Here is a 56479-nt window from a genome sequence, read left to right on the forward strand (position 1 = left end):
TTTTAGTTTGGTTAAGTTAGAAAGGGCGCACGGTGGATGCCTTGACACTAGGAGTCGATGAAGGACGGGACTAACGCCGATATGCTTCGGGGAGCTGTAAGTAAGCTTTGATCCGAAGATTTCCGAATGGGGAAACCCACCATACGTAATGGTATGGTATCCTTATCTGAATACATAGGGTAAGGAAGACAGACCCAGGGAACTGAAACATCTAAGTACCTGGAGGAAGAGAAAGCAAATGCGATTTCCTGAGTAGCGGCGAGCGAAACGGAACATAGCCCAAACCAAGAGGCTTGCCTCTTGGGGTTGTAGGACATTCTATACGGAGTTACAAAGGAACGAGGTAGACGAAGCGACCTGGAAAGGTCCGTCGTAGAGGGTAACAACCCCGTAGTCGAAACTTCGTTCTCTCTTGAATGTATCCTGAGTACGGCGGAACACGTGAAATTCCGTCGGAATCTGGGAGGACCATCTCCCAAGGCTAAATACTCCCTAGTGATCGATAGTGAACCAGTACCGTGAGGGAAAGGTGAAAAGCACCCCGGAAGGGGAGTGAAAGAGATCCTGAAACCGTGTGCCTACAAATAGTCAGAGCCCGTTAACGGGTGATGGCGTGCCTTTTGTAGAATGAACCGGCGAGTTACGATCCCGTGCGAGGTTAAGCTGAAGAGGCGGAGCCGCAGCGAAAGCGAGTCTGAATAGGGCGTTTAGTACGTGGTCGTAGACCCGAAACCAGGTGATCTACCCATGTCCAGGGTGAAGTTCAGGTAACACTGAATGGAGGCCCGAACCCACGCACGTTGAAAAGTGCGGGGATGAGGTGTGGGTAGCGGAGAAATTCCAATCGAACCTGGAGATAGCTGGTTCTCCCCGAAATAGCTTTAGGGCTAGCCTTAAGTGTAAGAGTCTTGGAGGTAGAGCACTGATTGGACTAGGGGTCCTCATCGGATTACCGAATTCAGTCAAACTCCGAATGCCAATGACTTATCCTTAGGAGTCAGACTGCGAGTGATAAGATCCGTAGTCAAAAGGGAAACAGCCCAGACCGCCAGCTAAGGTCCCAAAGTGTGTATTAAGTGGAAAAGGATGTGGAGTTGCTTAGACAACTAGGATGTTGGCTTAGAAGCAGCCACCATTTAAAGAGTGCGTAATAGCTCACTAGTCGAGTGACTCTGCGCCGAAAATGTACCGGGGCTAAATACACCACCGAAGCTGCGGATTGATACCAATGGTATCAGTGGTAGGGGAGCGTTCTAAGGACAGTGAAGTCAGACCGGAAGGACTGGTGGAGTGCTTAGAAGTGAGAATGCCGGTATGAGTAGCGAAAGACGGGTGAGAATCCCGTCCACCGAATGCCTAAGGTTTCCTGAGGAAGGCTCGTCCGCTCAGGGTTAGTCAGGACCTAAGCCGAGGCCGACAGGCGTAGGCGATGGACAACAGGTTGATATTCCTGTACCACCTCTTTATCGTTTGAGCAATGGAGGGACGCAGAAGGATAGAAGAAGCGTGCGATTGGTTGTGCACGTCCAAGCAGTTAGGCTGATAAGTAGGCAAATCCGCTTATCGTGAAGGCTGAGCTGTGATGGGGAAGCTCCTTATGGAGCGAAGTCTTTGATTCCCCGCTGCCAAGAAAAGCTTCTAGCGAGATAAAAGGTGCCTGTACCGCAAACCGACACAGGTAGGCGAGGAGAGAATCCTAAGGTGTGCGAGAGAACTCTGGTTAAGGAACTCGGCAAAATGACCCCGTAACTTCGGGAGAAGGGGTGCTTTCTTAACGGAAAGCCGCAGTGAATAGGCCCAAGCGACTGTTTAGCAAAAACACAGCTCTCTGCGAAGCCGTAAGGCGAAGTATAGGGGGTGACACCTGCCCGGTGCTGGAAGGTTAAGGAGAGGGGTTAGCGTAAGCGAAGCTCTGAACTGAAGCCCCAGTAAACGGCGGCCGTAACTATAACGGTCCTAAGGTAGCGAAATTCCTTGTCGGGTAAGTTCCGACCCGCACGAAAGGTGTAACGATTTGGGCACTGTCTCAACCAGAGACTCGGTGAAATTATAGTACCTGTGAAGATGCAGGTTACCCGCGACAGGACGGAAAGACCCCGTGGAGCTTTACTGTAGCCTGATATTGAATTTTGGTACAGTTTGTACAGGATAGGCGGGAGCCATTGAAACCGGAGCGCTAGCTTCGGTGGAGGCGCTGGTGGGATACCGCCCTGACTGTATTGAAATTCTAACCTACGGGTCTTATCGACCCGGGAGACAGTGTCAGGTGGGCAGTTTGACTGGGGCGGTCGCCTCCTAAAGTGTAACGGAGGCGCCCAAAGGTTCCCTCAGAATGGTTGGAAATCATTCGTAGAGTGCAAAGGCATAAGGGAGCTTGACTGCGAGACCTACAAGTCGAGCAGGGACGAAAGTCGGGCTTAGTGATCCGGTGGTTCCGCATGGAAGGGCCATCGCTCAACGGATAAAAGCTACCCCGGGGATAACAGGCTTATCTCCCCCAAGAGTCCACATCGACGGGGAGGTTTGGCACCTCGATGTCGGCTCATCGCATCCTGGGGCTGTAGTCGGTCCCAAGGGTTGGGCTGTTCGCCCATTAAAGCGGTACGCGAGCTGGGTTCAGAACGTCGTGAGACAGTTCGGTCCCTATCCGTCGTGGGCGTAGGAAATTTGAGAGGAGCTGTCCTTAGTACGAGAGGACCGGGATGGACGCACCGCTGGTGTACCAGTTGTTCTGCCAAGGGCATAGCTGGGTAGCTATGTGCGGAAGGGATAAGTGCTGAAAGCATCTAAGCATGAAGCCCCCCTCAAGATGAGATTTCCCATAGCGTAAGCTAGTAAGATCCCTGAAAGATGATCAGGTTGATAGGTTCGAGGTGGAAGCATGGTGACATGTGGAGCTGACGAATACTAATAGATCGAGGACTTAACCATATAATATGTAGCAAATGTTATCTAGTTTTGAAGGAATATGCCTTCATAGTTTGGTGATGATGGCAGAGAGGTCACACCCGTTCCCATACCGAACACGGAAGTTAAGCTCTCTAGCGCCGATGGTAGTTGGGACCTTGTCCCTGTGAGAGTAGGACGTCGCCAAGCAACTAAACACGAGTCAAATGACTCGTGTTTTTTCGTGTTTTCTTTTATAATCCATAGTAATTAAAAAAATGTGCTTAAATAATTACTATTTTGATTAAATGCAGGGGAATGTGGCTAGGATAGTGAATAAGCAAAAGAGTTGCAAATTTTATTAATACGTATATAATTAAAGTCAAAGATAGTCAAAGTCAATAAAGGTGGCGGATAAATGAGAAATATATCTGATATCATTGAGCAATATCTAAAGCAAGTTATTGACTTAAGTAATAATAATGTGATTGAAATTAAAAGAAATGAGATTGCGGATCGATTCGAGTGCGTACCATCTCAAATCAATTATGTAATCAATACCCGTTTTACATTAGAAAGAGGATTTATAGTAGAAAGTAAACGTGGTGGTGGAGGTTACATTCGCATTATAAAAGTCAAACTGCATGATGATATAGACATTATTGATCAAATGCTTCATATGATTGATCATAGCGTTGCACAAGGGAATGCAGAGAGTATGATTATACGTTTATTAGAAGAGGGAATTATAACAGGCCGTGAAGCAAAACTAATGTTAAGTGTACTAGATCGTTCTGTATTATCAATGGATATTCCTTCTCGAGATGAACTTAGGGCTCGAATATTATGCGCAATGTTAAGAACACTGAAATATAAATAAATACAGCTTTTGTAAAAGAATGATAATTAAGATAGGGCAGTTAAATATTGTAGAAGTTTTGAAAAAGAGCATGTACTTTTATCTAAATGGATTAAGGAAAGAGGACAATCTAGTAATGTATGAAAAGTATCATGAGGTAGATCGTTCCTATTGTAAAGGTGGGGATATTGATGACTTGTCAAAACTGTAATATAAGACCAGCAACTTTACATTATACAAAAGTAATCAACGAGAAGAAGGCGGAAGTTCATCTTTGTGAGCAATGTGCGGAGCAAAGTGGCTATACGTCTTTCTTTCAATCATCACAGTCTAACTTTTCATTTCATGATGTATTTGCTGGTTTATTACACGGTGAATCAACAATGTTTGGAGAAGGAAAAAACGGGTTTTCAAATACAAATACAGTAAGATGTCCAGATTGTAAGATGACATATGAACATTTTACAAAAGTGGGACGCTTTGGTTGTGCTTCTTGTTACGATACATTTAAAGGACACTTAAACCCATTGTTAAAGCGACTTCATGGTGGACATACAGAACATTGTGGAAAAATTCCGGAACGAATGGAAGGAAATATCCACTTAAAGAAAGAATTAGATGAACTAAAACTTATTCTGAAACAATATGTACAGAATGAGGAGTTTGAGAAAGCTGCTGAGGTAAGAGATGAAATTCGAGGGCTTGAAACTCAGCTTAGTGAGCATAGAGAGGGGGAGTAGTTCTATGTCACTGGACAAAATTATGAATGAAGCGATTAGTCCATGGATGAAGGGGGATGGCCCTGATTCTGATATTGTTTTAAGTAGTCGAATTCGTTTGGCTCGTAATTTTAAGCAATATCAATTTTCTACTATGCAAAACGAAGAGGAAGCTCAACAGGTTCAAGAATTATTTAAAAAGAAATTTATAAATAAATCGGTAGAGCCCTTTGGGAAGTTTGGATTATTAAAAATGAATGAATTAACGCCTCTTCAAAGGAGAGTTTTAGTCGAAAAGCATTTAATTAGTCCAAATCTCGCAGGGACCGAATATGGAGCATGTCTGTTATCAGAAAGCGAACACATTAGTGTGATGCTTAATGAGGAAGACCACATTAGGATTCAGTGCCTATTTCCAGGGCTACAGTTATCAAAGGCGCTTCAAAGCGCTAATCAAATAGATAATTGGATTGAGAAAGAGGTTGAATATGCTTTTGATGAATCACTTGGATATATTACGAGTTGTCCTACTAACGTTGGTACAGGATTAAGAGCTTCTGTAATGATTCATTTACCAGGGCTGGTTTTAACAAAAAGAATTAGCCGTATTATACAAGTAATTCAAAAATTAGGGTTAGTAGTAAGAGGAATATACGGTGAAGGTAGCGAAGCGTTAGGTAATATATTTCAAGTATCAAATCAAATGACGCTAGGGAAATCCGAAGTAGATATTATTGCAGATTTAAAGAGTGTCATGCAGCAAATTATACAACAAGAAAAATTGGCCAGAGAATTAATTGTACAAAATTCGAGCATTGAGCTTGAAGATAAGGTTTATCGTTCTTACGGTATACTAGCAAACAGTCGTTTAATTCAATCTGCAGAAGCGGCAACTTGCTTATCGGATGTACGACTTGGTATTGATCTAGGATATATAAAAGGTATATCGAGAAATATTTTGACTGAGCTAATGGTTCTTACGCAACCAGGTATTTTACAACAATATGCAGGAGGACCTTTAGGACCGGAAGAAAGAGATTATCGAAGAGCAACCTTAATCCGTGAGCGATTACGTATTGAAAAAAACTAAGCGCAAGTAGGAGGCGATTTCTATGATGTTTGGAAGATTTACAGAAAGAGCACAGAAAGTATTAGCTTTATCTCAAGAGGAAGCAATTCGCATTGGGCATAATAATATTGGAACAGAACATATTTTACTTGGGCTTGTACGCGAAGGTGAAGGAATTGCAGCAAAAGCGTTAATTGCTCTTGGATTGAGCCCGGAAAAAGTGCAAAAAGAGGTAGAAGCGTTAATTGGACGTGGAACAGAAGCTTCTCAAACTGTACATTATACACCTCGTGCTAAAAAAGTTATTGAATTGTCTATGGATGAAGCGCGTAAGCTAGGACATTCTTACGTTGGAACAGAACATATTTTACTTGGCTTAATCCGTGAAGGTGAAGGTGTAGCGGCACGTGTTTTAAATAATTTAGGCGTAAGCCTCAACAAAGCAAGACAACAAGTATTACAACTTCTTGGAAGTAACGAAGCAAGTTCAGGTCACCAAGGTGGTTCATCGACAAATGCCAATACACCGACACTAGACAGTTTAGCACGCGACTTAACAGTTGTTGCACGTGAGAATCGTTTGGATCCTGTTATTGGACGTAGTAAAGAAATTCAACGTGTAATTGAAGTGTTAAGCCGTAGAACAAAAAACAATCCAGTGTTAATTGGAGAGCCTGGTGTAGGTAAAACAGCAATTGCTGAAGGGTTAGCACAGCAAATCGTAAATAATGAAGTTCCTGAAACGTTAAGAGATAAGCGTGTTATGACACTAGATATGGGAACAGTGGTAGCTGGGACGAAATATCGTGGTGAGTTTGAAGATCGTTTAAAGAAAGTAATGGATGAAATACGTCAAGCAGGGAATATTATTCTATTTATTGATGAACTTCATACATTAATCGGTGCAGGTGGAGCAGAAGGTGCAATCGATGCATCAAATATTTTAAAACCATCTTTAGCACGCGGAGAATTACAATGTATTGGTGCGACAACTTTAGATGAGTATCGTAAATATATTGAAAAGGATGCAGCTTTAGAGAGACGTTTCCAGCCAATTCATGTTGATGAGCCGAGTCTAGAAGAATCAACTCAAATCTTGAAAGGTTTACGCGATCGTTATGAGGCGCATCACCGTGTGTCTATTACAGATGATGCAATTGATGCAGCTGTAAAACTTTCTGATCGTTATATTACGGATCGTTTCTTACCGGATAAAGCAATTGATTTAATTGATGAAGCTGCTTCAAAGGTTCGCTTACGCTCTTATACAACACCACCAAACTTAAAAGAGCTTGAAGTGAAGCTTGAGGAAATTCGAAAAGAAAAAGATGCGGCTGTACAAAGTCAAGAGTTTGAAAAGGCTGCTTCCTTACGTGATATGGAACAACGCTTACGTGAGAAATTGGAAGATACAAAGCGTCAGTGGAAAGAGCAACAAGGAAAAGAAAATTCAGAGGTTACGGTAGAAGATATTGCAAATGTCGTTTCTACATGGACACGTATCCCTGTTTCTAAACTTGCACAAACAGAGACTGATAAATTATTAAACTTAGAATCCATTCTTCATGATCGTGTCATCGGCCAGGATGAAGCGGTAGTGGCTGTAGCGAAAGCTGTTCGTCGTGCAAGAGCAGGACTAAAAGATCCGAAACGTCCAATTGGTTCATTTATTTTCTTAGGGCCAACAGGTGTAGGTAAAACAGAATTAGCAAGAGCATTGGCAGAATCTATGTTCGGTGATGAGGATGCAATGATTCGCATTGATATGTCTGAGTATATGGAGAAACATTCAACTTCTCGCTTAGTTGGTTCTCCTCCAGGATATGTTGGGTATGAAGAAGGCGGACAATTAACAGAGAAGGTTCGTCGTAAGCCGTATTCAGTTGTCCTATTAGATGAAGTAGAGAAGGCGCATCCCGATGTATTTAATATTTTACTACAGGTATTGGAAGATGGTCGTTTAACTGATTCTAAAGGACGTACAGTTGACTTCCGTAATACGATTGTTATTATGACGTCTAACGTTGGTGCTGAGGCGTTAAAACGTAACAAACATCTTGGATTTAACGTACAAGATGAAAGCCGTGATTATTCGGATATGAAAGGTAAAGTAATGGATGAGCTGAAAAAGGCATTTCGTCCAGAATTCTTAAACCGTATTGATGAAATTATCGTATTCCATATGCTTGAGAAAAAACATATTCAAGAAATTGTGACTCTTATGGTAAATCAGTTAGTGAATCGCTTAAAAGAACAAGAAATTGAATTGCAATTAACAGAAGGGGCGATTGCAGCTATTGCTGATAAAGGGTTTGATCGTGAATATGGTGCTCGTCCACTACGTAGAGCAATTCAGAAGCATGTAGAAGATAGACTATCGGAAGAACTTTTAAAAGGTGCTATTGAGAAAGGGCAAAAAGTTATCTTTGATGTAGAAGGGGAAACATTTGTCATTCATAGTGCTGAAAAGGTAAAATAAGTATAGACAAACTAAGAGGGCTACGAGATAGCCCTCTTTCTTGTACGAGAAGGTCAAATGTTTATAGATGAAAGCGAAGTGAAATATAAAAAGATATGGCTAAAAAGAAAACAAAATTCACATGTCAAGAGTGTGGTTATCAATCACCAAAATATATGGGTAAATGTCCAGGGTGTGGTCAATGGAATTCGCTTGTTGAAGAGATGGAACCCGTTGTATCATCCAGACGCCTAAATTATGCAAATGCAATTCAAACAGAAGTAACAAAACCAAGACGTCTTACAGAAGTAGAAACAAAGTCTGAGGCACGTATTGAAACAAAATTTCAGGAGTTTAACCGTGTACTAGGTGGCGGAATTGTAGATGGATCTTTAGTACTTATTGGTGGGGACCCTGGGATTGGAAAATCAACGTTATTATTACAGATTTCCTCGCAATTAGCAGATGCTTCATATGATGTATTGTATATATCAGGTGAGGAGTCAGCAAAGCAGATTAAACTTCGTGCAGATCGTTTACATGTAAATGGTAGTAATCTATTTGTTGTATCAGAGACAGATTTACAGCGTATTGCAGCACATATTGAAGAGATGAATCCTGCTTTTGTTGTTATTGATTCTATTCAAACGATACATTTACCTGAAGTGACATCAGCTCCTGGTAGTGTGGCGCAAGTACGTGAATGTACAGCAGAATTAATGAAACTTGCAAAAACAAAGGGAATCCCAATTTTTATCGTAGGGCATGTGACAAAAGAAGGTGCAATTGCGGGACCGCGTATGCTAGAACATATGGTCGATGCAGTTCTTTACTTTGAAGGAGATCGACACCATACATATCGTATTTTACGAGCTGTAAAGAATCGTTTTGGTTCTACGAATGAAATGGGTATCTTTGAAATGAAAGAACTTGGCCTTGCAGAAGTCTTAAATCCTTCTGAAATTTTCCTTGAGGAAAGACCAGTTGGAGTTGCAGGTTCAACAGTAGTTGCCTCAATGGAAGGAACAAGACCAGTTTTAGTAGAAATACAGGCATTAATTTCCCCTACTAGTTTTGGAAATCCTCGAAGAATGGCGACAGGAATTGATCATAATCGTGTCTCGCTTATTATGGCGGTACTAGAGAAAAGAACAGGTTTACTATTACAAAATCAAGATGCGTATTTAAAAGTAGCTGGTGGTTTGAAATTAGATGAACCGGCAATTGATTTAGCTGTTGCCTTAAGTATAGCTTCAAGTTTTAGAGATAAATCTACGGCACCAACTGATGCGGTAATAGGAGAAGTTGGATTAACTGGAGAAATAAGAAGAGTATCAAGAATCGAACAACGTGTACAAGAAGCAGCTAAATTAGGATTTCAACGTGCTATCATTCCTAGAAAAAATTTAGGGGGGTGGACAATTCCAGAGGGGATTGAGGTTGTAGGTGTTTCTAATTTAGGAGAAGCGCTTCGTTTGACATTAGGAGGCTAGGCTATGGAAGAAAATAAGCAACGTGTCAAAAGTATAATTAATATTTTACAGCTCGTGGCCCCGGGAACACCACTGCGCGAAGGGATAGATAATGTACTTCGCGCACAAACAGGGGGACTAATTGTTCTTGGGTATAATGAGCAGATTAAAAGCATTGTTGATGGTGGTTTTCATATTAATTGCGCATTCTCTCCTGCTAGTTTATATGAATTAGCAAAAATGGATGGAGCACTTATTTTAAATGAAACTGGAAGTAAAATTTTAATTGCAAACGCACAGTTAGTTCCGGATTCATCTATTGATTCTATTGAAACAGGTATGCGTCACCGAACAGCAGAGCGTGTAGCAAAGCAGACGGGCAGCCTTGTTGTGGCCATTTCACAAAGACGTAATGTAATTACGCTATATCAAGGGAACTTACGTTATACATTAAAAGATATAGGTGTCATTTTAACGAAGGCAAATCAAGCAATTCAAACGCTAGAAAAATATAAGGCTGTATGGAATGACGGCATTACGAATTTGGGTATTCTAGAATTTGAAGAGGTCGTTACAATGTCCGAGGTGGTTCACGTTTTACATAGTGTTGAAATGGTGCTGCGTATTAAAAATGAAATATTGAGCTATATTCATGAGTTAGGAACAGAAGGTAGGTTAATTCGTTTACAGCTTACAGAATTACTAGCTGATTTAGAGGCAGAGGCAGCATTGTTAATTAAAGATTATCACCAGGAGAAAACACAAGACCATCATCAAATATTGAAAAAGTTACAAGATCTTGCAAATACACAACTTTTAGAGGATAGTGATTTAGTTAAATTGCTTGGCTATCCAGGACAAACAAGTTTAGAAGAAAGTGTGACACCTAGAGGGTACCGAATCACAAGCAAGATTTCTCGTGTTCCGCCACTTATTATCGAGAATTTAATTAATCGATTTAAAACATTGCAAGGTGTTTGCCGAGCAACTATTAATGAATTGGATGATGTGGAAGGAATTGGAGAAGTGAGAGCGAAGAAAATACGAGAAGGTCTAAAAAGAATTCAAGAGCATCTCTATATGAGTAGACACAATTAAGAATATTACATTGATTCTATAATATAACGACACTAGAACATTTTTGGTATATGATATGATATATTGGTAAATAAAACTATTTACAAAAAAAACACGTCCGCTTTTGCATTCGGCGTTTTGATTAGCGAAACAATGGTTAATAATGAGTAGGAGGTGGTTGGATGTTAAAACGGATTGTACAGCTCTTCTTTTTAGTGATCGGGGGAGCGTTAGGGATTTACTTAATCCCAAAAATTATTAATGTATTAGATATCGGTGCGGTTCCTTTGTTGGAAGGATCGTATGTTCGTGCAATTATTGGTGCAATTATTTTATTTTTAACAACATTTTGGCTTGTAGATTATATTGTTCAACTTATTAAGCATATTGAAGAGGCTCTTGTAAAGGCGCCTGTAGCAGATGTTTTATTTGGTACATTAGGATTAATCTCTGGTCTTATTGTTGCATATTTAATTTTGATACCAATTCGTGAATTTACAATTCCAGTTATTAGTACGGTGTTGCAAGTGTTCTTCACCCTTTTACTTGGATATTTAGGATTCCAAGTAGGATTTAAAAAGAGGAATGAATTGCTAGGATTATTTACATTACCCCAACGCGGAGGTAAGAAGAAAAACAATAGTGAGAATGAAGAGGTAGAGGTCGAAGCGGAAAAATCTACGACTCATTGGAAAATTCTCGATACGAGTGTAATTATTGACGGACGTATTGCAGATATTTGCCAAACAAAGTTTTTAGAAGGAACAATTGTCATTCCGCAATTCGTATTAGAAGAGCTTCAGCATATTGCCGATTCTTCAGATGCTTTAAAGCGTAATCGTGGCCGCAGAGGGCTAGACATTTTAAATCGTATTCAAAAGGAGATGCCAATTCCGGTAGAAATTTATGAAGGCGATTTCGATGATATCCAAGAAGTAGATAGCAAGCTTGTAAAGTTGGCAAAAATCACTGGTGGAACTGTAGTAACAAACGATTTCAATTTAAACAAAGTTTCTGAATTACAAGGGGTTACGGTGTTAAACATTAATGATTTAGCTAATGCGATTAAACCAGTCGTACTCCCTGGTGAAGAATTAAGTGTTTATGTTGTGAAAGATGGTAAAGAACAAAATCAAGGTGTTGCATACTTAGATGATGGTACGATGATTGTAGTAGAAGATGGTAGAGAGTATGTGGGTTCACAACTTGACGTACTTGTTACTAGCGTATTACAAACATCGGCTGGTCGTATGATTTTCGCAAAACGTAAATTGCTAGAAAAAGCATTATAAGTAGAGGATTATTAATATGTATACATTAATTATTCCGGCAGCGGGCCAAGGGAAACGAATGGGTGCTGGTAAAAATAAGTTATTTTTACTTATAGATGAAGTACCAATTATTGTGCACACATTGCGTGCTTTTGAAAAAGATAAAGCGTGCAAAAGTATTATTATGGCAATTAACGAAGAAGAACGCCCGTATTTTGAAGAGTTAATGCAGAAGTACCAGATTGAAAAGCACGTACAATTCATTCAGGGTGGAGCCGAAAGACAAGATAGCGTCTATAACGCACTTCAGTATGCGAGTGGTGTCGAATATGTTCTTGTGCATGACGGGGCGCGCCCGTTCGTAACGAATAAAGTGATTCGCGATGTATTAACTGCAGCAGAAAAATATGGAGCTTCCATTTGTGCAGTGCCAGTAAAAGATACTGTTAAGAAAGTAGAGAAGGGTGTTGTTGTAGAAACGGTAGAGCGATCTCAACTTAACGCTGTACAAACACCACAAGGATTCTCTGTTTCTCTTTTGCTAGAAGCTCATAGAAGCGCAAAGCAAAGTTGTTTTCTTGGCACAGATGATGCAAGTCTCGTAGAACGTGTGGGGAAGCAAGTAGGTGTAGTAGAGGGGAGTTACTATAATATTAAAGTGACGACTCCGGAAGATCTATTAATTGCTGAAAGTTTCCTACGTGTTCAGAAGAAATAACATTGATGACGTGTTAATAAAGAAAAGCTCGGCAACAGCCGGGCTTTTCTTTATAAGGATAGCGATATAATATAGAGTCATAAAGCTCAGTAGTTTAGCTTAAGGAGGAAGTAAGGATGTTTCGAATTGGACAAGGTTTTGATGTACATGAATTTGCGGAAGGGCGCCCGTTGATTATCGGTGGAATTACAATTCCACACGAGAAAGGATTAATCGGTCATTCAGATGCAGATGTATTGTTACATACGATTGCTGATGCATGTTTAGGTGCGATTGCAGCAGGAGATATCGGAAAGCATTTTCCTGATACAGACCCAGCTTTTAAAGATGCAGATTCAGCTGTATTGTTACAAAAAGTTTGGGAATTTGTGCGTGAACAAGGTTACGAGTTAGGAAATTTAGATTGTACAATTATTGCTCAAAAACCAAAAATGGCACCACATATTGAGAGTATGCGTAAGCGCATTAGTGAACTGTTAGAAACGTCTATCGATAACATTAATGTAAAGGCAACAACAACAGAAAAATTAGGATTTACAGGTAGAGAAGAAGGGATTGCTTCTCAAGCGGTTGTTTTATTACAGAAAAAATAATGGTTTTTAATTCGTAAGATGGATAATCACATTTTTTTGGTGTACAATTATAGAATGTGTTGACATTAAGAATGGAAGGTGTACCAATTATGGAAAAGCAAGTGAGAGTGCGCTACGCGCCAAGTCCAACAGGACACTTACATATCGGAAATGCGCGTACGGCATTATTTAATTATTTATTTGCTCGTCATTTAGATGGCAAATTTATTATTCGTATTGAAGATACTGATGTAAAACGTAACGTGGCTGGTGGAGAAGAAAGCCAATTAAAATACTTGAAATGGCTCGGTATGGACTGGGATGAAGGTGTTGATGTTGGTGGTGAATTTGGACCATATCGCCAAACAGAGCGTTTAGATATTTATAAAAAATTATATGAAGATTTATTAGAGCGTGGTCTAGCTTATAAATGTTATATGACAGAAGAAGAGCTAGAAGCAGAGCGTGAAGGACAAATCGCTCGCGGTGAAACACCTCGTTACGCAGGTAACCACCGTGAATTAACTGAAGAACAAGTGAAAGAATTTGAAGCTGAGGGACGTATTCCAAGTATTCGTTTCCGTGTACCAGCTGATCGTGACTACACATTCAAAGATATTGTAAAAGATGAAGTTGCGTTCCATTCAAATGATTTCGGTGATTTTGTTATTGTGAAAAAGGATGGAATTCCAACTTATAACTTTGCAGTAGCAGTAGATGATCATCTAATGGAAATTACACATGTACTTCGTGGTGATGATCATATTTCAAATACACCGAAACAAATGATGATTTATGAAGCTTTCGGCTGGGATATTCCACAATTCGGTCATATGACTCTAATTGTTAATGAAAGTCGTAAAAAGTTAAGTAAGCGTGATGAATCTATTATTCAATTTATTGAGCAATATAAAGAGCTTGGGTATCTTCCAGAAGCAATCTTTAACTTTATTGCACTACTAGGTTGGTCTCCGGTAGGAGAAGAAGAAATCTTCTCTAAAGATGAGTTTATCAAAATGTTCGATGCAGCTCGTTTATCAAAATCACCTGCATTATTTGATTCTCAAAAACTAAAATGGATGAACAACCAGTATATGAAAAAGCAAGATTTAGATACGGTTGTAGAGTTAAGCTTACCGCATTTAGTGAAAGCTGGACGTGTGGGAGAAACTTTAAGCGAACAAGACCAAGCTTGGATTCGTGATGTAATTGCTTTATACCATGAACAAATGAGTTTTGGAGCTGAAATTGTAGAGCTTTCTGAAATGTTCTTTAAAGATCATGTTGATTATGAAGAAGAAGGACAAGAAGTACTAAATGGTGAACAAGTACCTGAAGTACTTCGTGCATTTGCTGGTCAAATAGAAGCTCTAGAAGCAATGGAGCCAGCAGCAATTAAGGCAGCGATTAAAGCAGTTCAAAAGGAAACAGGACATAAAGGTAAAAATTTATTTATGCCAATCCGTGTTGCAACTACAGGACAAACGCATGGTCCAGAGCTTCCGAATGCTATTGCACTTCTTGGAAAAGAAAAAGTTTTAAATCGTCTTCAAAAAGTAATTGGTTAACATTTTCTAGGTTTAGAAATATAATAAGTATACCTAAAACCTAATAAGGAAAAGCGACGAGAAGGAGAAGTAGAAAATCAGGCTTTTTACAGAGAGAACCACCTTTAGGCTGGGAGTGGTTTATAAGCGGATTTTTGAAATGCCCCTTCGAGTCTTCTGCTGAACAGCGAATTGCTTCGTGGGATGTCTTAGGCCGCAAAGTAAGCAGAAGCGGTGTACACCGTTATCATGGATGAGTTTGAGGCTTTTTTAAGCCTAAACAGAGTGGAACCGCGCTTAAAAGGCGTCTCTGTCAATATGACAGAGACGCCTTTTTTTTATACCGTGTAAATAGGTATGAATATAGAATTTATCTCCTTATATAAAGAATTAGGGGAGAAGTGATGAGTTAGGGGAGTTAGTTCGTTCGACAAAAAAGCAGCCCATAAAGGGGAGGGAACACCGATGTTTAAGAGGCTTCGGGAAGATATTGAAGTCGTTTTTGAACAGGATCCAGCGGCAAGAGGTTATTTCGAAGTCATTTTAACTTACTCTGGATTACATGCAGTTTGGGCCCATCGAATTGCACATGCTTTTTATAAAAGAAATTTTTTCTTTCTTGCACGTTTTGTTTCACAAGTGAGCCGCTTTTTTACTGGCATTGAGATCCATCCAGGAGCAACTATTGGTCGACGTTTTTTTATAGATCATGGAATGGGAGTTGTAATCGGAGAAACTTGTGAAATTGGTGATAATGTAACGATTTATCAAGGGGTTACATTAGGTGGTACAGGAAAAGAAAAAGGAAAGAGGCATCCAACAATTCAGGATAATGTATTAATTGCGACGGGTGCTAAAGTTCTTGGTTCTATTACTGTGGGAGAGAATTCTAAAATCGGAGCAGGGTCTGTCGTATTAAAAGAAGTTCCTGCACATTCTACAGTTGTAGGTATACCTGGCCGTGTCGTTATTCAAAATGGAGTAAAGATTGGTCAAGAATTAAATCACTCTGACCTTCCGGATCCGATTTTTGATAAATTAAAGGCTATGGAAGTAGAACTTGATAAATTGAAGAAACAATTGGAATTAAAGGTAGAAAGGAAGGATAAAAATGACTATTCACATTTATAATACGTTAACACGTCAAAAAGAAGAGTTTGTTCCATTAGAAGAAAATAAGGTAAAGATGTATGTATGCGGACCTACAGTTTATAACTACATTCATATTGGGAATGCAAGGCCTCCTATGGTATTCGATACAGTGCGTCGTTATTTAGAATACAAAGGATACGATGTGCAATATGTATCTAACTTTACGGATGTAGATGATAAATTAATTAAAGCGGCAAATGAATTAGGTGAAGATGTACCGACAATTGCTGATCGCTTTGTTGAAGCGTACTTTGAAGATGTAACAGCACTAGGTTGCAAACACGCAACAGTTCATCCTCGTGTAACAGAAAATATGGATATCATTATTGAATTTATTCAAGAACTTGTGAATAAAGGGTATGCATATGAATCAGAGGGTGATGTGTACTTTAAGACGAAGGAATTCGAAGGTTACGGTAAATTATCACATCAACCAATCGCAGATTTACGTCACGGTGCTCGTATTGAGGTAGGGGAAAAGAAACAAGACCCTCTTGATTTTGCTTTATGGAAAGCTGCGAAAGAAGGAGAAATCTTCTGGGAAAGCCCTTGGGGGCAAGGACGTCCAGGATGGCATATTGAATGCTCAGCAATGGCGCGTAAGTACTTAGGGGATACAATTGACATTCATGCTGGTGGTCAAGACTTGGCATTCCCACATCATGAAAATGAAATTGCGCAGTCAGAAGCATTGACTGGAAAAACGTTTGCACGTTACTGGATGCATAATGGATATATTAATATTAACAATGAGAAGATGTCTAAATCGCTTGGTAACTTTATTTTAGTTCACGATATTATTAAGCAATACGACCCGCAGTTAATTAGATTCTTTATGTTATCAGTACACTATCGTCACCCGATTAACTTTAGTGAAGAGTTATTACAAAGTACGAATAATGGACTGGAAAGAATTAAAACAGCTTATGGAAACTTAAAGCATCGTATGGAGAGTAGTACGGATTTAACGGACCATAATGAGAAATGGTTAGCTGAAATAGAGAAATTCCAGACTGCATTTGAAGAGGCAATGAATGATGACTTTAACACTGCAAATGCAATTACCGAATTATACAACGTAGCAAATCATGCAAATCAATATTTACTTGAAGAGCATACATCTAAAGTTGTGATTGAAGCATACGTAAAACAACTGGAAACGTTATTTGATATTTTAGGATTAGAATTATCAAAAGAAGAATTACTGGATGAAGAAATTGAAGAGCTTATCCAAAAGCGCATTGAAGCTCGTAAAAATCGTGATTTTGCATTGTCTGATCAAATTCGTGACGATTTAAAAGAACGTAATATTATTTTAGAAGATACCGCTCAAGGTACAAGATGGAAAAGAGGATAAGGATGATCGATGCAAAGCAATTAAACAGCTTGGCGTTAGCGTATATGGGTGATGCGGTATATGAACAATATATCCGCTATCACCTCCTTCAAAAAGGAAAAGTTCGACCTAATCAATTACACCGCTTAGGGACGAGCTTTGTTTCAGCAAAAGCACAGGCGAAAGTTGTTTATCATTTATTAGAGACGGCATTTTTGACAGAGGAAGAAGAGGCGGTATTAAGAAGAGGGCGTAATGCAAATTCAGGTACAGTTCCGAAAAATACGGATGTACAAACATATCGACATAGTACAGCCTTTGAAGCGCTAATTGGTTACCATCATTTATTAAATAATCGTGAAAGATTAGACGAAATTGTATATAAGGCAATTGCAGTTTTAGAAGAAAAGGAAGGGGGCACATCATCATGACTAGTGAATATATTATCGGACGTAACCCTGTAATTGAAGCGTTAAGATCAGGGAGAGATATTAATAAAATTTGGATCGCAGAAGGTGCTGCCAAAGGACAAGTACAAATTGTACTAGCATTAGCGAAAGAAAATAAGATTATTTTACAACATGCACCAAAGAAAAAGTTAGATCAATTAGTTGAGGGTAATCATCAAGGTGTAATTGCTCAAGTAGCTGCATATCAGTATGCAGAGTTAGAAGATTTATTCAAAGTGGCAGAAAAACGTAATGAAGATCCGTTCTTCTTGATTTTAGATGAGATTGAAGATCCGCATAACCTAGGTTCTATTATGCGTACTGCTGATGCAACAGGAGCTCATGGAATTATTATTCCGAAGAGAAGAGCTGTGGGACTTACCGCATCAGTTGCGAAAGCATCAACAGGAGCGATTGAATACATTCCTGTTGCGCGCGTAACAAACTTATCTCGTACAATTGATGAATTAAAAGAGCGTGGACTTTGGATTGCTGGTACAGATGCCAAAGGAAAAACGGATTACCGTAATTTAGATGGTACAATGCCGATTGGATTAGTAATTGGTAGTGAAGGAAAAGGTATGAGTCGTATTATTGGTGAAAAGTGTGATTTCTTAATCACTCTACCGATGGTTGGTAAAGTTACATCCTTAAATGCTTCAGTAGCCGCAAGTTTGTTAATGTATGAGGTATATCGTAAACGTCACGAAATTGGTAAATAAAAAATGAACGATATTTTGATCGTTGACGGCTACAACATTATCGGAGCTTGGGGAGATTTGAAGAAACTGCGGGATGTAGATTTACAATCATCAAGAGATGCGCTTATTGATAAGATGGCGGATTATCAAGGTTATACAGGCACAAAAGTGATGATAGTCTTTGATGCCTATACAGTCCATGGTATTGAAAAAAAGATGAAACAATCTCGTGTAGAAGTAATATTCACACGAAAGAATCAAACTGCAGACGAAAAGATAGAGCAACTTGCGATAGAGCTTAGAAATATAAATACACAAATATATGTTGCGACTTCTGATTATACAGAACAATGGGTTATATTTGCGCAAGGTGCCCTTCGAAAATCTGCGCGTGAATTAGAGTTGGAAGTACAAGCAATGGAACAACAAGTAAGAAGGCGTACAAAAGACGCGAAAGAACAGCAGCCCGCCATGCGAAAGATATTTAGTAAGGATATTACAGAAAAATTAGAAAAATTAAGAAGAGGAGAGCGTTGAAGCATTGACGCTCTTTATCTTTTTACTGTATAATATTGCTAAATAAATAGCGGTCGGAGGGATCAAGGTGGAAGCAGGCTTCGTAAGTATAGGCGACGTTACATTTCGTGATTTAGAGGATGAGGCAATCGTTGAGTTAGTTCGAAAAGGTAATACTGACGCTCTAGAATATTTAATTCACAAGTATAAGAACTTTGTTCGTGCGAAATCAAGATCTTACTTTTTAGTGGGTGCCGATCGAGAAGACATTGTTCAAGAAGGTATGATAGGGTTGTTTAAAGCAATTCGTGATTATAAAGAGGACAAGCTGTCTTCATTCAAAGCATTTGCTGAACTATGTATCACTCGACAAATTATTACCGCTATTAAAACGGCAACAAGACAAAAACATATTCCTTTAAATTCGTATGTGTCTTTAGATAAGCCGATTTACGATGAGGAATCTGATCGAACGTTATTGGATGTTATTTCTGAAGCGAAGGTGACTGATCCTGAAGAGATGATCATTAGCCAGGAAGAATATACAGACATAGAGTCAAAAATATCTGAATTATTAAGCGATTTAGAAAGAAAAGTGCTTTCTTTATATTTAGATGGTCGTTCTTATCAAGAGATTTCAGAACAGTTAAACAGGCATGTGAAATCTATTGATAACGCTTTACAAAGAGTAAAGAGGAAATTGGAACGATATATGGAAATGAGAGAAAGTACAACTTTAAATTCATAAGAAGTAACAAGTGCTGCAGGTGTAAAATAAATCACCTGTTTTCTTTTGTAGAGAGTACAAAATGCATGTCATTGACATTGTCTTTTATTGTATGATACATTTTTAGGGACATAATGTTACAAGGTTGGTGTAACTAATGAGGAAAAAAGTTGTACTCTCATGTGAAGAGTGTAAAAATCGAAACTACTCTACTATGAAAGATACGAGCTCAATAGAGCGACTTGAAATAAAAAAGTTTTGTAAAACATGCAATCAGCATACAGTTCACAAGGAAACAAAATAAATAATTGAAATAATACACTGGAGGTCCCGCAGATGCGTTTAACGAACTTTTTCGGCGATGTAGGTCGCGAAATGAAAAAAGTAAGTTGGCCTAAAAAAGATGAATTACTCCGCTCAACAGCGACTGTTGTTGCTACAGTTGTGTTCTTTGCGATTTTCTTCGCAGTAGTTGATATGGGCATTTCTTCTTTAATTCGGTTAATTCTTGGTTAATTCTTGAATAAGAAGCACTTATCCATGATATAATGTTATTTATAAGAACTGTGTAAAAGCCCGGTGAACGGGTTTTTTCATTTGCGCAAAAAAATGTACGTCAGGGAGGGAAGGACGCTCGTCCTAAATGAATGGAAAAAAGTTGGTATGTTGTCCATACTTATTCTGGATATGAAAATAAAGTAAAAGCAAACCTAGAGAAACGTGTAGAATCAATGGGTATGCAAGATAAAATTTTCCGTGTTGTTGTCCCGGAAGAAGTAGAAGTAGAAATGAAAAACGGAAAAGAAAAATTAATGAAAAGAAAAGTGTTCCCAGGTTATGTATTAGTAGAATTAATCATGACTGATGACTCTTGGTATGTTGTACGTAACACGCCGGGTGTAACTGGGTTCGTTGGTTCTTCTGGTTCTGGATCTAAACCATCACCTTTATTAGAAGAGGAAGTTGTTACCATTATGAAACATATGGGAATGGACAACGAAGTGGTTGATTTCGACTTTGAACTTCATGAGACAGTACGTGTAAATGAGGGGCCATTCGCAGATTATACAGGTGCTATTGAAGAAATTGATGTGGAGAAGAAAAAGGTTAGTGTGCTTGTGGACATGTTTGGTCGCGAGACTCCAGTTGAACTTGACTTCCATCAAATTGAAAAATTATAAAATGAAACTTGAAATGAATTGTAAAAAGTGATAATATCTTTTAAGTCAGTACGTCTTCGTTATCGGAGACGTTTTTTGAAAGATTTTATCCTTACAGATAAAATATGACGTGGGAGGGCAAATCACTGTCCAATTGACCACATCACGGACTTAAGGAGGTGTGTCTCGTGGCTAAAAAGGTAATTAAAATGGTAAAGCTTCAAATTCCTGCAGGTAAAGCTAACCCAGCTCCACCAGTTGGTCCAGCATTAGGACAAGCAGGTGTTAACATCATGGGCTTCTGTAAAGAGTTTAACGCTCGTACAGCAGATCAAGCTGGTCTTATCATCCCTGTTGAAATTACGGTATTTGAGGACCGTTCATTCACTTTCATTACTAAAACTCCTCCTGCTGCTGTTCTTCTTAAGAAAGTAGCTGGTATTGAGTCTGGTTCTGGTGAACCAAACCGTAATAAAGTGGCAACTGTTAAGCGTGATAAAGTACGCGAAATCGCTGAAACTAAAATGCCTGACCTAAACGCTGCTAGCGTAGAAGCTGCAATGCGTATGGTTGAAGGTACTGCACGCAGTATGGGCATCGTTATCGAAGACTAATTCGATTTGTTTTTAAAAAAGGTTGCGGGTCTGGAATTCCAATTCGCAACCTTTATTATCGTAAATGATTATCGTTTTTAAATAAATGGATGGCGCTCATCCTCAGGTTATACCTGAAAACAGGCGTAAACGTGGGAGGTTATTCCGCTAAAACCACATTCGAGGAGGAAATAAAAATGGCTAAAAGAGGTAAAAAGTACGTAGAAGCTGCAAAGCTTGTTGATCGTGCAGCTGCTTACTCTGCAACAGAAGCAGTAGAATTAGTAAAGAAAACAAACACAGCTAAATTTGATGCAACTGTAGAAGCTGCATTCCGTTTAGGTGTTGACCCTAAGAAAGCTGACCAACAAATCCGTGGTGCAGTTGTTCTTCCACACGGTACTGGTAAAGTACAACGTGTATTAGTATTTGCTAAAGGTGAAAAAGCTAAAGAAGCTGAAGCTGCTGGAGCTGACTTCGTAGGCGATACTGATTACATCGGTAAAATCCAACAAGGTTGGTTCGATTTCGATGTAGTAGTAGCAACTCCTGACATGATGGGTGAAGTTGGTAAACTTGGTCGCGTATTAGGGCCTAAAGGTTTAATGCCAAACCCTAAAACTGGAACAGTTACTTTCGATGTAACTAAAGCTGTTAACGAAATCAAAGCTGGTAAAGTTGAATACCGCGTTGATAAAGCTGGTAACATCCACGTTCCAATCGGTAAAGTATCTTTCGAAGATGCTAAATTAGTAGAAAACTTCAAAACAATTGCTGACACTTTACAAAAAGTTAAGCCAGCTGCTGCAAAAGGTACTTACATGAAGAACGTAACAGTTGCTTCTACAATGGGACCTGGCGTACGTGTAGACGTTTCTACATTAGCGTAAATTTTGGAAGTTGACTTCATAAAGAAGTTTTAATATAATCATTTATGTTGTGAATTTAATTAGTGTACCGTAGACAGTAGGTGTCAATAGACTTAATTTCCTACCTAGGTGTTAATATACGAAGCGGAATCTTTTTTCTGTGACTATATGCCTCCATGTCTACAAGTTGGGCATGGAGGTTTTTAGTGCACTTTCGGTACATCTTCTATATAATCTACAGGAGGTGTAATAACATGAGCAAAGTAATCGAAACTAAACAACAAGTTGTAACTGAAATCGCGGACAAACTTCGCGCTAGTAAATCTACAATCGTTGTTGACTACCGTGGTTTAACAGTTTCTGAAGCAACAGAATTACGTAAGCAATTACGTGAAGCTGGCGTTGAGTTCAAAGTTTACAAAAACTCTCTAACTCGTCGTGCTGCAGAATCTGCTGAAATGGCTGAGTTAAATGAATTCTTAACAGGACCAAACGCAATCGCGTTCAGTAACGAGGATGTAGTTGCTCCTGCGAAAGTATTAAACGACTTCGCTAAAGATCATGAAGCTTTAGAAATTAAAGCGGGCGTAATCGAAGGTAAACTTGTAACACTTGATGAGGTTAAAGCAATTGCTACTCTTCCATCACGTGAAGGCTTACTTTCTATGCTTCTTAGCGTTCTTCAAGCTCCAATCCGTAACCTTGCACTTGCTACTAAAGCAGTTGCAGACCAAAAGGAAGAGCAAGGCGCTTAATTTTTTAAAAGATAATTACGTATTATCGATAAAACAATACAAACCTATTTAAGGGAGGATATTTACAATGACTAAAGAACAAATCATTGAAGCAGTTAAATCTATGACTGTATTAGAACTTAACGACTTAGTAAAAGCTATCGAGGAAGAATTCGGCGTAACTGCTGCTGCTCCTGTAGCTGTTGCTGGTGGCGCTGGAGAAGCTGCTGCTGAGAAAACTGAATTTGATGTGGAACTAACTAGCGCTGGTGCACAAAAAATCAAAGTTATCAAAGTTGTTCGTGAAATCACTGGTCTTGGCTTAAAAGAAGCTAAAGAATTAGTTGACAACACTCCAAAAGTAATCAAAGAAGCTGCTGCTAAAGAAGAAGCTGAAGAAATCAAAGCTAAACTTGAAGAAGTTGGCGCTGCTGTAGAAGTTAAGTAATTAACTTTTGATGCTTTAAAAAAAGCTCGCTCTCATGCGAGCTTTTTTTTTAACTGTAAAGAAAAGAGGTGGCCATATGGCAGACCATTATTTTTCTAACGACCCTTCTAGTAAAAGTGATCGTAAGCGATGGGAGTTTGCCCTTCGTGGATCTCGATTCACTTTCTTATCTGACCATGGGGTGTTCTCGAAAAACGAAGTGGACTTTGGTTCCCGTCTTTTAATTGAAGCGTTTCAAATGCCAGATATTAAAGGTGATATATTAGACGTAGGTTGCGGATACGGTCCTATTGGTTTGTCGTTAGCGAAAGAGTTTCAAGGTCGTGAAGTTCACATGGTGGATGTGAACGAGAGGGCACTTGGGCTTGCGAAAGAAAACGCCGCTAATAACAAAATCGAGAATATACGTATTTTTCAAAGTAGCGTCTATGAAAATGTAGATGGTAAGTATGCTGCTATTCTATCTAACCCTCCGATTCGTGCGGGTAAAGATATCGTACATGAGATTTTAGAAAAAGCTGTGGAGTATTTAGTTCCAGATGGAGAGCTTTGGATTGTTATTCAAAAGAAACAAGGTGCACCGTCTGCGCTAAAAAAACTAGAAGAAGTATTTTCTGAAGTTGAGGTTGTAGAAAAGAAAAAAGGATATTATATCATAAAATCAAAAAAACGTTGACGGTTATTTTTGGCTATGTTAACATTATACAATGCCAATATATGATTTTCTGCGTTGAGAAAGATGTATATTTTTGTTTCTCTTGGAAAAGATAGTAAAATCAGCAGATTATGAAACAGAATGATGGTTTTCTTATAGAAGCCATTTTTCTTTTTTGAGCAGGTAGAAAGACTCAACGTATTTATCTTTAAGAGAAAGAGACTACGCTAATAGCAGTAGTTGTATTTATTTGTGATTTTGCACAAATTTTTTTGTGCATTTATAATACTCATGATTTGAGGGGTGAAGCAGTTGACAGGTCAACTAGTTCAATACGGACGCCACCGCCAACGAAGAAGTTATGCCCGTATTAGTGAAGTATTAGAGTTACCAAATCTTATCGAAATTCAAACCTCTTCTTATCAGTGGTTTCTTGATGAGGGTTTGCGAGAAATGTTCCAAGACATTTCTCCGATTGAAGACTTTACGGGAAATCTATCGCTTGAATTTATCGACTACAGCTTAGGTGAACCTAAATACTCTGTAGACGAATGCAAAGAGCGTGATGTGACGTATGCAGCACCACTTCGTGTAAAAGTGCGTCTAATCAACAAGGAAACTGGTGAAGTAAAAGAACAAGATGTGTTCATGGGAGATTTCCCACTCATGACAGAGACTGGAACATTCGTAATTAACGGTGCAGAACGTGTTATCGTTTCCCAGTTAGTTCGCTCTCCAAGCGTATACTATAGTGGCAAAGTGGATAAAAACGGAAAACGTGGTTTTACTGCTACTGTAATTCCAAACCGCGGAGCTTGGTTAGAGTATGAGACAGATGCTAAGGATGTTGTATATGTGCGTATTGACCGTACGCGTAAACTTCCTGTAACTGTTTTGTTACGCGCATTAGGGTTTGGCTCTGATCAAGAAATCACCGAGCTTTTAGGTGATAACGAATACTTAAGCAACACATTAGAAAAAGACAACACAGATAGCACAGAAAAAGCATTGCTTGAAATTTATGAGCGTCTACGTCCTGGTGAACCACCAACAGTAGAAAATGCTAAGAGCTTACTTGTGTCTCGTTTCTTTGATCCAAAGCGCTACGATTTAGCAAATGTAGGTCGCTATAAGATCAACAAGAAGTTACACATTAAAAACAGATTGTTTAATCAACGTTTAGCTGAAACATTAGTGGATCCAGAAACTGGTGAAATTTTAGCGGCAGAAGGAACAATCTTAGATCGTCGTACACTTGATCGCATTTTACCTTACTTAGAGAAAAACATTGGATTCAAAACAGCGAAACCAATGGGTGGAGTGGTAGAAGGCGATGTTGAGCTGCAATCTATTAAGATTTATGCTCCTGAGTCGGAAGGCGAACGCGTAATTAATGTAATTGGTAATGCAAACATTACTCGTGATGTGAAACACATCACACCAGGTGATATCCTTGCTTCTATCAGTTACTTCTTCAACCTACTATACAAAGTAGGGGATACAGATGATATTGACCATTTAGGAAACCGTCGTCTGCGTTCTGTTGGAGAACTGTTACAAAATCAATTCCGTATCGGTCTTTCTCGTATGGAACGTGTTGTTCGTGAGAGAATGTCGATCCAAGATACAAATGCAATTACACCACAGGCACTAATTAATATTCGTCCTGTTATTGCATCTATTAAAGAGTTCTTCGGAAGTTCTCAGTTATCTCAGTTTATGGACCAAACAAACCCATTAGCAGAGTTAACTCACAAACGAAGACTATCTGCATTAGGACCTGGTGGTTTAACGCGTGAGCGCGCAGGCTTTGAAGTGCGTGACGTTCATTACTCTCACTACGGTCGTATGTGTCCGATTGAAACACCAGAGGGACCAAACATCGGTTTGATTAACTCATTATCTTCGTTCGCGAAAGTAAATGAGTTTGGTTTCATTGAAACACCATACCGTCGTGTCGACCCAGAAACTGGTCTTGTAACAGGGCATGTTGATTACTTAACAGCAGATGAAGAAGATAACTATGTTGTAGCCCAAGCGAATATGAAATTATCTGACGAAGGTGAATTCCTAAGTGAAGATATCGTAGCTCGTTTCCGTGGTGAAAACATTGTCACAAATAGAGAACGCATCGACTACATGGATGTATCTCCAAAACAAGTAGTGTCGGCAGCGACAGCTTGTATTCCGTTCTTAGAAAACGATGACTCTAACCGCGCACTTATGGGAGCGAACATGCAACGTCAGGCGGTTCCGTTAATGAATCCGGAATCTCCGATTGTAGGTACAGGTATGGAGTACGTATCAGCAAAAGACTCAGGTGCTGCAGTAATCTGTAAACATCCTGGTGTTGTTGAGCGCGTAGAAGCACGTGAAGTTTGGGTACGTCGCTATGTAGAAGTTGACGGTCAAACAGTAAAAGGCGACTTAGATCGCTACAAAATGCAAAAATTCATTCGTTCTAACCAAGGAACTTGTTACAACCAACGTCCAATCGTAAGTGTTGGAAATGAAGTTGTAAAAGGTGAAATCCTTGCGGATGGTCCTTCTATGGAATTAGGTGAACTAGCACTTGGACGTAACGTGCTTGTTGGCTTCATGACTTGGGACGGTTATAACTACGAGGATGCGATCATCATGAGTGAGCGCCTTGTAAAAGATGATGTGTACACTTCTATTCATATTGAAGAATATGAATCAGAAGCTCGTGATACGAAGCTTGGACCAGAAGAAATTACACGTGACATTCCAAACGTTGGGGAAGACGCATTACGTAACCTTGACGAGCGCGGTATCATTCGCGTTGGTGCTGAAGTAAAAGATGGAGATTTACTTGTTGGTAAAGTAACACCTAAAGGTGTAACAGAATTAACAGCTGAAGAACGTCTATTACATGCTATCTTTGGAGAAAAAGCGCGTGAAGTACGTGATACATCACTACGTGTACCACACGGTGGTGGCGGTATTATCTTAGACGTAAAAGTATTCAACCGTGAAGATGGCGATGAATTGCCACCAGGCGTGAATCAACTTGTACGTGCATATATCGTTCAAAAACGTAAAATTTCTGAAGGTGACAAGATGGCCGGACGTCACGGTAACAAAGGTGTTATTTCTCGTATTTTACCAGAAGAAGATATGCCTTACCTACCAGACGGTACGCCAATCGATATCATGTTAAACCCATTAGGGGTACCATCTCGTATGAATATCGGTCAGGTATTAGAGCTTCATCTTGGTATGGCAGCAAGATACCTTGGCATTCACATTGCAACACCAGTATTCGATGGTGCTCGTGAGGAAGATGTTTGGGGCACAATTGAAGAAGCTGGTATGGCAAATGACGCGAAAACAATCCTGTATGACGGACGTACTGGTGAACCATTCGATAACCGCGTATCTGTTGGTGTCATGTATATGATCAAACTTGCGCACATGGTTGACGATAAACTTCATGCTCGTTCTACTGGACCATACTCACTTGTAACGCAGCAACCTCTTGGAGGTAAAGCTCAGTTCGGTGGACAGCGTTTCGGTGAGATGGAGGTTTGGGCACTTGAAGCTTACGGTGCTGCTTATACTCTTCAAGAAATCTTAACAGTGAAGTCTGATGATGTTGTTGGACGTGTTAAGACTTATGAAGCAATTGTTAAAGGCGAAAATGTTCCAGAACCAGGCGTTCCTGAATCATTCAAAGTATTGATTAAAGAGCTGCAAAGTTTAGGTATGGACGTTAAAATGATGTCTAGCGACGATACAGAAATTGAAATGCGTGATACAGAAGATGACGATGATCATCAATCAGCAGATAAATTGAATGTCGAAGTTGAGACAACTAAGGAATAATTGGGATAACCTGTAGACTAAAAGGGAGGTAGGCCCCTTGATAGATGTAAATAACTTTGAATATATGAAGATTGGACTTGCTTCACCTGACAAGATTCGTTCTTGGTCATACGGTGAAGTTAAGAAACCAGAAACTATTAACTATCGTACGTTAAAGCCTGAAAAAGATGGCTTGTTCTGTGAGCGTATTTTCGGACCACAAAAGGACTGGGAATGTCATTGCGGAAAATACAAACGTGTACGTTATAAAGGTGTAGTTTGTGATCGATGTGGCGTTGAAGTAACGCGTGCAAAAGTACGTCGTGAACGTATGGGTCATATCGAATTAGCTGCTCCTGTATCTCATATTTGGTATTTCAAAGGTATCCCGAGCCGCATGGGACTTGTCTTAGACATGTCCCCTCGCGCGCTTGAAGAAGTAATTTATTTCGCTTCTTATGTTGTAACAGAAAGTGGAGATACACCACTTGATAAGAAGCAATTACTTTCTGAAAAAGAATACCGTGCATATCGTGATCGATATGGTAGCACATTCCAAGCTGCTATGGGTGCAGAAGCAATTAAAAAGCTACTACAAGACATCGATTTAGATAAAGAAGTAGACTTCTTAAAAGAAGAATTAAAAACAGCACAAGGACAACGCCGTACTCGTGCTATTAAACGTCTAGAAGTATTAGAAGCATTCCGTAACTCTGGAAATGAACCGTCTTGGATGATCTTAGATGTTCTACCAGTAATCCCACCAGAACTACGCCCAATGGTACAGTTAGACGGTGGACGTTTTGCTACTTCTGACTTAAACGACTTATACCGTCGTGTAATTAACCGTAACAACCGTTTAAAACGTCTATTGGACTTAGGTGCACCAAGCATCATCGTTCAAAACGAAAAACGTATGTTACAAGAAGCTGTAGACGCATTAATCGATAATGGTCGTCGTGGCCGTCCAGTTACTGGGCCAGGTAACCGTCCATTAAAATCACTATCTCACATGCTTAAAGGTAAACAAGGACGTTTCCGTCAAAACTTATTAGGTAAACGTGTTGACTACTCTGGTCGTTCTGTAATCGTTGTAGGACCGAACTTAAAGATGTATCAATGTGGATTACCAAAAGAAATGGCGCTTGAACTGTTCAAACCTTTCGTAATGAAAGAGTTAGTTGAAAAAGGATTAGCACATAACATTAAGAGTGCGAAACGTAAAATCGAGCGTGTACAACCTGAAGTTTGGGACGTTTTAGAGTCTGTGATTAAAGAACATCCAGTACTTCTAAACCGCGCACCAACACTTCACCGTCTTGGTATCCAGGCGTTTGAACCTACATTAGTAGAAGGTCGCGCAATCCGTCTTCACCCACTTGTATGTACTGCATACAACGCGGACTTTGACGGTGACCAAATGGCCGTTCACGTACCTTTATCATCAGAAGCTCAAGCTGAAGCTCGTCTTCTTATGTTAGCGGCACAAAACATCTTGAACCCGAAAGACGGTAAACCAGTTGTTACTCCATCTCAGGATATGGTATTAGGTAACTATTACTTAACACTTGAGCGTGAAGGTGCAATCGGTGAAGGTATGGTCTTCAAAGATGCAAATGAAGCATTGCTTGCATATCAAAATGGATATGTTCATCTTCATACACGTGTTGCAGTAGCTGCAAGTGCAGTAAACAACGCAACATTTACTGAAGAGCAAAAGAGTATGCTTCTATTAACAACAGTTGGTAAATTAATATTTAACGAAATCTTACCAGAGTCGTTCCCTTATATTAATGAACCAACAAATTCAAACCTTGAAAAAGAAACACCAGCGAAATATTTCGTTGAAAAAGGTGCGAACATTAAAGAAATTATTGCTAGTCGCGAAGAAGTGGCGCCATTTAGCAAGAAGATCCTTGGTAACATCATTGCGGAAGTGTTCAAACGTTTCCAAATTACAGAAACGTCTCGCATGCTTGACCGTATGAAAAACTTAGGATTCAAGTACTCTACAAAAGCTGGTATTACAGTTGGGGTATCTGACATTCTTGTATTAGGCGAAAAAGATGAAATTCTCCACGAAGCACAAGCAAAAGTAGATAATGTAATTAAACAATTCCGTCGCGGTTTAATCACGGAAGAAGAACGTTACGATCGCGTTATCTCTATTTGGAGTAATGCAAAAGATGTTATCCAAGGAAAACTGATGAAATCCTTGAATAAACGCAACCCAATCTTCATGATGAGTGACTCAGGTGCCCGTGGTAACGCATCTAACTTTACTCAGCTTGCTGGTATGCGTGGTCTTATGGCCAATCCATCTGGTCGTATCATCGAACTTCCAATCAAATCGAGTTTCCGTGAAGGTTTAACAGTACTTGAGTACTTCATCTCTACGCATGGTGCGCGTAAAGGTCTTGCCGATACAGCACTTAAAACTGCCGATTCTGGTTACTTAACACGTCGTCTTGTTGACGTTGCACAAGATGTAATCGTTCGTGAAGATGATTGTGGAACAGATCGCGGTTTATTAATTGGTGCGATTAAAGAGGGTAATGAAGTTATCGAGTCATTATATGATCGTCTTGTTGGACGTTTTGCAAGAAAAACTGTAAAACATCCTGAAACAGGTGAAGTATTAGTTGCTGAAAATCAATTAATTACTGAAGATATCGCTCATATCGTTGAAAATTCGGGTGTTGAAACTGTAAACATTCGTTCAGCGTTTACGTGTAACACTCGCCACGGTGTATGTAAGAAGTGTTACGGTCGTAACTTAGCAACTGGAACAGACGTAGAAGTAGGAGAAGCGGTAGGTATTATCGCAGCTCAATCTATCGGTGAGCCAGGTACACAGTTAACGATGCGTACATTCCATACAGGTGGGGTTGCCGGAGATGATATTACTCAAGGTTTACCTCGTATCCAAGAGATCTTCGAAGCTCGTAATCCGAAAGGTCAGGCAGTTATCAGTGAAATCGACGGTGTTATCGCAGCGATCAACGACGTTAAAGATCGCCAAGAAGTAGTTGTACAGGGTGAAGTTGAAGCTCGTACGTATGCTATTCCTTACGGTGCTCGTCTGAAAGTAACTCCAGGACAGCCAATTAGCCACGGTAAAGAGTTAACAGAAGGTTCTATTGATCCGAAAGAATTACTAAAAGTAACGGACATTACGGCGGTTCAAGAATACTTATTACGTGAAGTTCAAAAAGTATACCGTATGCAAGGGGTAGAAATTGGTGACAAACACGTAGAAGTAATGGTACGTCAAATGTTACGTAAAGTTCGTGTAAGTGATGCAGGTGAAACAGATGTATTACCAGGAACATTACTAGATATCCATCAGTTCACTGATGCGAATGCTAAGGTCTTACTGCAAGGTAAGCAACCAGCAACAGCTAGACCTGTTCTACTTGGTATTACAAAAGCTTCACTTGAAACAGATTCATTCTTATCTGCAGCATCGTTCCAAGAAACAACTCGTGTCTTAACTGATGCAGCAATTAAGGGTAAACGCGATGAACTTCTAGGATTAAAAGAAAATGTTATTATCGGTAAACTTGTTCCTGCTGGAACAGGTATGAATCGTTATCGCAAAGTGGATCTTGTAAAAACAACACAAGATGACATGAATGTAGAAAACGATGAGGTTTATGTGGAACAGTAAAATTTTCCGGCATAAATTTTGTATAAAAACAATTAATCTTAGTTGACATTGTATGAGTCAAAATGTTACTATAATCAAGGTTGCTCCTGAACGATGCTTTGGAGGATATTTATATGTCTTATCAAAAAGTATCAACTGCTGAAAATGTAGTCGTTGGTCATAAACGTACATTGGAGGCAATCAAAAATGGTACAGTTAAAGAAGTTGTCATCGCAGAGGATGCTGACATGCGGTTAACCCATGCTATCATTCGTGTTGCAATGCAATATAACGTGCCCATAACAAAAGTTGAATCAGTTCGTAAGCTTGGTAAAGCTTCGGGGATTCAAGTGGGAGCTTCAGCAATAGGAATAATAAGTTAAAACTGTTTTTGTGAGGAGAGAGCATTTGCTCTTCCTTGCAAAAACTTTGTTTTCAACTAATAATGAACCACCTGGATATGTGGTCATACAAACATGCGAAGGGAGGATAATCAAATGCCTACTATTAACCAATTAGTGAGAAATGGTCGTACTGATAAAGTATGGAAATCTAAATCACCTGCGTTAAACAAAGGTTTTAACTCTTTAAAGAAAAAATCAACTGATATCTCTGCACCTCAAAAACGTGGTGTATGTACTCGTGTTGGTACAATGACTCCAAAGAAACCTAACTCAGCGTTACGTAAATACGCTCGTGTACGTTTAACAAACGGTATCGAGGTTACAGCTTACATCCCAGGTATCGGTCATAACCTACAAGAGCATAGCGTAGTATTAATTCGCGGTGGTCGTGTAAAGGATTTACCGGGGGTACGTTACCACATCGTTCGTGGTGCGCTTGACACAGCTGGTGTTGACAAACGTATGCAAGGACGTTCTAAATATGGTACTAAGAGACCAAAACCTGCTAAAAAATAATAACTTTAAAATGAAAGGAGGAACTCAATATGCCTCGTAAAGGACCTGTTGCGAAACGTGACGTGTTACCAGATCCAATGTACAATTCGAAGCTAGTAACACGCCTTATCAACAAAATGATGGTTGACGGTAAAAAAGGTAAATCTCAAACAATTCTTTATAATGCGTTCGATATCGTAAACGAACGTACTGGTAAAGAGCCAATGGAAGTATTCGAGCAAGCTCTTAAGAACATCATGCCTGTTCTTGAAGTACGCGCTCGTCGTGTTGGTGGTGCTAACTACCAAGTTCCAGTTGAGGTTCGTCCAGAACGCCGTACAACTTTAGGTCTTCGTTGGTTAGTAAACTACGCTCGTCTTCGTGGTGAAAAAACTATGGAAGAGCGTCTTGCTAACGAAATCTTAGATGCAGCTAACAACGCTGGTGCATCTGTTAAGAAACGTGAAGACACTCATAAAATGGCAGAAGCTAACAAAGCATTTGCTCATTACCGTTGGTAGGATTCAACGTAAAATAAATGTAAGCATAAACCGCTTTATTTGTCGCTTATGGAAGTGTGGAGAGGGAGAATGCCTCTCCCTTTCATCGGGCGCTCGTTTTACATAATGAGAGTACTGGACATACTGACATGTGTAACAATATAAAGTGGCTTTTTTGCTACTTAAAATAAAAAAATCCAATCCATATATGGAAGGAGCAAGACACCAAATGGCAAGAGAGTTCTCTTTAGAAAACACTCGTAATATTGGTATCATGGCTCACATCGATGCTGGTAAAACAACAGCAACTGAGCGTATTCTGTACTACACAGGACGTATTCATAAAATCGGTGAAACTCACGAAGGTGCATCTCAGATGGACTGGATGGAGCAAGAGCAAGAGCGTGGTATCACAATTACTTCTGCTGCAACTACAGCACAATGGAAAGGTCATCGTGTAAACATCATTGATACTCCAGGACACGTAGATTTCACAGTAGAAGTAGAACGTTCTTTACGCGTACTTGATGGCGCTGTAGCGGTACTTGATGCGCAATCTGGTGTAGAACCACAAACAGAAACTGTTTGGCGTCAGGCTACTACTTACGGCGTACCTCGTATCGTATTCGTTAACAAAATGGATAAGATCGGTGCAGATTTCTTATACTCTGTAGGAACAATCCACGATCGTTTACAAGCAAACGCACATCCAATTCAGTTACCAATCGGTGCTGAAGATGAGTTCAATGGTATCATTGACCTTGTTGAAGAGTGTGCTTACATGTACGGTAACGATTTAGGAACAGACATTCAACGTGTTGAAATTCCTGAAGAGCACAAAGAATTAGCTGAAGAATACCGTGGAAAACTTATTGAAGCGGTAGCTGAGCTTGATGAAGAAATGATGATGAAGTACCTAGAAGGTGAAGAAATCACTGTAGAAGAGCTTAAAGCTGGTATCCGTAAGGCTACAACTTCTGTAGAATTCTTCCCAGTAATCTGTGGTTCTGCATTCAAAAACAAAGGTGTTCAAATTCTGTTAGACGCAGTTATCGACTACCTTCCATCACCACTAGATGTACCTGCTATTAAAGGTACTCTACCGGATACAGATGAAGAAGTAGAACGTAAGTCTAGCGATGAAGAACCATTCGCAGCTTTAGCATTCAAAATCATGACTGACCCTTATGTTGGTAAGTTAACGTTCTTCCGTGTGTACTCTGGTGTGTTAAACTCTGGATCATACGTGAAAAACTCAACTAAAGGTAAGCGTGAGCGTGTAGGTCGTATCCTACAAATGCACGCTAACAGCCGTGAAGAGATTTCAACAGTTTACGCTGGTGATATCGCTGCTGCTGTAGGTTTAAAAGATACTACTACTGGTGATACTCTTTGTGACGAGAAGAGCCTTGTTATCCTTGAGTCTATGGAATTCCCAGAGCCAGTTATCTCTGTAGCTATCGAACCAAAATCTAAAGCTGACCAAGATAAAATGGGTACAGCATTATCTAAGCTTTCTGAAGAAGATCCAACATTCCGTGCTCACACTGACCAAGAAACTGGCCAAACTATCATCGCTGGTATGGGTGAACTTCACCTTGATATCATCGTTGACCGTATGCGTCGTGAATTCAAAGTGGAAGCAAACGTTGGTGCTCCTCAGGTAGCATACCGTGAGACTTTCCGCGCTGCTGCGAAAGTTGAAGGTAAGTTCGCTCGTCAATCTGGTGGTCGTGGACAATTCGGTCACGTTTGGATTGAGTTTGAACCTAACGAAGAAGGTAAAGGATTCGAATTCGAAAACAAGATCGTCGGTGGTGTAGTTCCTCGTGAATACATCCCAGCTGTTGGAGCAGGTCTTGAAGATGCACTTAAAAATGGTGTACTAGCTGGTTATCCACTAGTTGACATTAAAGCTGCATTAGTTGACGGATCTTACCATGATGTCGATTCATCTGAGATGGCGTTCAAAATCGCTGCATCTATGGCACTTAAAGCTGCGGTTTCTAAATGTAGCCCAGTAATTCTTGAGCCAATGATGAAAGTTGAAGTTGTAATTCCTGAAGAGTACATGGGTGACATTATGGGTGACGTAACATCTCGTCGTGGACGTGTAGAAGGTATGGAAGCTCGCGGTAACGCACAAGTTGTTCGCGCTATGGTTCCACTTTCTGAAATGTTCGGTTATGCAACGTCATTACGTTCTAACACTCAAGGACGCGGAACATTCTCTATGGTGTTTGACCACTATGAAGAAGTACCAAAGTCTGTTTCTGAAGAAATTATCAAAAAAAATAAAGGTGAATAATTGATTTTTATCGATTGTTCAAGTATAACTACTTATGTAAGCTTAGAAAGTGGGACGTAAGTTTCACTTTCTAGTCTAAATATAAAATAACCTATATAAACTAAGGAGGAATTTAGAATGGCTAAAGCTAAATTCGAACGTTCTAAACCCCATGTTAACATCGGTACAATCGGCCACGTTGACCATGGTAAAACTACATTAACTGCTGCGATCACTACAGTTCTTGCAAAAGCTGGTGGTGCTGAAGCACGCGGATACGATCAAATCGATGCTGCTCCAGAAGAAAGAGAGCGCGGTATCACAATCTCAACTGCACACGTTGAGTACGAAACTGAAACTCGTCACTATGCACACGTTGACTGCCCAGGTCACGCTGACTATGTTAAAAACATGATCACTGGTGCTGCTCAAATGGACGGCGGTATCTTAGTAGTATCTGCTGCTGATGGCCCAATGCCTCAAACACGTGAGCACATCCTTCTTTCTCGTCAAGTAGGTGTTCCTTACATCGTTGTATTCTTAAACAAATGCGACATGGTAGATGACGAAGAATTATTAGAATTAGTAGAAATGGAAGTTCGCGACCTATTATCTGAATACGGATTCCCAGGCGACGACATTCCTGTAATCAAAGGTTCTGCTCTTAAAGCTCTTCAAGGAGAAGCTGATTGGGAAGCAAAAATCATTGAATTAATGGCTGAAGTTGATGCTTACATCCCAACTCCAGAACGTGAAACTGACAAACCATTCTTAATGCCTGTAGAGGACGTATTCTCTATCACAGGTCGTGGTACAGTTGCTACTGGTCGTGTTGAGCGCGGTATCGTTAAAGTTGGTGACGTAGTAGAAATCATCGGTCTTGCTGAAGAAAATGCTTCTACAACTGTAACTGGTGTAGAGATGTTCCGTAAACTTCTTGACCAAGCTCAAGCTGGAGACAACATCGGTGCTTTACTTCGTGGGGTTGCTCGTGAAGACATCCAACGTGGACAAGTACTTGCAAAAAGCGGTTCTGTAAAAGCTCACGCTAAATTCAAAGCTGAAGTTTTCGTATTATCTAAAGAAGAAGGTGGACGTCACACTCCATTCTTCGCTAACTACCGTCCTCAGTTCTACTTCCGTACAACTGACGTAACTGGTATCATCCAATTACCAGAAGGTACTGAAATGGTAATGCCTGGTGACAACATCGAAATGACTATCGAACTTATCGCTCCAATCGCTATCGAAGAGGGAACTAAATTCTCTATTCGTGAAGGTGGACGTACAGTAGGTTACGGTGTAGTTGCTACTATCGTTGAGTAATCTTAACTGATATAAAAAAACCTAAGGGATTTTCCCTTAGGTTTTTTGTTTGCGTTTATATAAGGAAGAAGAGGGTGTTTTTTGTTTTGACGAGTTTCTTCTATAGTAATATAAAAACGACAAAAGATAATCCAGAAACTGTAAAATGAATTCTGTTAGATGAAAACTTGAAATTCTTTAAAGTGCCATGTATAATAGCAAAAGTAGAGAAAAGCAGATGCAAACAAAAAGATGCTTGCATCTAGACGAATAACATTGTATAATAGACAATGTTGGTCTTTGACTGCGATGAAGTGGAAGGTTGCTGACACACCCGGCCGCTTTGCCATGGCATGGTGTGGGGAAATTTCCATGGAGAAGGTCTATTTTAGAAATAGGCGAACGAAGGAGGGAAAATAATGGCAAAAGAAAAAATTCGTATCCGTTTAAAAGCTTACGATCACCGTATTCTTGATCAGTCAGCTGAGAAAATTGTAGAAACAGCTAAGCGTTCTGGGGCAACAGTTTCTGGTCCGATCCCATTACCAACTGAAAAAACTGTTTACACAATTCTTCGTGCTGTTCATAAGTACAAAGATTCTCGTGAGCAATTCGAAATGCGCACGCACAAACGTCTAATCGACATCGTGAGTCCTACTCCACAAACAGTAGATTCATTAATGCGTTTAGACTTACCATCTGGTGTAGATATCGAAATCAAACTATAATTTATATAACTTAAAAATGTAGGAGGTGTAACTCATGACCAAAGGAATCTTAGGAAGAAAGATCGGTATGACTCAAGTATTTGCTGAGAACGGTGAGTTAATCCCAGTAACAGTTATCGCTGCTAATCCAAACGTTGTTCTTCAAAAGAAAACAACTGAAACTGATGGCTACAATGCAATCCAGTTAGGATTTGAAGATAAACGTGAAAAGTTAACTAACAAACCTGAACAAGGCCACACTGCTAAAGCATCTACAACTCCTAAGCGCTTCATTCGCGAAATCCGCGATGCAGACGTGGACGGATTAGAGGTTGGTCAAGAGGTAAAAGTTGACGTATTCGCTACAGGTGAAATCGTTGATGTAACAGGAATTTCTAAAGGTAAAGGTTTCCAAGGTGTTATCAAACGCCACGGACAATCTCGCGGACCTATGTCTCATGGTTCTCGCTATCACCGTCGTCCAGGTTCAATGGGCCCAGTTGCTCCGAACCGTGTATTCAAAGGCAAAAAACTTGCTGGGCGTATGGGTGGAGACCAAGTTACTATCCAAAACTTAGAAATCGTTCAAGTTGACACTGAGCGCAACTTATTACTAGTAAAAGGTAACGTTCCAGGTGCTAAGAAATCTCTTGTAGTTGTTCAAGGCGCTGTGAAGGTTAGCAAATAATTCACAATAGGAAGGAGGAATTCCAATGCCAAAAGTTACTGTATATAACCAAACTGGTTCACAGGTTGGTGAAATCGAATTAGCTGAAGCTATTTTCGGTATCGAACCAAATGAAGCTGTACTTTTCGAAGCTGTAATGATGCAACGTGCATCTTTACGTCAAGGTACACACAAAGTAAAAACTCGCTCTGAAGTTCGCGGTGGTGGTCGTAAACCATGGCGTCAAAAAGGAACTGGACGTGCTCGTCAAGGGTCTATCCGCTCTCCTCAATGGCGTGGTGGTGGTACGGTATTCGGACCTACACCAAGAAGCTATGCGTACAAACTTCCTAAGAAAGTTCGTCGTTTAGCAATCAAATCTGCATTAGCTACTAAAGTAGTTGAGAACAACATTGTAGTTCTTGAAGACCTAGTGTTAAATGCACCAAAAACAAAAGATATGCTAGCAGTACTTAAAGGATTAACTGTTGAGAAGAAAGCTCTTATCGTAACTGCTGATGCAAACGAATCTGTAGAGTTATCTGCTCGCAATATCCCTGGAGTAACAGTAATCACTGCTGATGGCGTAAACGTTTTAGACGTGCTTCATCATGATAAGCTAATCATGACAAAAGCGGCAGTGGAAAAAGTAGAGGAGGTGCTTGCATAATGAGAGATCCTCGTGATATCATTAAGCGCCCAGTTATCACTGAACGTTCTATGGAAATGATGGCTGAAAAAAAATACACGTTCGATGTGGACGTTAAATCTAATAAAACAGAAGTTAAAGATGCTCTTGAAGCGATCTTTGGTGTTAAAGTAGAAAAAGTGAACATCATGAACTACAAGCCGAAAGCAAAACGCGTTGGTCGTCACGCTGGTTTTACTAGCCGTCGTCGTAAAGCAATCGTTAAGCTAACTGCTGACAGCAAAGAAATCGAAATCTTCCAAGGCGTTTAATTCTTACTAAAGAAGGAGGGAAATTGAGATGGGAATCAAAAAGTATAATCCAACTACTAACGGTCGTCGTAATATGACTACGAATGATTTCGCTGAAATCACGACTGATAGACCCGAAAAGTCATTACTTGCTCCTTTAAGCAAGAAGGCTGGTCGTAATAACCAAGGTAAAATCACTGTACGTCATCAAGGTGGCGGACATAAGCGTCAATACCGTATCATCGACTTTAAGCGTAACAAAGATGGAATTCCAGGACGCGTTGCTACGATCGAATACGATCCAAACCGCTCTGCGAATATCGCATTAATTAACTACGTTGACGGTGAAAAACGTTACATTCTTGCTCCTAAATCTTTAGAAGTAGGTATGGAAGTTATGTCTGGCCCAGAAGCTGACATTAAAATCGGTAACGCATTACCATTAATCAACATTCCAGTAGGTACTGTTGTTCATAACATCGAGCTTAAGCCTGGTCGTGGCGGACAATTAGTTCGTTCTGCTGGTACATCTGCTCAAGTACTTGGTAAAGAAGGTAAATACGTACTTGTACGTTTAACTTCTGGTGAAGTACGTCTTGTATTATCTGCTTGTCGCGCTTCAATCGGTCAAGTAGGTAACGAACAACACGAACTTATCAAAATCGGTAAAGCAGGTCGCTCTCGCTGGTTAGGTAAACGCCCAACAGTTCGTGGTTCTGTAATGAACCCTGTTGATCACCCACACGGTGGTGGTGAAGGACGTTCTCCAATCGGACGTAAGTCTCCAATGTCTCCATGGGGTAAACCAACTCTTGGATTCAAGACTCGTAAGAAAAACAAAGCGTCTGACAAATTTATCGTTCGTCGTCGTAAAAAATAATGGGATTGTAGTACGGTTCATTTCTAGAACCGTACGCCAATCACGAAGGGAGGCACCAAAATGGCTCGTAGCTTAAAAAAAGGACCATTTGTCGATGATCACTTAATGAGCAAAATGGAAAAATTAGTTGCATCTGAGCAAAAACAAGTTGTTAAAACTTGGTCTCGCCGTTCAACAATCTTCCCTCAGTTCATCGGACACACAATCGCTGTATATGATGGTCGTAAACACGTACCTGTGTACATCACTGAGGATATGGTTGGCCATAAGTTAGGTGAATTCGCACCAACTCGTACGTACAAAGGTCACCTTGCTGACGATAAGAAAACTAGAAGATAATGAGAGGAGGCACTTCAATGCAAGCTAAAGCAGTAGCGAGAACAGTTCGTATTGCTCCTCGTAAAGTTCGTTTAGTAGTAGACTTAATCCGAGGTAAGCAAGTGGGTGAAGCGATTGCTATCCTTAACCACACACCAAAAACTGCTTCTCCAGTTGTAGAAAAAGTTTTAAAATCTGCAATCGCAAATGCAGAGCACAATTATGAGATGGACATTAACAACCTAGTTGTAGAAAAAGTTTTCGTTGACGAAGGTCCAACGTTAAAACGTTTCCGTCCACGTGCAATGGGTCGTGCAAGCCAAATTAACAAACGCACAAGCCACATCACAGTTGTGGTATCAGAAAAGAAGGAGGGATAATCGATGGGTCAAAAGGTTAATCCAATTGGTCTTCGTGTCGGCGTTATCCGTGACTGGGAATCTCGTTGGTTCGCTGAGAAAGATTACGCTACATTATTACATGAAGACATCAAAATCCGTGAGTACATTAATGTACGCTTAAAAGATTCTGCTGTTGCTAAAGTAGAAATCGAACGTGCAGCAAATCGTGTAAATGTTACAATTCACACTGCAAAACCTGGTATGGTAATTGGTAAAGGTGGTACTGAAGTTGAAGCACTTCGTAAAGCTCTTAACCAATTAACAGGCAAGCGTGTACACATCAACATTTTAGAAGTTAAGAGAGCTGATCTTAACGCTAAATTAGTAGGCGAAAACATCGCTCGTCAATTAGAAAACCGTGTATCATTCCGTCGTGCACAAAAGCAAGTTATTCAACGTGCTATGCGTGCAGGTGCTAAAGGTATTAAAACACAGGTTTCTGGTCGTCTTGGCGGAGCTGATATCGCTCGTGCAGAATCTTACAGTGAAGGAACTGTTCCACTTCATACACTTCGCGCTGATATTGACTATGCAGCAGTTGAAGCTGATACAACATACGGTAAATTAGGCGTAAAAGTATGGATCTACCGTGGAGAAGTCCTTCCTACAAAAAAGAAAGCTTCTGAGGAAGGAGGAAAATAATATGTTAATGCCAAAACGCGTAAAATATCGTAGAGAGCATCGTGGTAAAATGCGTGGTCGTGCTAAAGGTGGAACTGAAATTGCTTTCGGTGAATTCGGTTTACAAGCACAAGCTGCTTCATGGATTACAAACCGTCAAATCGAAGCTGCTCGTCGTGCAATGACTCGTTACATGAAACGTGGCGGTAAAGTATGGATTAAAATTTTCCCTTCTAAACCTTACACTGCAAAACCTCTAGAAGTACGTATGGGTTCCGGTAAAGGGGCACCAGAAGGCTGGGTAGCAGTAGTAAAACCTGGGAAAATTATGTTCGAAATCGCGGGTGTATCTGAAGAGGTAGCACGCGAAGCATTACGTCTTGCAGCTCACAAGTTACCTGTGAAATGTAAATTCGTAAAACGTGAAGAAAATGGTGGTGAATCTAATGAAAACTAATGATATTCGTGAATTAACCACTGCCGAAATCGAAACAAAAGTTAAAGCTTTAAAGGAAGAGTTGTTTAATCTTCGCTTCCAACTTGCTACAGGACAATTAGAGAATCCAACTCGCATTCGTGAAGTGCGTAAAGCAATTGCTCGTATGAAAACTGTAGTTCGTGAAAGAGAGATCGGAATTAATCGATAAATTGAGGGGAGGTTTGCATAGTGAGCGAACGTAACCAACGCAAAGTTTATACTGGTCGTGTAGTGTCTGACAAAATGGACAAAACGATTACAGTTTTAGTTGAAACTTACAAAACTCATTCCTTGTACGGAAAACGTGTTAAGTATTCTAAGAAGTACAAAGCCCATGATGAGCAAAACCAAGCGAAACTTGGCGATATCGTTAAAATCATGGAAACTCGCCCGCTTTCTGCTACTAAGCGTTTCCGTTTAGTTGAAATCGTTGAAGAAGCGGTTATTATCTAAATAGACGAATCGGAATTTTTAGTCCGAAGGGAGGTTTCATAACATGATCCAACAAGAATCTCGTTTGAAAGTTGCTGACAACTCTGGTGCACGTGAACTTTTAACAATTAAAGTATTAGGCGGCTCTGGTCGTAAATATGCTAACATTGGTGACATTATCGTTGCTACGGTAAAACAAGCAACACCAGGTGGCGTTGTTAAAAAAGGTGACGTTGTTAAAGCAGTAGTAGTACGTACGAAGAGCGGAGCTCGTCGTCCGGACGGTTCTTACATCAAATTTGATGAAAACGCAGCGGTTATCATTAAAGACGATAAGAGCCCACGTGGTACTCGTATCTTCGGACCAGTAGCTCGTGAATTACGTGATAGCAACTTCATGAAGATCGTTTCTTTAGCTCCAGAAGTTCTATAATTTAAGGTATTGCCTTGCTAAGGAGGTGCAGAATTAAGATGCATGTAAAAAAAGGTGATAAAGTACAGGTAATCACTGGTAAAGACAAAGGAAAACAAGGCGTTATCCTTGTGGCTTTCCCAAAGCAAAACCGTGTTATCGTTGAGGGTGTCAATATCGTTAAGAAGCACTCTAAGCCATCTCAATTAAATCCACAAGGTGGAATTATTACTAAAGAAGCACCTATTCACGTTTCTAACGTTATGATTTTAGATCCGAAAACAGGTGAACCTACTCGCGTAGGCTTCAAAGTAGAAGATGGTAAAAAAGTTCGTATTGCAAAAAAATCTGGTGAATTATTAGATAAATAATTTTCTTAAGAAAGGAGGTCACTTCATTGAATCGCCTTAAAGAGAAGTTCCAAAAGGAAATTACTCCTGCTCTAGTGAGCAAGTTTAACTATAAATCTGTAATGCAGGTACCAAAAATCGAAAAGATCGTAATCAACACTGGTGTTGGTGACGCGGTATCTAACTCAAAAGCGTTAGACAACGCAGTAGAAGAATTAACACAAATCACAGGTCAAAAACCTGTTGTAACTCGTGCTAAAAAATCAATCGCTGGTTTCCGTCTTCGTGAAGGTATGCCAATCGGTGCGAAAGTAACTTTACGCGGCGAGCAAATGTATGAGTTCTTCGACAAATTAGTATCAGTTTCTTTACCACGTGTACGTGATTTCCGTGGTGTTTCTAAGAAATCATTCGATGGTCGTGGAAACTATACATTAGGTGTTAAAGAGCAACTTATTTTCCCTGAGATTGATTATGATAAAGTAAGCAAAGTCCGCGGTATGGACATCGTAATCGTTACTACAGCGAAAACTGATGAAGAAGCTCGTGAACTGTTAACACAATTCGGTATGCCATTCCAAAAATAATGGAAGCCAACGCTAAGTAGAGGAGGCGAAAACGTGGCTAAAAAATCTATGATAGCGAAACAAAAGCGTACTCCTAAGTTTAAAGTACAAGAGTATACACGTTGCGAACGCTGCGGTCGTCCGCATTCTGTATACCGCAAATTTAAACTTTGCCGTATTTGTTTCCGTGAACTTGCATATAAAGGTCAAATTCCTGGTGTTAAAAAAGCTAGTTGGTAAAACCCACAAATGGGAAGGAGGTAAAACACATGGTGATGACAGATCCAATTGCAGACATGCTTACTCGCATCCGTAATGCGAACATGGTACGTCATGAGAAATTAGAGGTTCCTGCTTCTAAAATCAAAAAAGAGATCGCTGAACTTTTAAAACGTGAAGGTTTCATTCGTGATGTAGAATACATCGAGGATAACAAACAAGGTATCCTTCGTATTTTCCTGAAATATGGTGCAAACAATGAACGTGTAATCACTGGATTAAAACGTATCAGTAAACCTGGCTTACGCGTTTACGCTAAAGCTGACGAAGTACCACGTGTACTTAACGGATTAGGTATCGCTCTTGTTTCTACATCTAAGGGAGTAATGACAGACAAAGACGCTCGTCAATTACAAACTGGTGGAGAAGTAGTAGCATACGTTTGGTAATATATATTTAAAACGAACGGAGGTGTGACCACATGTCTCGTATTGGTAAAAAGATTCTTGAAATCCCTGCAGGTGTTACTATTACAGTTGCAGAAGACAATACTGTAACAGTAAAAGGCCCTAAAGGTGAATTAACTCGTACTTTCAATGCTGATATGCTTATCAAAATTGAAGAGAATACATTAACAGTTGAGCGTCCATCTGAACAGAAGGAACACCGTGCATTACACGGTACAACTCGTGCTTTAATCGGAAACATGGTTGAAGGTGTAACTGAAGGTTTCGCACGCGGACTTGAATTAGTCGGTGTTGGTTACCGTGCTCAAAAACAAGGTGATAAACTTGTATTAAGCGTAGGTTATTCTCATCCAGTAGAAATGACTCCGGAAGCAGGTCTTGAAGTTGAAGTACCTGCACCAACTAAGATCGTAATTAAAGGTATCGACAAGCAACGTGTTGGCGAATTCGCTGCTAACATCCGTGCTGTACGTGCTCCTGAGCCTTACAAAGGTAAAGGTATTCGTTACGAAGGCGAAGTTGTTCGTCGTAAAGAAGGTAAAACTGCTAAGTAAACCCGTTAGGTGAGAGAAAGGAGTGACAAGAATGATCACTAAAGCTGATAAAAATGCGACTCGTAAGAAAAGACATGCACGTGTACGTGCTAAACTTACTGGTACTGCAGAGCGTCCACGTTTAAACGTGTTCCGTTCTAACCAACATATTTACGCTCAAGTTATTGATGATGTGAATGGTGTAACGTTAGTAAGTGCATCTACTCTTGATAAAGACCTTGCTCTTAACGGTACTAGCAATATTGAAGCTGCTACGAAAGTTGGAGAATCAGTTGCTAAGCGTGCTGTAGAGAAAGGCGTTAAAGAAGTAGTATTTGATCGCGGTGGTTACTTATACCATGGCCGTGTTAAAGCTCTAGCTGAAGCTGCTCGTGAGGCTGGATTACAATTTTAATGGTCAAAGGAGGGAAAATTGATGCATCGCATTGACCCAAGTAAATTAGAACTTGAAGAACGTGTAGTTACGATAAATCGTGTCGCGAAAGTTGTTAAGGGTGGTCGTCGTTTCCGCTTTGCTGCACTAGTTGTAGTTGGCGATAAAAACGGTCATGTTGGATTCGGTACTGGTAAAGCACAAGAGGTACCAGACGCAATCCGTAAAGCTATCGAAGACGCTAAGAAAAACTTAATCGCTGTACCATTAGTTGGTACAACAATTCCACACACAATCAACGGTCATTTTGGCGCTGGTGAAGTATTCTTAAAACCTGCTGCTGAGGGTACTGGTGTTATTGCTGGTGGACCTGTTCGTGCGGTCCTTGAATTAGCTGGTGTACAAGATATTCTTTCGAAATCTCTTGGTTCTAACACACCAATCAACATGATTCGCGCTACTGTGAACGGATTAAGCGAACTTAAGCGCGCTGAAGATGTTGCAAAATTACGCGGTAAATCTGTAGAAGAGCTACTAGGTTAAGGAGGGAAAACAAATGGCGAAAAAGTTAGAAATTACCCTCACTCGTAGTGTAATTGGTCGTCCACAAGATCAACGTGCGACGGTAGAAGCTTTAGGTCTTAAAAAGTTGAATTCAACTGTAGTTAAGGAAGAAACTCCTGCTATTCTTGGTATGATCAACAAAGTTTCTCACCTTGTAACTGTAAAAGAAGCTTAAGGATAACTCATTAATATAAGGAGGTGCCTGGGAATGAAACTTCATGAATTAAAACCTGCAGAAGGTTCTCGTAAAGTACGTAACCGTGTCGGTCGTGGTATCGGTTCTGGTAACGGTAAAACTGCTGGTAAAGGTCATAAAGGACAAAACGCACGTTCTGGCGGCGGTGTTCGTCTTGGCTTCGAAGGTGGTCAAACTCCATTATTCCGTCGTTTACCAAAACGCGGCTTCACAAACATTAACCGTAAAGAGTTTGCTATTGTAAACTTATCAACGTTAAATCGTTTTGAAGATGGTACAGAAGTAACACCTGAATTATTGCTGGAAACTGGCGTTATCAGCAAGTTAAACGACGGTGTTAAAGTTCTTGCAAGCGGAGCAGTAGAGAAAAAACTAACTGTTAAAGCGCACAAGTTCTCTTCAAGTGCTAAAGAAGCAATTGAAGCAGCTGGCGGATCAGTTGAGGTGATCTAATGTTTCGTACAATCTCCAACTTTATGCGCGTTGCTGTGATAAGACGTAAAATATTATTCACTTTAGCGATGTTAATCGTATTCAGGATTGGCACGTTTATCCCCGTGCCATTTACAAATGGAGACGTACTGAAGGCACAAGATCAATTAAATGCTTTAGGTATTCTAAATACATTTGGCGGTGGAGCCTTGAAAAACTTCTCCATCTTTGCGATGGGAATCATGCCGTATATTACAGCATCCATCATCGTGCAATTATTGCAGATGGATGTTGTTCCTAAATTTTCGGAATGGTCGAAGCAAGGTGAAATGGGCCGTCGTAAATTAACGCAATTCACGCGTTACTTTACAATTGTTCTTGCGTTTATTCAGGGGTTTGGTATGTCAATCGGTTTTAACGGTATGGTAGGTGGACAATTAATTTTGAATCCAGGTTGGAGCACTTATTTATACATTGCTACGGTACTGACTGCTGGTACTGCATTTTTAATGTGGTTAGGTGAACAGATTACAGCTAAAGGTGTAGGTAATGGTATTTCCATCCTTATCTTTGGCGGTATTGCCGCAGCGATCCCAAGTGTTATATCTCAAGTGTATCAGCAACAGTTTCAAAATATCGGAGATCAATTGTTCATGAGTATCGTTAAAGTTGCATTGATTTTACTAGCTGTGCTAGCAGTTATTGTGGGTGTTATTTTCATTCAACAGGCTGTTAGAAAGATCCCAATTCAATATGCGAAGCGTGTAACAGGAGGAAATGGTGGTTATGCTGGAGCACAAAACACACATTTACCGCTTAAGGTAAATAGTGCTGGTGTTATTCCAGTAATTTTTGCTGTTTCATTCTTAATTACGCCTCCGACTATTGCACAGTTCTTCCCGAAACATGATGTATCGCAGTGGATTATTGCAAACTTTAACTATTCTCACCCAGTGGGAATGATCATATATGTTGCGCTCATTGTAGCCTTCACATATTTCTATGCATTTGTTCAGGTTAATCCAGAGCAAATGTCAGAGAATCTAAACAAGCAAGGTGGATATGTTCCAGGTATTCGTCCGGGTAAGAATACGGAACAATATCTAACAAAAATCTTGTATCGTTTGACCTTTGTAGGATCAATTTTCCTAGCAGCGATTGCAATCTTACCAGTTATCTTTACGAAATTGGGAAATCTTCCTCCATCTGCACAGATCGGTGGAACGAGTATGTTAATCGTTGTCGGCGTTGCTTTAGAAACAATGAAGCAGCTAGAAAGCCAACTGGTAAAACGCCATTACAAAGGGTTTATCAAGCAGTGAGTAAGTGGGAAGAATTGTCTTCCCTACATGCTCATGTACTCTGAGGGGGAACAAGGATGAACTTAATTTTAATGGGGCTTCCTGGTGCTGGTAAAGGTACACAAGCCGAACAGATTGTTGCCAAGTATAACATCCCTCACATTTCAACAGGAGACATGTTCCGTGCAGCTATGAAGGCTGAAACTGAAATGGGTCTACAAGCAAAATCTTTTATTGATAAAGGTGCACTTGTTCCAGATGAAGTTACAATCGGAATCGTTCGTGAACGTTTAAGTCAAGACGACTGCGTAAGAGGTTTCTTACTAGACGGTTTCCCACGAACTGTTGCACAAGCATCAGCTCTTGAAGAAATTATGAAAGATCTTGGCAAAAAAATCGACTATGTTTTAAACATTAATGTGGATTCAGGGTTGTTATTAAAACGCCTTACAGGCCGTCGCATTTGTAAAGAGTGCGGTGCGACTTACCACTTAGAATTCAATCCACCAGCAAAAGCTGATGTGTGCGATAAATGTGGTGGCGAATTATATCAACGCTCTGATGACAATGAAGAAACTGTAGCAAATCGTTTAGATGTAAATATTAAGCAAACAAAACCTTTGCTTGATTTCTACGAAGAGCTTGGTTACTTACAAAGCATTAATGGTGAGCAAGATATCAATAAAGTATTTGCTGATATCGATGTTCTCATCGGAGGCTTAGCGTAATGATAATCTGCAAAACTCCTCGCGAGATAGAAATCATGCGAGAAGCTGGCAGGATCGTTGCTTTGACTCATCAAGAGTTGAAACAGCACATTACTCCAGGAATTACAACGAAAGAGCTCGATCAAATAGCGGAAAAGACGATTCAAAAATATGGTGCTACGCCATCTTTTAAAGGATACAACGGATTTCCGGGGAGCATATGTGCTTCTGTAAATGAAGAGCTTGTACACGGAATTCCAGGGAAGCGCAAGCTCAAAGAGGGCGATATCATCAGTATCGATATTGGTGCGAAATACAATGGGTACCATGGAGATTCTGCATGGACGTATCCAGTTGGAAACATTTCTGAATCTGTTCAAAAGCTACTTGATGTCACAGAAAAATCGTTGTATCTTGGTCTAGAACAAGTAAAACCAGGCGAGAGATTATCAAATATCTCACATGCGGTTCAAACCCATGCTGAAGAGAATGGATTCTCGATCGTTAGGGAGTATGTTGGTCACGGAATCGGGCAAGACTTACATGAGGACCCTCAAATCCCGCACTATGGTCCACCAAATAGAGGCCCTAGATTAAAGCCGGGAATGGTCATCTGTGTTGAGCCGATGGTGAATCAAGGAAGACGATATGTAAAAACACTATCTGATGACTGGACAGTGGTAACGGTAGATGGTAAATGGTGTGCCCATTTTGAGCACACGATTGCTCTTACAGAAGCAGGATACGAAATCCTTACCACTTTATAAGTAGCTGGCTCTCCGGGATTTCAGAGCAGTGTAAAATGTTACTGATTTGAAGAAGGGAGAACTATTGAATGGCTAAAGATGATGTAATTGAAGTCGAAGGTACCGTTCTTGAAACGTTGCCAAATGCTATGTTCAAAGTAGAATTAGAGAATGGGCATGTCGTATTGGCTCACGTTTCTGGTAAAATCCGTATGAACTTCATTCGTATTTTACCAGGAGACAAAGTTACGGTAGAATTATCTCCGTACGATTTAAATCGTGGTCGTATTACGTACCGTTTTAAATAATATAGCACTCCGTAATCTTTAAGGAGGTTCGAGACATGAAAGTAAGACCGTCAGTTAAACCAATCTGCGAAAAATGTAAAGTTATTCGTAGACGTGGAAAAGTAATGGTTATTTGTGAAAACCCTAAACATAAACAAAAACAAGGTTAATCAGAAGGAGGTGCATTCGTAATGGCACGTATCGCAGGTGTAGATATTCCTCGAGACAAACGCGTTGTTATTTCTTTAACTTACGTATTCGGCATTGGTCGCACAACTGCTGAAAAAATTCTTGCTGAAGCAGGTATTTCTGAAGAAACACGAGTTCGTGATTTAACGGAAGACGAATTAGGACGTATCCGTGATATCATCGATCGTATTAAAGTTGAGGGAGACCTTCGTCGTGAAGTATCTCTTAACATCAAACGTCTAATGGAGATCGGTTCTTACCGTGGTCTTCGTCACCGTCGTGGTTTACCAGTTCGTGGTCAAAACTCTAAAAACAATGCTCGTACACGTAAAGGTCCACGTCGTACAGTAGCAAATAAAAAGAAATAATAAGTAAAGGAGGTTGAACTAACAATGGCACGTAAAACAAACACTCGTAAAAAACGTGTGAAAAAGAATATTGAAGCTGGTATAGCTCATATTCGTTCTACTTTCAACAACACAATCGTAACACTTACAGATACTCACGGTAACGCACTTTCTTGGTCTAGTGCTGGTGCACTTGGTTTCCGTGGATCTCGTAAATCTACTCCATTCGCTGCGCAAATGGCTGCTGAAACTGCTGCTAAAGCTGCAATGGAACACGGTTTAAAAACTTTAGAGGTTACTGTTAAAGGTCCTGGTGCTGGTCGTGAAGCTGCAATTCGTGCTCTTCAAGCTGCAGGTCTAGAAGTAACAGCAATTAGAGATGTTACTCCAGTTCCTCATAATGGATGTCGTCCACCAAAACGTCGTCGTGTGTAATTTTTCTGTATAGAATTTTCCCTTTTGTCTATAATGGATATGATGCATTATCGAGAAATTTCGTACAGAAACATCGCTTGTTGTGCACAATCGGGAACTGCCTAAGGGGGACTTTCGGTTAGACAGGGGTTATACCTTTGTTTAACCGGGGTTTCGACGTTTTGAAGGAGGGTTTAGTTAATGATTGAAATCGAAAAGCCGAAAATCGAAACGGTTGAACTTAACGAAGATGCTAAATATGGTAAATTCGTAATTGAACCGCTTGAGCGTGGATATGGTACTACTTTGGGTAACTCCTTACGTCGTATTCTTTTATCCTCACTCCCTGGTGCCGCTGTTACTGCTATCCAAATCGATGGCGTATTACATGAATTTTCAACAGTTGAGGGCGTAGTAGAAGACGTTACGACGATCATCTTAAACTTGAAAAAGTTAGCTCTTAAAATCTACTCTGAAGAAGAGAAGACGTTGGAAATTGATGTACAGGGCGAAGGTATTGTCACAGCTGCTGATATTACTCACGATAGTGATGTAGAAATCTTAAATCCAGATTTACACATTGCAACGTTAGCAAAAGATGCGCATTTCCGCGTGCGTTTAACTGCAAAGCGTGGCCGTGGGTATACGCCAGCTGATGCAAATAAAAGCGAAGATCAACCAATAGGAGTAATTCCTATTGATTCTATTTATACTCCAGTATCACGTGTGACTTACCAAGTGGAAAAGACACGTGTCGGACAAGTGGCTAATTATGATAAGCTTACGCTTGATGTATGGACGGATGGAAGCATCGGGCCAAAAGAAGCTATCTCTTTAGGTGCCAAAATCTTAACTGAGCATTTAAATATCTTTGTTGGTTTAACTGATGAAGCACAAAATGCTGAGATTATGGTCGAGAAGGAAGAAGATCAAAAAGAGAAAGTTCTTGAGATGACTATCGAAGAACTAGACCTTTCTGTTCGTTCTTATAATTGCCTAAAACGTGCAGGAATTAATACTGTACAAGAGCTTGCGAACAAAACAGAAGAAGATATGATGAAAGTTCGTAACTTAGGACGTAAATCCTTAGAAGAAGTTAAACATAAACTTGAGGAATTAGGTTTAGGTTTACGTAAAGACGACTGAGGATTTAAACCCATCAACAAAGGAGGGAACTACGAATGGCATACAGAAAATTAGGCCGTACAAGTGCGCAACGTAAAGCTATGTTACGTGATTTAGCTACTGATTTAATTATCAACGAGCGCATCCAAACGACAGAAACTCGTGCAAAAGAACTTCGTTCTGTAGTGGAAAAAATGATCACTTTAGGTAAACGCGGAGATCTTCATGCTCGTCGTCAAGCAGCAGCTTTCATTCGCAATGAAGTAGCTAACGCTGAGACTGGTCAAGATGCACTTCAAAAACTATTCGCTGATGTAGCTCCACGCTATGCTGAGCGCCAAGGCGGATACACTCGTATTGCAAAAATTGGTCCACGTCGCGGAGACGCAGCACCAATGGTAATTATCGAGTTAGTATAATGATAATTAAAAGGGCAGGACAGTTCTTTTCAAGAAACTGGTCATGGCCCTTTTTTTTAAATATAAAAATAGGCTAACTTGGCGAAGGAAAGGGTGCCTTCTATTGAAAAAAGAGAAACTTCGGATAGAAAATATATCATTTCAATATCCTGGGGCAGCCACTTATGCATTAAAAGATGTTTCATTTTCCTTATATGAGGGAGAATGGGTATCTATTATTGGTCAAAACGGTTCAGGAAAGTCTACACTTGCAAAATTATTGAATGGTTTGTTTTTGCCAGAAGCAGGGACTATTACAGTAAATGATACAATGGTTTTATCAGAGGAAACGGTATGGGATGTTCGAAAACAAATTGGAATGGTATTTCAAAATCCAGATAATCAATTTGTTGGAACGACAGTGCAAGATGATGTTGTATTTGGCTTGGAGAATATCGGAATGCCAAGAGAACAAATGATTGAAAGATTAGAACAGGCCTTACAACTTGTCCGTATGGAAGATTTTCTTAATGATGAGCCTCATTCCTTATCTGGTGGGCAAAAGCAGCGAGTGGCAATAGCAGGCGTTTTAGCACTTCAACCATCTATTTTAATATTAGATGAAGCAACGTCAATGTTAGACCCTCAAGGGAGACGTGAAGTAGTAGAAACGGTTAGACAACTTGTTACTCAAAAAGGTATTACCGTGTTATCAATTACGCACGATTTAGAAGAAGCGGCACAGTCAGATCGTGTCATTATTTTAAATAAGGGAGAAATATTAGAGGAAGGGACTCCAGAAAAAATTTTCAAATCCTCTCATATGCTCCAAGAAATTGGCTTAGATGTACCGTTTTCGGTGAAAATAGCAGAATTATTAAAAAGAAATGAAATTCTCTTGCAAAATACGCATCTTACAATGGAAAGCTTGGTGAACGAACTTTGGAGATTACATTCCAAAAAGTAGAACATCGTTATCAATATAAAACTCCATTTGAAAGACGCGCACTTTATGATGTAGACGTGTCGTTTCCAAGTGGGGGCTATTATGCCATTATCGGTCATACTGGTTCAGGAAAGTCGACGATGATTCAACATTTAAATGGTTTATTGCAGCCGACAAATGGTACAGTTCAAATTGGTGAACATTTGATTTCGGCAGGAAAGAAAGAAAAAAAGCTAAAGCCACTACGTAAGAAAGTAGGGGTTGTCTTTCAATTCCCAGAACATCAGTTGTTTGAAGAGACTGTGGAGAAAGATATTTGTTTCGGCCCTACTAATTTTGGAGTATCTGTAGACGAAGCAAGGCAAAAGGCTAGAAAGGCAATTGAACTTGTAGGGCTAGAACCAGAACTGTTAGCACGTTCTCCGTTCGAATTAAGTGGTGGACAAATGAGACGTGTTGCTATAGCGGGTGTACTGGCAATGGAACCTGAAGTGCTTGTATTAGATGAACCTACAGCAGGACTAGATCCAAAAGGGCAGAACGAACTTATGGAGATGTTTTATAAGCTGCACAAGGAGAAGGGTCTTACAGTCATCCTTGTAACGCATAATATGGAGGATGCTGCTCAGTATGCGGAGCAGATTGTAGTTATGCATAAAGGAACGGTCTTTTTGCAAGGAAGTGCAGAGGAAGTATTTTCACATGCTGATGAACTAGAGAAAATTGGTGTGGATCTTCCTATGTCATTAAAGTATAAACGTGCAATTGAAGAGAAGTTTGGTATTTCAATTCCAAAGGCTACCTTATCTTTAGAGGATCTTACTCATGAAGTTGTGCAGGTGTTACGAAAAGGTGGTCATGAATCATGCAGCAGTTGATTATTGGGAGATATATCCCGGGGAATTCACTTATTCATCAACTTGATCCACGTACGAAGCTGCTGATTGTCTTTTTATATGTATTTGTTGTTTTCTTAGCAAATAATGCGATTTCATATGGATTTTTATTTTTATATGCACTCATTGCTTTATTTTTTGCAAAAGTGCCGATTCGTTATGTACTTTCGGGCTTAAAACCAATTTTATGGATTTTTCTTTTTACATTTTTCCTGCATATTTTTACAAATAAAGAGGGGGATGTACTATTCCAGCTTGGTTGGTTTTCGATATATGAAAAAGGATTAGAGCAAGGGATATACATTTCTGTACGATTCTTCGTTATTATTTTAATGACGACATTATTAACGTTAACGACGACACCTATTGAAATTACAGATGGTTTGGAGACGTTATTAAAGCCGTTGAAGCGTATAAAGGTTCCTGTTCATGAAATCGCATTAATGATGTCAATTTCTCTTCGTTTTATCCCGACATTAATGGATGAAACGAGTAAAATAATGAAAGCACAAGCGTCACGTGGTATTGATTTTGCCGGGGGACCGATAAAAGATAGAATGAAAGCTATTATTTCACTGCTCGTTCCTCTGTTTATCAGTGCTTTTAAGCGTGCAGAGGACTTAGCCATTGCGATGGAAGCTCGTGGATATCAAAGTGGTGAAGGACGTACTAAATTTAGGCAACTACGCTGGAAAACAAGCGATACAGTAACGATTGTCAGCTTATTTTGTTTAGCTTGTATTTTGGCATGGGTGCGATCGTAATGGAGAATAGAGAAATGGATAGAATAAAATGTACGGTTGCATATGATGGCATGCATTTTTGTGGTTATCAAATTCAGCCGAACCATCGTACTGTTCAACAGGAGATAGAAAAAGCATTGCAGAAATTGCATAAGGGAGAACTTGTTCGTGTTCAGGCATCTGGTAGAACAGATTCTACAGTTCATGCAAAAGGACAAGTAATACACTTTGATACTCCTTTGTCTCTTGAAGAATGGCAATGGATTAATGCTTTAAACACAATGTTGCCAGATGATATTGTTATTAGGCAAGTAGAGAAAAAAACAGAAGAATTTCATGCACGTTACGGTGTTGAGAAAAAAGAATATCGTTATCGTGTATTATTATCAAAGACTGCGGATGTATTCCGTAGAAATTACGTATATCAATATCCATACCCGCTCGAAATCAACTCTATAAGAAAAGCAATTCCTTATTTTATTGGAACACATGATTTCACTTCTTTTTGTTCGGCAAAAACTGACAAAAAAGATAAAGTGCGAACAATTTATGAAATCGAGTTAATTGAACAAAATGATGAAATAATTTTTCGTTTTGTAGGTAATGGATTTTTATATAATATGGTCAGAATTATTGTTGGTACGTTACTTAGCGTAGGGCAAGGAAAGCTTGATCCTGATAGCATTCCAGAGATTTTAGCGAAACAAAATCGTCAGTTTGCTGGAAAGATGGCTCCAGGTCATGGGCTTTACTTATGGGAGGTAAACTATAACAACTAATCCTGGTGTAACATTTGCTTGACATTAGAAACTCAAAAGTATATCATAACATATGGTATTGTTTCTAAAACCACGATTAGCCCCGGAAGGAAATCGTGTTTAAGATAAACAATAGATTTTTTCTATGGAAAAGATAACGAGGAGGGAAACACATGCGTACGACTTTTATGGCAAAAGCTAACGAAGTTGAGCGTAAATGGTATGTGGTTGATGCTGAAGGTCAAACTTTAGGTCGCCTTGCTAGTGAAGTAGCATCCATTTTACGTGGTAAAAACAAACCTACATTTACACCACACGTTGACACGGGTGATCATGTAATTATTATTAACGCTGAGAAAATTCATTTAACAGGTAATAAATTAAACGATAAAATTTACTACCGTCACACTAACCACCCAGGTGGACTTAAGCAAAGAACAGCTCTTGAAATGCGTACAAACTACCCTGTACAAATGTTAGAGCTTGCAATTAAAGGCATGCTTCCAAAAGGACGCTTAGGCCGTCAAGTTTCTAAGAAACTTAACGTGTATGCTGGAGCAGAGCATCCACACCAAGCACAAAAACCAGAAGTTTACGAACTTCGCGGATAATTAATTAAAGGAGGGCTTACTTTGGCACAGGTTCAATACTATGGCACTGGACGTCGTAAGAGTTCAGTAGCGCGCGTACGCCTAGTTCCAGGCGAAGGACGCGTTATCATTAACGGTCGTGATTTTGAAAACTATATCCCATTTGCTGCATTACGTGAAGTAGTGAAACAACCTCTAGTTGCAACAGAAACTTTAGGTAACTACGATGTACTTGTAAACGTAAATGGTGGTGGATACACTGGTCAAGCTGGTGCTATTCGTCACGGTATTTCTCGCGCTTTATTAAAAGCTGATCCAGAATACCGTCTAACATTAAAACGTGCAGGTCTATTAACTCGTGACGCACGTATGAAAGAGCGTAAAAAATACGGTCTTAAAGGCGCACGTCGTGCACCTCAGTTCTCAAAACGTTAATTTTTGCGAACTACAAACCCCAACCATTTTGGTTGGGGTTTTTTATGTTTCATTCCTCTTTTGCAATTTTTATAGCTTGGAATATTTTAGTGCTCCCGCCACGCGTATGCTTCTTCTTTAGAAGTTTAGACTAATACGTATTAGGGAGGTTTATATGTACTATGAATGTCATTGTCAGCTTACAAGAAAAACAAAAAGAAAAGCAGTTAAAATACGAGCGGAAGATGTTGCGGGAATTATCATTAAAAACATTGCGTTCAAATATTCGTGATGCCTTTCAAATGCAAGAGCTTCATCGTCAGTATGAAGATTACTGTATTGAATTAGGGATAGAATCTTATTTATTAGGAGCGAGATACAGTAAATTTGGTTATTATGGTGAATCGTTTTTTGATGTGAAATATAGAGCTTTAGAAGAAGAACAACAATTAATTGAAACGCTATTTCAATTTTTAACGAGTATGACTATGCGAGAAATAAAGTTGAAAGATGAGGAGTTACTTTTTGAATCTTGTCAGCAGTTTATAGGATTGTGGTGGCAAGAAGGGTATGAAAAAGGTGAAAGAAG

General features: G+C 39.8%; 68 protein-coding genes, 2 rRNA genes and 2 other annotated features (1 of these 72 cut by a window edge). All 70 genes read left to right on the plus strand.

Annotated features, from left to right (window positions below):
- Nucleotides 1-9 precede the first annotated feature (9 nt).
- Nucleotides 10-2931 (plus strand): 23S ribosomal RNA (locus tag V6946_RS00425).
- Between the two features lie 49 nt (nucleotides 2932-2980).
- Nucleotides 2981-3096, plus strand: a 5S ribosomal RNA gene (gene rrf, locus V6946_RS00430).
- Between the two features lie 208 nt (nucleotides 3097-3304).
- Nucleotides 3305-3766, plus strand: a complete 462-nt coding sequence (gene ctsR, locus V6946_RS00435; RefSeq protein WP_001244558.1) for a transcriptional regulator CtsR — start codon at nucleotides 3305-3307, stop codon at nucleotides 3764-3766.
- Between the two features lie 170 nt (nucleotides 3767-3936).
- A complete protein-coding gene (locus V6946_RS00440; protein ID WP_000128399.1) occupies nucleotides 3937-4485 on the plus strand; it encodes a UvrB/UvrC motif-containing protein in 549 nt (182 codons plus the stop codon).
- Nucleotides 4486-4489: 4 nt separating this feature from the next.
- On the plus strand, nucleotides 4490-5554 hold the full coding sequence (locus V6946_RS00445) for a protein arginine kinase (protein ID WP_000050843.1): 1065 nt from the start codon (nucleotides 4490-4492) through the stop codon (nucleotides 5552-5554).
- Between the two features lie 22 nt (nucleotides 5555-5576).
- Nucleotides 5577-8012 carry an ATP-dependent protease ATP-binding subunit ClpC gene (clpC, locus tag V6946_RS00450; protein WP_000971184.1) on the plus strand — a complete coding sequence of 812 codons (2436 nt, stop codon included), beginning with the start codon at nucleotides 5577-5579 and terminating at the stop codon, nucleotides 8010-8012.
- Between the two features lie 95 nt (nucleotides 8013-8107).
- Complete coding sequence (gene radA, locus V6946_RS00455) at nucleotides 8108-9484, plus strand: DNA repair protein RadA (RefSeq protein WP_001085202.1); 1377 nt, start codon at nucleotides 8108-8110, stop codon at nucleotides 9482-9484.
- Between the two features lie 3 nt (nucleotides 9485-9487).
- The gene (gene disA, locus V6946_RS00460; RefSeq protein WP_000392158.1) at nucleotides 9488-10561 is read left to right on the plus strand and encodes a DNA integrity scanning diadenylate cyclase DisA; all 1074 of its coding nucleotides are present in this window, start codon (nucleotides 9488-9490) and stop codon (nucleotides 10559-10561) included.
- 161 nt (nucleotides 10562-10722) lie between these two features.
- Nucleotides 10723-11832, plus strand: a complete 1110-nt coding sequence (locus V6946_RS00465; protein WP_000919677.1) for a PIN/TRAM domain-containing protein — start codon at nucleotides 10723-10725, stop codon at nucleotides 11830-11832.
- A gap of 16 nt (nucleotides 11833-11848) precedes the next feature.
- Complete coding sequence (gene ispD / locus V6946_RS00470; protein ID WP_000288283.1) at nucleotides 11849-12529, plus strand: 2-C-methyl-D-erythritol 4-phosphate cytidylyltransferase; 681 nt, start codon at nucleotides 11849-11851, stop codon at nucleotides 12527-12529.
- A 116-nt stretch (nucleotides 12530-12645) separates the two neighbouring features.
- Nucleotides 12646-13122, plus strand: a complete 477-nt coding sequence (gene ispF / locus V6946_RS00475) for a 2-C-methyl-D-erythritol 2,4-cyclodiphosphate synthase (RefSeq protein WP_000488386.1) — start codon at nucleotides 12646-12648, stop codon at nucleotides 13120-13122.
- Between the two features lie 89 nt (nucleotides 13123-13211).
- Nucleotides 13212-14669 (plus strand): glutamate--tRNA ligase, encoded by a 1458-nt coding sequence (gene gltX / locus V6946_RS00480; RefSeq protein WP_000415143.1) that lies wholly within the window; start codon nucleotides 13212-13214, stop codon nucleotides 14667-14669.
- Between the two features lie 47 nt (nucleotides 14670-14716).
- Nucleotides 14717-14963 (plus strand) — a binding site (T-box leader).
- Nucleotides 14964-15113: 150 nt separating this feature from the next.
- Complete coding sequence (gene cysE / locus V6946_RS00485; protein WP_000476497.1) at nucleotides 15114-15779, plus strand: serine O-acetyltransferase; 666 nt, start codon at nucleotides 15114-15116, stop codon at nucleotides 15777-15779.
- Nucleotides 15760-17157 carry a cysteine--tRNA ligase gene (gene cysS, locus V6946_RS00490; RefSeq protein WP_000152276.1) on the plus strand — a complete coding sequence of 466 codons (1398 nt, stop codon included), beginning with the start codon at nucleotides 15760-15762 and terminating at the stop codon, nucleotides 17155-17157. Before cysE ends, cysS begins: the two co-directional genes overlap by 20 nt.
- Before the next feature lie 2 nt (nucleotides 17158-17159).
- Nucleotides 17160-17567: a Mini-ribonuclease 3 gene (locus V6946_RS00495; RefSeq protein ID WP_000564261.1), complete on the plus strand. Its 408-nt coding sequence runs from the start codon at nucleotides 17160-17162 to the stop codon at nucleotides 17565-17567.
- Nucleotides 17564-18307 (plus strand): 23S rRNA (guanosine(2251)-2'-O)-methyltransferase RlmB, encoded by a 744-nt coding sequence (gene rlmB, locus V6946_RS00500; protein WP_000200237.1) that lies wholly within the window; start codon nucleotides 17564-17566, stop codon nucleotides 18305-18307. Before V6946_RS00495 ends, rlmB begins: the two co-directional genes overlap by 4 nt.
- A gap of 3 nt (nucleotides 18308-18310) precedes the next feature.
- Nucleotides 18311-18823: an NYN domain-containing protein gene (locus V6946_RS00505; RefSeq protein ID WP_000997880.1), complete on the plus strand. Its 513-nt coding sequence runs from the start codon at nucleotides 18311-18313 to the stop codon at nucleotides 18821-18823.
- Between the two features lie 67 nt (nucleotides 18824-18890).
- The gene (locus V6946_RS00510) at nucleotides 18891-19550 is read left to right on the plus strand and encodes an RNA polymerase sporulation sigma factor SigH (RefSeq protein WP_000387193.1); all 660 of its coding nucleotides are present in this window, start codon (nucleotides 18891-18893) and stop codon (nucleotides 19548-19550) included.
- Between the two features lie 136 nt (nucleotides 19551-19686).
- Nucleotides 19687-19833: a 50S ribosomal protein L33 gene (rpmG, locus tag V6946_RS00515; protein WP_014481927.1), complete on the plus strand. Its 147-nt coding sequence runs from the start codon at nucleotides 19687-19689 to the stop codon at nucleotides 19831-19833.
- Between the two features lie 32 nt (nucleotides 19834-19865).
- Nucleotides 19866-20045 (plus strand): preprotein translocase subunit SecE, encoded by a 180-nt coding sequence (gene secE / locus V6946_RS00520; RefSeq protein ID WP_001241323.1) that lies wholly within the window; start codon nucleotides 19866-19868, stop codon nucleotides 20043-20045.
- A gap of 131 nt (nucleotides 20046-20176) precedes the next feature.
- On the plus strand, nucleotides 20177-20710 hold the full coding sequence (gene nusG, locus V6946_RS00525; RefSeq protein WP_000415794.1) for a transcription termination/antitermination protein NusG: 534 nt from the start codon (nucleotides 20177-20179) through the stop codon (nucleotides 20708-20710).
- A 167-nt stretch (nucleotides 20711-20877) separates the two neighbouring features.
- The gene (rplK, locus tag V6946_RS00530) at nucleotides 20878-21303 is read left to right on the plus strand and encodes a 50S ribosomal protein L11 (RefSeq protein WP_001085872.1); all 426 of its coding nucleotides are present in this window, start codon (nucleotides 20878-20880) and stop codon (nucleotides 21301-21303) included.
- Nucleotides 21304-21479: 176 nt separating this feature from the next.
- Entirely contained in the window at nucleotides 21480-22172 is a 693-nt protein-coding gene (gene rplA, locus V6946_RS00535) for a 50S ribosomal protein L1 (protein ID WP_001987630.1), read from the plus strand.
- Between the two features lie 49 nt (nucleotides 22173-22221).
- Nucleotides 22222-22366, plus strand: a sequence feature (ribosomal protein L10 leader region).
- 39 nt (nucleotides 22367-22405) lie between these two features.
- A complete protein-coding gene (gene rplJ, locus V6946_RS00540; protein ID WP_000048716.1) occupies nucleotides 22406-22906 on the plus strand; it encodes a 50S ribosomal protein L10 in 501 nt (166 codons plus the stop codon).
- A 67-nt stretch (nucleotides 22907-22973) separates the two neighbouring features.
- Nucleotides 22974-23333, plus strand: a complete 360-nt coding sequence (gene rplL / locus V6946_RS00545; RefSeq protein ID WP_000159736.1) for a 50S ribosomal protein L7/L12 — start codon at nucleotides 22974-22976, stop codon at nucleotides 23331-23333.
- A gap of 76 nt (nucleotides 23334-23409) precedes the next feature.
- Complete coding sequence (locus V6946_RS00550) at nucleotides 23410-24009, plus strand: class I SAM-dependent methyltransferase (protein WP_000763262.1); 600 nt, start codon at nucleotides 23410-23412, stop codon at nucleotides 24007-24009.
- A 291-nt stretch (nucleotides 24010-24300) separates the two neighbouring features.
- Nucleotides 24301-27834 carry a DNA-directed RNA polymerase subunit beta gene (gene rpoB / locus V6946_RS00555; RefSeq protein ID WP_000147553.1) on the plus strand — a complete coding sequence of 1178 codons (3534 nt, stop codon included), beginning with the start codon at nucleotides 24301-24303 and terminating at the stop codon, nucleotides 27832-27834.
- 37 nt (nucleotides 27835-27871) lie between these two features.
- Nucleotides 27872-31483 (plus strand): DNA-directed RNA polymerase subunit beta', encoded by a 3612-nt coding sequence (gene rpoC, locus V6946_RS00560; RefSeq protein WP_000567939.1) that lies wholly within the window; start codon nucleotides 27872-27874, stop codon nucleotides 31481-31483.
- Nucleotides 31484-31596: 113 nt separating this feature from the next.
- Nucleotides 31597-31845, plus strand: a complete 249-nt coding sequence (locus V6946_RS00565) for a 50S ribosomal protein L7ae-like protein (protein WP_000121837.1) — start codon at nucleotides 31597-31599, stop codon at nucleotides 31843-31845.
- A gap of 114 nt (nucleotides 31846-31959) precedes the next feature.
- Nucleotides 31960-32382 carry a 30S ribosomal protein S12 gene (gene rpsL, locus V6946_RS00570; protein ID WP_001142341.1) on the plus strand — a complete coding sequence of 141 codons (423 nt, stop codon included), beginning with the start codon at nucleotides 31960-31962 and terminating at the stop codon, nucleotides 32380-32382.
- A 29-nt stretch (nucleotides 32383-32411) separates the two neighbouring features.
- Nucleotides 32412-32882 carry a 30S ribosomal protein S7 gene (gene rpsG, locus V6946_RS00575; RefSeq protein ID WP_001137491.1) on the plus strand — a complete coding sequence of 157 codons (471 nt, stop codon included), beginning with the start codon at nucleotides 32412-32414 and terminating at the stop codon, nucleotides 32880-32882.
- 208 nt (nucleotides 32883-33090) lie between these two features.
- Entirely contained in the window at nucleotides 33091-35169 is a 2079-nt protein-coding gene (gene fusA / locus V6946_RS00580) for an elongation factor G (protein ID WP_000090370.1), read from the plus strand.
- A 117-nt stretch (nucleotides 35170-35286) separates the two neighbouring features.
- Nucleotides 35287-36474 carry an elongation factor Tu gene (tuf, locus tag V6946_RS00585; protein WP_001029614.1) on the plus strand — a complete coding sequence of 396 codons (1188 nt, stop codon included), beginning with the start codon at nucleotides 35287-35289 and terminating at the stop codon, nucleotides 36472-36474.
- 398 nt (nucleotides 36475-36872) lie between these two features.
- Nucleotides 36873-37181: a 30S ribosomal protein S10 gene (gene rpsJ / locus V6946_RS00590; RefSeq protein WP_001040596.1), complete on the plus strand. Its 309-nt coding sequence runs from the start codon at nucleotides 36873-36875 to the stop codon at nucleotides 37179-37181.
- A 34-nt stretch (nucleotides 37182-37215) separates the two neighbouring features.
- On the plus strand, nucleotides 37216-37848 hold the full coding sequence (gene rplC / locus V6946_RS00595; protein ID WP_000160207.1) for a 50S ribosomal protein L3: 633 nt from the start codon (nucleotides 37216-37218) through the stop codon (nucleotides 37846-37848).
- 25 nt (nucleotides 37849-37873) lie between these two features.
- Nucleotides 37874-38497 (plus strand): 50S ribosomal protein L4, encoded by a 624-nt coding sequence (gene rplD, locus V6946_RS00600; protein ID WP_001127258.1) that lies wholly within the window; start codon nucleotides 37874-37876, stop codon nucleotides 38495-38497.
- Nucleotides 38497-38787, plus strand: a complete 291-nt coding sequence (gene rplW / locus V6946_RS00605; RefSeq protein ID WP_001205558.1) for a 50S ribosomal protein L23 — start codon at nucleotides 38497-38499, stop codon at nucleotides 38785-38787. Before rplD ends, rplW begins: the two co-directional genes overlap by 1 nt.
- A 28-nt stretch (nucleotides 38788-38815) precedes the next feature.
- Nucleotides 38816-39646 (plus strand): 50S ribosomal protein L2, encoded by an 831-nt coding sequence (gene rplB / locus V6946_RS00610; protein ID WP_000511583.1) that lies wholly within the window; start codon nucleotides 38816-38818, stop codon nucleotides 39644-39646.
- A 60-nt stretch (nucleotides 39647-39706) separates the two neighbouring features.
- The gene (gene rpsS, locus V6946_RS00615) at nucleotides 39707-39985 is read left to right on the plus strand and encodes a 30S ribosomal protein S19 (protein ID WP_000124454.1); all 279 of its coding nucleotides are present in this window, start codon (nucleotides 39707-39709) and stop codon (nucleotides 39983-39985) included.
- 17 nt (nucleotides 39986-40002) lie between these two features.
- Nucleotides 40003-40344 (plus strand): 50S ribosomal protein L22, encoded by a 342-nt coding sequence (rplV, locus tag V6946_RS00620; RefSeq protein WP_001148024.1) that lies wholly within the window; start codon nucleotides 40003-40005, stop codon nucleotides 40342-40344.
- Nucleotides 40345-40347: 3 nt separating this feature from the next.
- Nucleotides 40348-41007, plus strand: a complete 660-nt coding sequence (rpsC, locus tag V6946_RS00625) for a 30S ribosomal protein S3 (protein ID WP_000529956.1) — start codon at nucleotides 40348-40350, stop codon at nucleotides 41005-41007.
- Nucleotide 41008: 1 nt separating this feature from the next.
- Nucleotides 41009-41443, plus strand: a complete 435-nt coding sequence (rplP, locus tag V6946_RS00630; protein WP_000928969.1) for a 50S ribosomal protein L16 — start codon at nucleotides 41009-41011, stop codon at nucleotides 41441-41443.
- Complete coding sequence (rpmC, locus tag V6946_RS00635) at nucleotides 41433-41633, plus strand: 50S ribosomal protein L29 (protein WP_000855718.1); 201 nt, start codon at nucleotides 41433-41435, stop codon at nucleotides 41631-41633. Before rplP ends, rpmC begins: the two co-directional genes overlap by 11 nt.
- A 20-nt stretch (nucleotides 41634-41653) precedes the next feature.
- Nucleotides 41654-41917 (plus strand): 30S ribosomal protein S17, encoded by a 264-nt coding sequence (rpsQ, locus tag V6946_RS00640; protein WP_000004106.1) that lies wholly within the window; start codon nucleotides 41654-41656, stop codon nucleotides 41915-41917.
- A gap of 43 nt (nucleotides 41918-41960) precedes the next feature.
- Nucleotides 41961-42329: a 50S ribosomal protein L14 gene (gene rplN / locus V6946_RS00645; protein WP_000615912.1), complete on the plus strand. Its 369-nt coding sequence runs from the start codon at nucleotides 41961-41963 to the stop codon at nucleotides 42327-42329.
- A 38-nt stretch (nucleotides 42330-42367) separates the two neighbouring features.
- Nucleotides 42368-42679, plus strand: coding sequence for a 50S ribosomal protein L24 (gene rplX, locus V6946_RS00650; RefSeq protein ID WP_000558200.1), 312 nt, complete (start codon nucleotides 42368-42370; stop codon nucleotides 42677-42679).
- Between the two features lie 26 nt (nucleotides 42680-42705).
- Complete coding sequence (rplE, locus tag V6946_RS00655; protein ID WP_001080831.1) at nucleotides 42706-43245, plus strand: 50S ribosomal protein L5; 540 nt, start codon at nucleotides 42706-42708, stop codon at nucleotides 43243-43245.
- A 33-nt stretch (nucleotides 43246-43278) separates the two neighbouring features.
- A complete protein-coding gene (gene rpsN / locus V6946_RS00660) occupies nucleotides 43279-43464 on the plus strand; it encodes a 30S ribosomal protein S14 (RefSeq protein ID WP_001085700.1) in 186 nt (61 codons plus the stop codon).
- A gap of 29 nt (nucleotides 43465-43493) precedes the next feature.
- Nucleotides 43494-43892, plus strand: a complete 399-nt coding sequence (gene rpsH / locus V6946_RS00665) for a 30S ribosomal protein S8 (protein WP_000245511.1) — start codon at nucleotides 43494-43496, stop codon at nucleotides 43890-43892.
- A gap of 32 nt (nucleotides 43893-43924) precedes the next feature.
- Nucleotides 43925-44464, plus strand: coding sequence for a 50S ribosomal protein L6 (gene rplF, locus V6946_RS00670; RefSeq protein WP_000086558.1), 540 nt, complete (start codon nucleotides 43925-43927; stop codon nucleotides 44462-44464).
- A gap of 31 nt (nucleotides 44465-44495) precedes the next feature.
- Nucleotides 44496-44858 carry a 50S ribosomal protein L18 gene (gene rplR / locus V6946_RS00675; protein ID WP_000628816.1) on the plus strand — a complete coding sequence of 121 codons (363 nt, stop codon included), beginning with the start codon at nucleotides 44496-44498 and terminating at the stop codon, nucleotides 44856-44858.
- Between the two features lie 21 nt (nucleotides 44859-44879).
- Nucleotides 44880-45380 carry a 30S ribosomal protein S5 gene (gene rpsE / locus V6946_RS00680; RefSeq protein WP_000554646.1) on the plus strand — a complete coding sequence of 167 codons (501 nt, stop codon included), beginning with the start codon at nucleotides 44880-44882 and terminating at the stop codon, nucleotides 45378-45380.
- Nucleotides 45381-45393: 13 nt separating this feature from the next.
- Nucleotides 45394-45576, plus strand: coding sequence for a 50S ribosomal protein L30 (gene rpmD, locus V6946_RS00685; protein ID WP_001085234.1), 183 nt, complete (start codon nucleotides 45394-45396; stop codon nucleotides 45574-45576).
- Between the two features lie 33 nt (nucleotides 45577-45609).
- Nucleotides 45610-46050, plus strand: coding sequence for a 50S ribosomal protein L15 (rplO, locus tag V6946_RS00690; protein ID WP_000766081.1), 441 nt, complete (start codon nucleotides 45610-45612; stop codon nucleotides 46048-46050).
- The gene (gene secY / locus V6946_RS00695) at nucleotides 46050-47351 is read left to right on the plus strand and encodes a preprotein translocase subunit SecY (RefSeq protein WP_366981741.1); all 1302 of its coding nucleotides are present in this window, start codon (nucleotides 46050-46052) and stop codon (nucleotides 47349-47351) included. Before rplO ends, secY begins: the two co-directional genes overlap by 1 nt.
- Before the next feature lie 56 nt (nucleotides 47352-47407).
- On the plus strand, nucleotides 47408-48058 hold the full coding sequence (locus V6946_RS00700; RefSeq protein ID WP_001048989.1) for an adenylate kinase: 651 nt from the start codon (nucleotides 47408-47410) through the stop codon (nucleotides 48056-48058).
- The gene (map, locus tag V6946_RS00705; protein ID WP_000582539.1) at nucleotides 48058-48804 is read left to right on the plus strand and encodes a type I methionyl aminopeptidase; all 747 of its coding nucleotides are present in this window, start codon (nucleotides 48058-48060) and stop codon (nucleotides 48802-48804) included. Before V6946_RS00700 ends, map begins: the two co-directional genes overlap by 1 nt.
- A gap of 68 nt (nucleotides 48805-48872) precedes the next feature.
- Nucleotides 48873-49091: a translation initiation factor IF-1 gene (gene infA / locus V6946_RS00710; RefSeq protein WP_001029884.1), complete on the plus strand. Its 219-nt coding sequence runs from the start codon at nucleotides 48873-48875 to the stop codon at nucleotides 49089-49091.
- A gap of 35 nt (nucleotides 49092-49126) precedes the next feature.
- Nucleotides 49127-49240, plus strand: a complete 114-nt coding sequence (gene rpmJ / locus V6946_RS00715) for a 50S ribosomal protein L36 (RefSeq protein ID WP_000868344.1) — start codon at nucleotides 49127-49129, stop codon at nucleotides 49238-49240.
- Nucleotides 49241-49261: 21 nt separating this feature from the next.
- Nucleotides 49262-49627, plus strand: a complete 366-nt coding sequence (gene rpsM / locus V6946_RS00720; protein WP_000090788.1) for a 30S ribosomal protein S13 — start codon at nucleotides 49262-49264, stop codon at nucleotides 49625-49627.
- Nucleotides 49628-49651: 24 nt separating this feature from the next.
- A complete protein-coding gene (gene rpsK / locus V6946_RS00725) occupies nucleotides 49652-50041 on the plus strand; it encodes a 30S ribosomal protein S11 (RefSeq protein WP_000101798.1) in 390 nt (129 codons plus the stop codon).
- 180 nt (nucleotides 50042-50221) lie between these two features.
- Nucleotides 50222-51166: a DNA-directed RNA polymerase subunit alpha gene (locus V6946_RS00730; RefSeq protein ID WP_000569643.1), complete on the plus strand. Its 945-nt coding sequence runs from the start codon at nucleotides 50222-50224 to the stop codon at nucleotides 51164-51166.
- A 35-nt stretch (nucleotides 51167-51201) separates the two neighbouring features.
- Nucleotides 51202-51564 carry a 50S ribosomal protein L17 gene (rplQ, locus tag V6946_RS00735; RefSeq protein ID WP_000331490.1) on the plus strand — a complete coding sequence of 121 codons (363 nt, stop codon included), beginning with the start codon at nucleotides 51202-51204 and terminating at the stop codon, nucleotides 51562-51564.
- A gap of 103 nt (nucleotides 51565-51667) precedes the next feature.
- Complete coding sequence (locus tag V6946_RS00740; RefSeq protein WP_000711757.1) at nucleotides 51668-52510, plus strand: energy-coupling factor ABC transporter ATP-binding protein; 843 nt, start codon at nucleotides 51668-51670, stop codon at nucleotides 52508-52510.
- Nucleotides 52486-53367: an energy-coupling factor ABC transporter ATP-binding protein gene (locus V6946_RS00745; RefSeq protein WP_000406533.1), complete on the plus strand. Its 882-nt coding sequence runs from the start codon at nucleotides 52486-52488 to the stop codon at nucleotides 53365-53367. Before V6946_RS00740 ends, V6946_RS00745 begins: the two co-directional genes overlap by 25 nt.
- Complete coding sequence (locus V6946_RS00750; RefSeq protein ID WP_001186526.1) at nucleotides 53355-54149, plus strand: energy-coupling factor transporter transmembrane protein EcfT; 795 nt, start codon at nucleotides 53355-53357, stop codon at nucleotides 54147-54149. Before V6946_RS00745 ends, V6946_RS00750 begins: the two co-directional genes overlap by 13 nt.
- A gap of 14 nt (nucleotides 54150-54163) precedes the next feature.
- Nucleotides 54164-54907: a tRNA pseudouridine(38-40) synthase TruA gene (gene truA, locus V6946_RS00755; protein ID WP_002098927.1), complete on the plus strand. Its 744-nt coding sequence runs from the start codon at nucleotides 54164-54166 to the stop codon at nucleotides 54905-54907.
- 152 nt (nucleotides 54908-55059) lie between these two features.
- Nucleotides 55060-55497, plus strand: a complete 438-nt coding sequence (gene rplM / locus V6946_RS00760) for a 50S ribosomal protein L13 (RefSeq protein ID WP_001260793.1) — start codon at nucleotides 55060-55062, stop codon at nucleotides 55495-55497.
- A gap of 21 nt (nucleotides 55498-55518) precedes the next feature.
- Nucleotides 55519-55911, plus strand: a complete 393-nt coding sequence (gene rpsI / locus V6946_RS00765) for a 30S ribosomal protein S9 (RefSeq protein ID WP_000079986.1) — start codon at nucleotides 55519-55521, stop codon at nucleotides 55909-55911.
- A gap of 161 nt (nucleotides 55912-56072) precedes the next feature.
- Nucleotides 56073-56479, plus strand: partial view of a DUF2521 family protein gene (locus V6946_RS00770; protein ID WP_033692259.1) — the 5' portion only. It continues 22 nt past the right edge of the window; 407 of the gene's 429 nt are visible here — the first part of the coding sequence; its start codon is at nucleotides 56073-56075; the stop codon falls past the right edge of the window.

Source organism: Bacillus sp. PPSBB_2, assembly GCF_045291115.1.
Lineage (GTDB): Bacteria > Bacillota > Bacilli > Bacillales > Bacillaceae_G > Bacillus_A > Bacillus_A cereus.

What these genes read in the sequence shown, in the direction of transcription:
- rpsM (WP_000090788.1), top strand. Translation starts at nt 49,262, where the DNA reads ATGGCACGTATCGCAGGTGTAGATATTCCTCGAGACAAACGCGTTGTT.
- rplV (WP_001148024.1), top strand. Translation starts at nt 40,003, where the DNA reads ATGCAAGCTAAAGCAGTAGCGAGAACAGTTCGTATTGCTCCTCGTAAA.
- rpsC (WP_000529956.1), top strand. Translation starts at nt 40,348, where the DNA reads ATGGGTCAAAAGGTTAATCCAATTGGTCTTCGTGTCGGCGTTATCCGT.
- rplC (WP_000160207.1), top strand. Translation starts at nt 37,216, where the DNA reads ATGACCAAAGGAATCTTAGGAAGAAAGATCGGTATGACTCAAGTATTT.
- V6946_RS00440 (WP_000128399.1), top strand. Translation starts at nt 3,937, where the DNA reads ATGACTTGTCAAAACTGTAATATAAGACCAGCAACTTTACATTATACA.
- V6946_RS00750 (WP_001186526.1), top strand. Translation starts at nt 53,355, where the DNA reads ATGCAGCAGTTGATTATTGGGAGATATATCCCGGGGAATTCACTTATT.
- secE (WP_001241323.1), top strand. Translation starts at nt 19,866, where the DNA reads ATGCGTTTAACGAACTTTTTCGGCGATGTAGGTCGCGAAATGAAAAAA.
- V6946_RS00505 (WP_000997880.1), top strand. Translation starts at nt 18,311, where the DNA reads ATGAACGATATTTTGATCGTTGACGGCTACAACATTATCGGAGCTTGG.
- V6946_RS00445 (WP_000050843.1), top strand. Translation starts at nt 4,490, where the DNA reads ATGTCACTGGACAAAATTATGAATGAAGCGATTAGTCCATGGATGAAG.
- V6946_RS00495 (WP_000564261.1), top strand. Translation starts at nt 17,160, where the DNA reads ATGATCGATGCAAAGCAATTAAACAGCTTGGCGTTAGCGTATATGGGT.
- rplO (WP_000766081.1), top strand. Translation starts at nt 45,610, where the DNA reads ATGAAACTTCATGAATTAAAACCTGCAGAAGGTTCTCGTAAAGTACGT.
- tuf (WP_001029614.1), top strand. Translation starts at nt 35,287, where the DNA reads ATGGCTAAAGCTAAATTCGAACGTTCTAAACCCCATGTTAACATCGGT.
- fusA (WP_000090370.1), top strand. Translation starts at nt 33,091, where the DNA reads ATGGCAAGAGAGTTCTCTTTAGAAAACACTCGTAATATTGGTATCATG.
- rpsE (WP_000554646.1), top strand. Translation starts at nt 44,880, where the DNA reads ATGCATCGCATTGACCCAAGTAAATTAGAACTTGAAGAACGTGTAGTT.
- rpmD (WP_001085234.1), top strand. Translation starts at nt 45,394, where the DNA reads ATGGCGAAAAAGTTAGAAATTACCCTCACTCGTAGTGTAATTGGTCGT.
- nusG (WP_000415794.1), top strand. Translation starts at nt 20,177, where the DNA reads ATGGAAAAAAGTTGGTATGTTGTCCATACTTATTCTGGATATGAAAAT.
- rplM (WP_001260793.1), top strand. Translation starts at nt 55,060, where the DNA reads ATGCGTACGACTTTTATGGCAAAAGCTAACGAAGTTGAGCGTAAATGG.
- rplA (WP_001987630.1), top strand. Translation starts at nt 21,480, where the DNA reads ATGGCTAAAAGAGGTAAAAAGTACGTAGAAGCTGCAAAGCTTGTTGAT.
- V6946_RS00565 (WP_000121837.1), top strand. Translation starts at nt 31,597, where the DNA reads ATGTCTTATCAAAAAGTATCAACTGCTGAAAATGTAGTCGTTGGTCAT.
- rplW (WP_001205558.1), top strand. Translation starts at nt 38,497, where the DNA reads ATGAGAGATCCTCGTGATATCATTAAGCGCCCAGTTATCACTGAACGT.
- infA (WP_001029884.1), top strand. Translation starts at nt 48,873, where the DNA reads ATGGCTAAAGATGATGTAATTGAAGTCGAAGGTACCGTTCTTGAAACG.
- map (WP_000582539.1), top strand. Translation starts at nt 48,058, where the DNA reads ATGATAATCTGCAAAACTCCTCGCGAGATAGAAATCATGCGAGAAGCT.
- rlmB (WP_000200237.1), top strand. Translation starts at nt 17,564, where the DNA reads ATGACTAGTGAATATATTATCGGACGTAACCCTGTAATTGAAGCGTTA.
- rpsS (WP_000124454.1), top strand. Translation starts at nt 39,707, where the DNA reads ATGGCTCGTAGCTTAAAAAAAGGACCATTTGTCGATGATCACTTAATG.
- rplJ (WP_000048716.1), top strand. Translation starts at nt 22,406, where the DNA reads ATGAGCAAAGTAATCGAAACTAAACAACAAGTTGTAACTGAAATCGCG.
- rpsJ (WP_001040596.1), top strand. Translation starts at nt 36,873, where the DNA reads ATGGCAAAAGAAAAAATTCGTATCCGTTTAAAAGCTTACGATCACCGT.
- rpmJ (WP_000868344.1), top strand. Translation starts at nt 49,127, where the DNA reads ATGAAAGTAAGACCGTCAGTTAAACCAATCTGCGAAAAATGTAAAGTT.
- V6946_RS00700 (WP_001048989.1), top strand. Translation starts at nt 47,408, where the DNA reads ATGAACTTAATTTTAATGGGGCTTCCTGGTGCTGGTAAAGGTACACAA.
- rpmC (WP_000855718.1), top strand. Translation starts at nt 41,433, where the DNA reads ATGAAAACTAATGATATTCGTGAATTAACCACTGCCGAAATCGAAACA.
- V6946_RS00550 (WP_000763262.1), top strand. Translation starts at nt 23,410, where the DNA reads ATGGCAGACCATTATTTTTCTAACGACCCTTCTAGTAAAAGTGATCGT.
- secY (WP_366981741.1), top strand. Translation starts at nt 46,050, where the DNA reads ATGTTTCGTACAATCTCCAACTTTATGCGCGTTGCTGTGATAAGACGT.
- rpsH (WP_000245511.1), top strand. Translation starts at nt 43,494, where the DNA reads ATGGTGATGACAGATCCAATTGCAGACATGCTTACTCGCATCCGTAAT.
- cysE (WP_000476497.1), top strand. Translation starts at nt 15,114, where the DNA reads ATGTTTAAGAGGCTTCGGGAAGATATTGAAGTCGTTTTTGAACAGGAT.
- radA (WP_001085202.1), top strand. Translation starts at nt 8,108, where the DNA reads ATGGCTAAAAAGAAAACAAAATTCACATGTCAAGAGTGTGGTTATCAA.
- rplL (WP_000159736.1), top strand. Translation starts at nt 22,974, where the DNA reads ATGACTAAAGAACAAATCATTGAAGCAGTTAAATCTATGACTGTATTA.
- rplN (WP_000615912.1), top strand. Translation starts at nt 41,961, where the DNA reads ATGATCCAACAAGAATCTCGTTTGAAAGTTGCTGACAACTCTGGTGCA.
- rpsK (WP_000101798.1), top strand. Translation starts at nt 49,652, where the DNA reads ATGGCACGTAAAACAAACACTCGTAAAAAACGTGTGAAAAAGAATATT.
- rplB (WP_000511583.1), top strand. Translation starts at nt 38,816, where the DNA reads ATGGGAATCAAAAAGTATAATCCAACTACTAACGGTCGTCGTAATATG.
- cysS (WP_000152276.1), top strand. Translation starts at nt 15,760, where the DNA reads ATGACTATTCACATTTATAATACGTTAACACGTCAAAAAGAAGAGTTT.
- rplF (WP_000086558.1), top strand. Translation starts at nt 43,925, where the DNA reads ATGTCTCGTATTGGTAAAAAGATTCTTGAAATCCCTGCAGGTGTTACT.
- disA (WP_000392158.1), top strand. Translation starts at nt 9,488, where the DNA reads ATGGAAGAAAATAAGCAACGTGTCAAAAGTATAATTAATATTTTACAG.
- rplP (WP_000928969.1), top strand. Translation starts at nt 41,009, where the DNA reads ATGTTAATGCCAAAACGCGTAAAATATCGTAGAGAGCATCGTGGTAAA.
- rpsG (WP_001137491.1), top strand. Translation starts at nt 32,412, where the DNA reads ATGCCTCGTAAAGGACCTGTTGCGAAACGTGACGTGTTACCAGATCCA.
- ispF (WP_000488386.1), top strand. Translation starts at nt 12,646, where the DNA reads ATGTTTCGAATTGGACAAGGTTTTGATGTACATGAATTTGCGGAAGGG.
- rplR (WP_000628816.1), top strand. Translation starts at nt 44,496, where the DNA reads ATGATCACTAAAGCTGATAAAAATGCGACTCGTAAGAAAAGACATGCA.
- rplQ (WP_000331490.1), top strand. Translation starts at nt 51,202, where the DNA reads ATGGCATACAGAAAATTAGGCCGTACAAGTGCGCAACGTAAAGCTATG.
- clpC (WP_000971184.1), top strand. Translation starts at nt 5,577, where the DNA reads ATGATGTTTGGAAGATTTACAGAAAGAGCACAGAAAGTATTAGCTTTA.
- truA (WP_002098927.1), top strand. Translation starts at nt 54,164, where the DNA reads ATGGATAGAATAAAATGTACGGTTGCATATGATGGCATGCATTTTTGT.
- V6946_RS00465 (WP_000919677.1), top strand. Translation starts at nt 10,723, where the DNA reads ATGTTAAAACGGATTGTACAGCTCTTCTTTTTAGTGATCGGGGGAGCG.
- rpmG (WP_014481927.1), top strand. Translation starts at nt 19,687, where the DNA reads ATGAGGAAAAAAGTTGTACTCTCATGTGAAGAGTGTAAAAATCGAAAC.
- rplX (WP_000558200.1), top strand. Translation starts at nt 42,368, where the DNA reads ATGCATGTAAAAAAAGGTGATAAAGTACAGGTAATCACTGGTAAAGAC.
- rpsL (WP_001142341.1), top strand. Translation starts at nt 31,960, where the DNA reads ATGCCTACTATTAACCAATTAGTGAGAAATGGTCGTACTGATAAAGTA.
- gltX (WP_000415143.1), top strand. Translation starts at nt 13,212, where the DNA reads ATGGAAAAGCAAGTGAGAGTGCGCTACGCGCCAAGTCCAACAGGACAC.
- V6946_RS00730 (WP_000569643.1), top strand. Translation starts at nt 50,222, where the DNA reads ATGATTGAAATCGAAAAGCCGAAAATCGAAACGGTTGAACTTAACGAA.
- ispD (WP_000288283.1), top strand. Translation starts at nt 11,849, where the DNA reads ATGTATACATTAATTATTCCGGCAGCGGGCCAAGGGAAACGAATGGGT.
- ctsR (WP_001244558.1), top strand. Translation starts at nt 3,305, where the DNA reads ATGAGAAATATATCTGATATCATTGAGCAATATCTAAAGCAAGTTATT.
- rplD (WP_001127258.1), top strand. Translation starts at nt 37,874, where the DNA reads ATGCCAAAAGTTACTGTATATAACCAAACTGGTTCACAGGTTGGTGAA.